The organism is Flavobacterium sp. K77 (genome assembly GCF_021608205.1).
GTDB lineage: Bacteria > Bacteroidota > Bacteroidia > Flavobacteriales > Flavobacteriaceae > Flavobacterium > Flavobacterium turcicum.
This window is the reverse complement of sequence record NZ_JAKIHO010000003.1, coordinates 115,344-173,014: the sequence shown is the minus strand read 5'-3', so window position 1 is coordinate 173,014 and position 57,671 is coordinate 115,344. Positions and strand designations below refer to the sequence as shown.

The window sequence follows — 57,671 nt, the reverse complement described above, 5'->3', positions numbered from 1 at the left end:
ACGGTTTTACCATGAGTTTGTTTGATTATTAGTGGCAGTAAAAACGGAAAGAAAGCAAAAATTTGAAGTAAAAAATTCGCAACTTTAGTTTTTTGCAACACATAGCCTAGAATTCGTCCCATCATCAAGCGGGATTTAAAATTTTTATTCCACTCGCTTTCATAACGTTGTTCCATCGTTTCTCTTGTACAATTACCACTTAAAAAATTATGAACTTGTTCCGAAGCAATTTTTGCACTATGTATGGCCATTGCCATTCCGTTACCACAAAGCGGATGAATCAATCCTGCGGCATCGCCAATCATAAGCATGTGGTTTTCTACACATTTTTTCTTGACAAATGAAACTTGACTAATTGTAATCGGCTTTTCAAATTGACATATAGCCTGTTGAAAGATAGTCTTTAATATTGGATTTTTCTCTACCCATATTTTTTGATAGTCATTTAAAGAAGGAAATTGTTTAAAAGAAGTGTCGGTTGCCAAATAACAAATATTAACTAAACCATCTTCAATGCGAGAAACTCCACAATAACCGCCTTCAAAATGATGTAAACCTACCAAATTATCAGGGAAATTCACTTGGTAATGGGCTTTTACTCCTAACCAAATATTTTCATTTTTTCTAGAGAAAACCCTAGTTAATTTATTATCTAAATTTGATCTTTTGCCAAAGGCTCCTAAGACAATATCTGCTGAAAATGTTTCGTCGTTTGTATGCACAAGGAATTGATCGTTTTCAAACTGTACATCGGTGACAGTATCTTTATAAACCATGCAACCTAATTGCTTTGCGTATTGAAAAAGATAATTATCGAGTAACTTTCGACTAACACCAAAACCACCTAAAGGTAAATTACTATACAAGCTTTTTCCAGATTTCAATGAAAAATGCAACTTAGTAATATTTGATGGCTTCAAAGAATTGATGTCTATCTGTAAAGACTGTAAATACGATAGAATTTCATTAGAAATGTATTCACCGCATACTTTGTGTTTAGGGAAATCATTTTTTTCTAAAAGCACCACTTGATGATTTTTTAGTCGAAGATCAATAGCCGAAACTAAACCTGCTAAACCACCGCCTACAATTACAACTGATACTTTTTTCATATAAAGTAAATTTACTCATTTATGTTCTTAAATGCGTGGCAAATCATCTTAAAAAAAAATATAATTTTGCAGGAAACTATAAAAATTTTAGATTTGTCAAATGGTGAGTAAAAACATTGTTTCACAGATAGTTATATGTACGTTACTTCTCTTTTTTGTCGCTTACTTTAGCGCAGGTATTGTATTGAATGAAAATTCTGTTGTTTATGCCAAGCCATTTATAATTCCTTTGTTTGTTTTTTATGTCTGGCTAAAGCATAGAAAAAAGCTCCCTACTCTTTTTTATTGGTTTAGTTTTTTCTTCTACGTCAACGAAGTCTTATTACTATTTTGGCAACATTCAAATCTTATTTATGAGCTTGCTTTAATTGTTTCTTTTTGCGGCTACATATGTTTGTGTTACATGGGGTATTTATCTGTTAGAAAACAAAAGATTAGTTCGTTTTCTAAGGGTTATAAATTACTTATTGTGCTAATTAACTGTATGTTTCTACTATCTGTTTTTTACTTTTTAAAGTCAATTATTCCAGAAAAATCCCTAGGTATAATTATATTTTTTAATAGTCTTTCAGCCATTTCTTTAGGTGTTATTGCAGTCTTGTATTTATCAAAAGTCACCTCTAAAAAAAGTTATTATTACTTTTTTGGCGCTTTTTGTTTAATAATAAATGATGTCTTCGCTGCGATAGGGACCTATTATTTTGATGATGTAATATTAAACACACTTGATAGAGTACTTCACTTTAGTGCTTTTTACTTAATTTACAAATTTGTAAGCATTTCAAAAAAAAAGGCTAAAAACAACTTAAGTCTTTAGCCTTCTTTATTTTACAGTTTTCCTTCTTTTATTTCTTCCACTATTTCTGGATTTAGAAGTGTTGTAATGTCTCCAAAGTTCGAATAATCACCTTCGGCTATTTTTCGTAAAATACGCCTCATGATTTTTCCAGATCGCGTTTTTGGCAAACCAGAAACAAATTGAATTTTATCCAACTTGGCAATAGGACCAATATGGTCTGAAATATGCTGATTGATCTCTTTGCTTAAGTTTTCTTTATTACGGGTTTCGCCTGTTTCTTTTAAAATAACAAAACCGTACAACGCATTTCCTTTAATATCATGCGGAAAGCCTACTATTGCTGATTCAGCTACCGCAGGATGTTCATTGATTGCATCCTCAATTGGAGCTGTCCCCAAATTATGCCCTGATACAATAACCACATCATCCACTCGACCTGTAATTCTGTAATATCCAACTTCGTCACGTAAAGCACCATCACCAGTAAAAAACTTACCTGGAAATGCAGAAAAATACGTGTCTTTATATCTTTGATGATCGCCCCAAATTGTTCTAGCGATTCCCGGCCAAGGAAACTTAATACACAAACTGCCTACGACTTGATTACCTTCAATTTCGTTGCGTTTATCATCCATCAATACCGCTTGCACTCCTGGAAGTGGCAAAGTTGCATAAGTTGGTTTTGTGGGAGTTACAAAAGCAATTGGTGCAATCATGATTCCTCCCGTTTCTGTTTGCCACCAAGTATCAACAACAGGGCAACGCTTGTCACCTACGTGGTCGTTGTACCAATGCCAAGCTTCTTCATTAATTGGTTCTCCAACGGAACCAATTACCTTCAAGGACTTTAAAGGATATTTTTGAACAAATTCAATTTTTTCCTTTGCCAAAGCACGAATTGCGGTTGGCGCCGTGTAAAATTGAGTTATTTTATGTTTTTCGATTACATCCCAAAAACGACTAAAGTCAGGATACGAAGGAATTCCTTCAAATAATACCGTTGTAGCTCCATTTAAAAGTGGTCCGTATAAAATATAAGAATGTCCTGTTATCCAACCAATATCAGCCGTACACCAAAAGATATCAGTGTCTTCATAATGAAAAACGTTTTTAAAAGTATAAGCGGTATACACCATATAACCTGCTGTGGTATGCACCATTCCTTTTGGTTTTCCGGTTGAACCAGAAGTGTACAAAATGAACAACGGATCTTCGGCATCCATGATTTCTGCAACATTATTATCTGAAGCTTCATCTAAAAGAGGTTGCAACCATTGATCGCGTCCCTCTTGCATTTTTACATCAGTGTGAGTTCTTTTAGCGACTAAAACTTTTTCAACAGACGAACATTTTTCTAATGCTTCATCTATAATTCCTTTTAAATCAATTGTTTTATTTCCTCTAAATCCACCATCGGAAGTAATTACCATTTTGCAAGAGCTGTCGTTTATACGACTCGCCACCGCAGATGCAGAAAACCCTGCGAAAACTACGGAGTGAATTGCACCAATACGGGCGCAAGCCAATACCGAAATAGCCAACTCAGGAATCATTGGTAAATAAATACAAACGCGATCTCCTTTTTTGATGCCTTGTTCGCGTAAAACATTGGCCATTTTACAAACCCTTTGGTGTAATTCGGTGTATGAGATATGTAAAGCCTCTTCGGATGGATCATTTGGTTCAAAAATAATAGCCGTTTTATCCCCTCTTTTGGCTAAGTGCCTGTCAATACAATTTTTTACAATATTAACTTTAGCCTCGGTAAACCATTTAATATCGGCTTCGGCCATATTAAATTCGACCACTTTATCCCATTGCTGGTACCAAGTAAAATTTTCTTCTGCTATTTTGCCCCAAAATTTTCTAGGTTCGCGTACTGATTTATTGTAGTGTTTGAAGTATTGTTCTAGATTATCAATTTTGTAGTAACTCATAGTTTAATTTTTTATAAAAGTATTAAATCTACGGCTACTGAGAAAATTATTTAAACCATAAATACTGCCAAAAAAAAGCCAAACTGAAAAATTTTGATTGATTTTATTATAAATACAGCGGTTTTAATTGTTTTTGTAGTCAAAATCAAATATACAAAAAGGCGCAAAAACTAAAATCTTCGCGCCTCTTACCAAACAAAAATATATAAAAAACAATTAAAATATTTTTTAAAACCCTTTTCTACAATTATCGAAATCAATTTACAAAAGGATTCATTACTACTTTTAAGATAAATTAGATTTTCAGTTCTTTCTTTTGATTAATTATGGGATTACCTCACTTAACTTTGAAAAAAATCAAAGCTAAGTGAATGTAAAAGCATCCATACCTGTCGATCATTGTAACACTTTTTAACTAACTCAAGACATTATGAAATCAAATGATATAGTGCCAATCCCGCCACATCCTCATATGTGGTAACTTATTATTTGTTTAACTTATTTTTTTCATAGCAGTCATCGAAGCACGCAGCCATTCTCCAACTTCTTCAATCGGATGCTGTCTGATAGTTTTATTTACTGCAATCAGTACGCTGTTATCAGCTCCGTTTGAAGTTGCAAATGCTTTACCAATTACATTTGTTTTTACGGTTTTCATAAAATCAACCAATAATGGTTTGCAAGCGTGATCAAATAAATAGCAACCATACTCGGCTGTGTCAGAAATTATTCTATTCATTTCATATAATTTTTTTCGAGCGACAGTATTTGCAATCAGTGGTAATTCATGCAATGATTCATAATACGCTGATTCTTCAATAATTCCAGATTCAGTCATGGTTTCAAAGGCCAATTCTACTCCTGCCTTCACCATGGCAATTAGTAAAGTACCGTGATCAAAATATTCTTGCTCAGAAATGTGAGCTGCAGTTGGAGCTGTTTTTTCAAAATTAGTTTGAGCAGTTGCAGCTCTCCAAGTTAGAAGATTTACATCATCATTTGCCCAATCAATCATCATATTTTTTGAAAATTCACCCGAGATAATGTCATCCATGTGCTTTTGAAATAGCGGACGCATAATCTCTTTTAGCTCATCGGCTAAACGAAAAGCTTCAATTTTAGCAGGATTAGAAAGACGGTCCATCATATTTGTAATTCCGCCGTGTTTTAGAGCTTCAGTAATCGTTTCCCAACCGTACTGAATTAGTTTCGATGCATAAGCAGGCTCGATTCCTTCTTCGACCATTTTATCAAAACACAAAATTGAACCAGTTTGCAACATACCACACAATATGGTCTGCTCGCCCATTAAATCAGACTTTACTTCCGCCACGAAAGAAGACAGCAATACCCCCGCTCTATGACCGCCAGTGGCTACTGCATAGGCTTTGGCTTGGGCTAAACCTACATTTTCTGGATCGTTTTCAGGATGTACTGCAATTAGGGTTGGAACTCCAAAACCACGCTTGTACTCTTCACGCACCTCTGATCCTGGGCATTTTGGAGCACACATAATTACTGTGATATCCTGGCGAATTTGCATCCCTTCTTCTACAATATTAAAACCATGTGAATAGGCCAAAGTAGCTCCCTTTTTCATCAAAGGCATAATGGCAGTTACAACAGCTGTGTGTTGTTTATCTGGTGTTAGATTGCAAACCAAATCAGCAGTAGGTATTAATTCTTCGTACGTTCCAACTGTAAAACCGTGATCGAAAGCGTTGTTAAAAGAGGCTCTTTTTTCTGCAATCGCATCCGCACGCAAGGCATAAGATATGTCTAAACCGGAGTCTCTCATGTTCAAGCCTTGATTTAAACCTTGGGCTCCACACCCCACAATTACAACCTTTTTACCTGCTAATGCATTAATACCATCTGAAAATTCAGATTGGTCCATGAATTCGCAAACGCCTAATTGTTCTAATTGTAATCGAAGTGGTAGTGAGTTGAAATAATTTGCCATTTTGTATTTTTTAAGAAAAGTATAGTTTTAGTTTTTAGTTTTTTTTTGATCTTTTATAATTGCTCCAGCATCGCTGAAATTTGCATTTTTTCTTTAGAGACTGAAATTCGGCCTGACCGAACAAATTGCATGATTCCAAATGGACGAAGCTTTTCGTATAAATCTTGAATTTCAGCACGCTGTCCTGATTTTGAAATCACAAAAAAATCACGCGCTACAGTCACAATTTCAGAATGACTTTCTTTTATGATATTTTGAATTTGTTTTTCGTCAAAAAGCAAACTGGATTCTATTTTGAAAAGCGCATTTTCAAGAAAAATCGTTTCTTCGTCAACGTGATAAAACGCTTTGATTACTTCTATTTGTTTTTCGATTTGACCTACAATATTATGGACCCATTTTTCAGTAGTGTTTACCACGATGATAAATCGAGACACGTTTTCAATTTCTGATTCAGATACGTTCAGACTTAAAATATTGATGTGGCGTTTTAAGAATATGCCTGATATTCTATTCAATAAACCCACGTTGTTCTCTGAATATACGGAGATGGTAAATGTTTTATTTTCCATTTTTTTTTATGTTTAAAGTTTTTATGTTTAAAGTTTAAAGTTGCGCAACATTATTTTCAGGTTGTAACTACTTTAAACCTTAAACTATTTAGGACAAACGAATGTCCGATACCGATGCTCCTGTTGGGATCATTGGGAATACATTATTTTCTTTTTCGACCATTACTTCTAAGAAATAGGAATCAGGTGATGCTAACATTTCTGCGACAGCACCATCCAAATCTTCTCTTTTAGTGACTTTTTTTGCTTTGATGTAATAGCCCTCGGCAATTGCAATAAAATTAGGATTGATCATTTCGGTAGAAGCGTATCTTTTATCAAAAAACAATTGCTGCCATTGACGTACCATTCCTAAAAACTCATTGTTCAAAACCACAATTTTAACGGGAACTTTGGTCTGGAAAATAGTTCCTAATTCTTGAATGGTCATTTGAAATCCACCATCACCAATTATAGCTACTACTTCACGATTTGGCATTCCCATTTTAGCTCCAATTGCTGCTGGAAGAGCAAATCCCATCGTTCCTAAACCACCGGATGTGACATTACTTTTGGTAGAATTGAATTTCCCGTAACGGCAAGCAAACATTTGGTGTTGCCCAACATCCGATACTAAAATTGCATCTCCTTTAGAGTGTTTGTTAATCATTTCGATCGTTTCACCCATTGAAATTCCTTCTTTTTTGGGTTCCAACTCCTCATTTATGACAGCTTCTAATTCAATTTCATATTTAGCTTTAAATTCATTGTGCCAAGAATCATGCGTGTTGTTTTCAATAAGCGGTAGCAAGGCCGTTAAAGATTCTTTCAAATCGGCCAAAACGGCTACATCTGTTTTTACGTTTTTATCTACTTCGGCTGGATCAATTTCAAAATGAATTATTTTAGCTTGTTTGGCATACGTGGCAAGGTTTCCGGTTACGCGATCATCAAAACGCATTCCGAGAGCAATCAACACATCGCATTCATTTGTGAGTACATTGGGTCCATAATTGCCATGCATTCCTACCATTCCTACATTAAGTGGATGGGAAGTTGGCAATGCTGATAAACCTAAAATAGTCCATGCAGCTGGAATACCTGATTTTTCTACCAAAGCTTTTAATTCGGTTTCGGCTTTACTCAAAATAACACCTTGACCCCAAATAATAAAAGGTTTTTTAGCGTTATTAATTAAAGCTGCTGCTTCTTGTACCTTATTAATATTAAGGATTGGTTTGGGATGATAACTTCGAATACTTGTACATTTTTTGTAACTGAATTCCATTTCATCAAACTGCGCATTTTTGGTAATGTCAATTAAAACCGGACCAGGACGACCCGATTTGGCGATGTAAAATGCTTTCGCTATTATTTCTGGGATTTCAGATGCTTCGGTAATTTGGTAATTCCATTTGGTAACTGGAGTTGAAATTCCGATGATATCGGTTTCTTGAAAAGCATCAGAACCTAATAAATGTTTACCAACTTGACCTGTGATGCAAACCATTGGTGTCGAATCGATTTGCGCATCAGCAATTCCAGTAACTAAATTGGTAGCTCCAGGACCAGAAGTTGCAATTGCTACTCCTACTTTGCCAGTTGCTCGTGCGTATCCTTGTGCAGCATGTGTAGCTCCTTGCTCGTGACGCACTAATACGTGATGTAATTCGTCTTTAAATTTGTATAATTCATCATAAACCGGCATGATCGCTCCGCCAGGATAACCGTAAATGATATCCACACCTTCTTCTAATAAACATTTGATAACGGCTTCTGCGCCAGATATTTTTGTATTTCCCATTTTTATTTCTTTTGTGCAGCTTCTTTCAGATTTTTTTTAATTTATTTTGAAAAAAACTATTTATCAGTTACGCAACCTGTTGAGGCGCTTGAAACTGAACGAATATATTTAAGTAAAACACCTTTTTTAATTGGTGTTTCTGGTTGTTTCCATTGTGATTTTCGTCTTTCAAACTCTTCATCCGAAATTTTAAGATTGATTGTGTTTTTTACCGCATCAATCGTTATAATGTCACCATTTTGAACTAATGCAATACCACCACCATCATAAGCTTCGGGAGTAATATGTCCTACTACAAAACCGTGCGAACCACCAGAAAATCTGCCATCTGTAATCAAAGCAACACTCTTGCCTAAACCAGCACCCATAATGGCTGACGTAGGCTTTAGCATCTCTGGCATTCCTGGCCCACCTTTAGGTCCGCAGTATCTAATGACGACTACATTTCCTGGTTTAACCTCGCCATTTCGGACTCCTTTAATGACATCATGTTCATTTTCAAAAACAATAGCATCTCCTTCAAAATATTCGCCTTCGTTACCACTAATTTTGGCTACACAGCCTTTTGAAGCTAGATTTCCATATAAAATTTGAATATTTCCTGTGCTTTTTAATGCTTTCTGGATTTCATGAATAACATCTTGACCATCATTTAAGTCAGGTACAGAAGCTAAGTTTTCGGCCAAAGTTTTACCTGTAACCGTCAAGCAATGTCCGTGTAATAGACCTTCTTTTAGCAAATATTTCATAACAGCTGGAACTCCGCCCACAGCATGAAGATCCTCCATTAGGTATTTTCCGCTAGGTTTTAAGTCGGCTAGCAAAGGCGTTTTGTCACTAATTCTTTGAAAATCATCCAAAGTAATTTCAATATCAACCGAGTGAGCCATCGCTATCAAGTGCATGACAGCATTGGTTGATCCTCCTAAAACTGCTACCATCGTAATAGCATTTTCAAAGGCTTCGCGTGTCATGATATCTTTAGGTTTGATATCTTTTTCCAATAATATTTTGATGGCTTTTCCAGCATCAAGGCATTCTTGTTTTTTTTCAGGGCTTAAAGCTGGATTCGACGAGCTGTAGGGTAAACTCATTCCCAAAGCTTCGATGGCTGAGGACATGGTGTTTGCCGTATACATTCCGCCACAAGCACCTGCACCAGGACAAGAGTTTTGAATCACACCTTTGAAATCCTCAGGTGAAATCGTATTATTAAACTTTTTTCCAAGGGCTTCAAAAGCCGATACAATGTTTAGCGATTCTCCTTTCCATTTTCCAGAATGAATACTACCACCGTAAACCATGATCGAAGGACGATTGAGTCGACCCATTGCCATAACTGAACCTGGCATGTTTTTATCGCAACCCGGAATTGCAATTACTGCATCGTACCATTGTGCGCCAACAACTGTTTCAATAGAGTCAGCAATTACATCTCGTGACACCAATGAAAATCGCATTCCATCGGTACCATTTGACATACCATCACTTACTCCGATTGTATTAAAAATCAATCCCACTAGATCTTCTTGCCAAACGCCAGTTTTGATGTCTTTGGCTAAATCATTTAGATGCATGTTACACGGATTTCCTTCGTATCCCATGCTAACTATACCCACTTGGGCTTTATTCAAATCAGCTTCGGTTAAACCAATTCCGTACAACATGGCTTGTGCTGCAGGTTGCGTTTCGTCTTGAGTAATCGTTTTGCTGTATTTATTTAATTCCATTATTGATGTTTCGTTTTAAAAAATAGTTTTGTTTGTTTTAAACTATGGTTGACTGACCGATATACACATTATCGCTTTTAAAATATAAGTCGTCTTTGCTAAGAATATAATTCGCAATAAAATCGCCCACTTCATTGGTTCCGAATTTAGAATACGGATTCAAATCAGCCGTTACTACATTTAATTCAATTGCTTTTTGCACCGCTTCGTACACTTTTAGAGATTCGGCATGCAAGCCAAAGTGCTCTAATAACATTGCTGCTGAAATAATTGAGGCAATAGGATTGGCGATGTTTTTATTTTTTCCTTCTGGAAAAGAGCCATGAATGGGTTCAAAAAGCGCCGATGAACTTCCTAAAGACGCTGATGGCAATAAACCGATTGCGCCGGTTGTAACACTAGCTTCGTCGGATAAAATATCTCCAAATAAATTTTCAGTTAAAATGACATCAAATTGCTTTGGATTGATGATAATTTGCATCGCAGCAGCATCGGCTAGTAAAAATTCTAAAACTACGTCAGGATAACCCTCTGAAAGTTCAGTTACTACCTTGCGCCATAAACGCGAGGTTTCTAATATATTTGCCTTGTCAACTAAGGTTAATTTTTTCTTTCTTTTTTGCGCAGTTCGAAAAGCTAAATGACTGATTCGGATGATTTCTTCTTCAGAGTATTCGCAAAGATCAGAGGCAAAAGTGCCTGTTTCATTGCTTTTTTTCTCACTAAAATACGATCCGCCAGACAATTCTCTAAAAATAATAAAATCAGCTCCTTCGATAATTTTTCGTTTCAACGGAGACAAATCAAGCAAATCAGCATACGGTTTCACAGGTCGTATGTTGGCATAAAGACCTAGCGCTTGACGCAAATTCAATACCCCTTGAATTGGTCTTACCGCAGCATTTGGCACCGTATCATCAACTGCTCCAAATAGTACTGCATCCGTATTCAAACACAAGTTCAATGTTTGCTGTGGTAACGGAATTCCCGTTTTTTCAATAGCGATAGCTCCAATCAAAGCATCTTCAAAAACAAATTCATGATCATACACTACACCTATGGCGTATAATGCTTTCTTGGCTTGGCTTATAACCTCAGGACCAATTCCGTCGCCTGCAAGCGCTGCTATTTTTAAATTCATATTACTTTAATTTTGAGTTGGAATGCTATCTTAGTTTAAAACCAATTCTTTACTTATTTTACAAGCTTCAATAATTTGATGAATGTCTTGATCGACTACTTCTTTTTTGATGTCAGCAAACTTTAAAAACTCGAGATAAACTATATCCAATTGTATTTTGGTCAATTCATAACCTACTTTTTTTGCTCGGTAAGCCAATGCTGCTCTACCACTACGTGCTGTTAAAACAATAGATGACTCATTAACGCCAACCTCAAGTGGGTCCATGATTTCATAAGTAGCTCTATTTTTTATAACACCATCTTGATGAATTCCTGAGCTGTGTGCAAATGCGTTGGCACCTACAATTGCTTTATTAGGCTGCACGATCATCCCCATACTTTCACTAACCAATCGACTCATTTCATTCAATTGTCTAGTATTAATATTGGTATCTAAATTCAAATATGGATGCTGCTTAAAAATCATTACCACCTCTTCAAGTGCCGTATTTCCTGCTCGCTCTCCTATGCCGTTGATGGTACATTCTATTTGTCTAGCTCCATTTATAGCTCCCGCGATGGAATTGGCGGTTGCCATACCTAAATCATTATGACAATGACATGATAAAACCACGTTTTCAATACCTTTTACATTTTCTTTGAGGTATCTAATTTTTGCACCATACTCTTCCGGCAAACAATATCCTGTTGTATCTGGAATATTTAATACGGTTGCTCCTGATTTAATGACCTCCTCGCAGACTCGTGCTAAAAATTCATTATCGGTCCTTCCTGCATCTTCAGCGTAAAACTCTACATCTTCTACGTACGATTTGGCGTGAGCTACAGCCGCTTTGGCACGTAGAATAATATCTTCTTTGGTAGTATTTAATTTATGAAAAATATGCGAATCAGAAGTTCCAATACCCGTATGAATTCTAGGTCTTTTGGCGTATTGAAGCGCTTGTGCCGCTACATCAATATCATTTTTTACAGCGCGAGTTAATCCGCAAACAACTGCATTTTGAACAACCTTACTTATTTCTGAAACAGATAAAAAATCACCGGGACTCGATACAGGAAAACCAGCTTCAATAATGTCTACTCCCATTTCGTCAAGCCTTGCGGCAATAACTAATTTCTGTTTCGTGTCAAGCTTACATCCAGGCACTTGTTCGCCATCTCTCAAAGTGGTATCAAAAATTTGAACTTTCTCTCTATTCATTTTCATTTATTTAATGTAATTTGCACAACTTGAAACAAAAATATCTTTCATTGGTGGGATAGAAAATACAATTTCTTGAATTATACTGCTTATAAGGAATGTTTTAATCTATTAAATCATTGATTTACAACTACATAAACCCTTTTATTCTACAATGGCTAACCATCAAAAAGATTTTTTATTTGTACTGATAAAGTCACTTTCGAAGTCAGAAAAAAGACAATTTAAAATTTTCGCTAGCCGATTAGAAACTAGTTCGAATACCAAATTCATTGAGCTATTTAACATTTTAGACAAGTCAGAAACTTATGATGAAAAACTGATTTTAAAAAGTGGAAGTATTAAAAAAGTGCAATTATCAAATCTTAAATCCTATTTGTACAAACAAATTTTGGTGAGTATTCGTTTGAATATTCCTAGTCAAAACATGCGCTACCAATTGCGAGAGCAAATTGATTTTGCAGCTATTTTGTATAACAAAGGATTGTATAAACAAAGTTTGAAAATCTTGGATAAAACCAAAATTTTAGCTTTAGAGAATGATGAAAAGTTAATGGCCTATGAAATTGTAGAATTTGAGAAACTCATTGAATCCCAATACATAACCCGCAGTATTCAAGGTCGTGCAGATGAATTGGTAGTACAAGCTAAAGAGTTGAACTACCGCAATACCATTTCTAGTAAATTATCAAACTTATCACTACAGCTATATGGTATCATGCTCAAAACGGGGTATGTAAAAACCGATGCAGAGTATACCTATATTGATGACTACTTTAAAAAACACACAGCTAAACTCGACGAAAAGAAATTTGGTTTTCGAGAGAAATACTGGTTTTACAATGCTAATTTGTGGCGTAGTTTTTTGGTTCAAGATTTTTTATCTTGTTATAAATATGCCTTAAAATGGGTGACTTTATTTTACGAAAATCCAAGTATGATTTACTTGAATCCCGTTTTTTTCTTGAAAGGAAATCATTATTTATTGGAATCGTTGTACATGCTGAAGTATAAAACCAAGTTCAAAGAATATCTTGAATTGTTGGAGGAAACCATCAAAGATCCAAGATTTCCCGTAAATGACAATATTGCAAGTTTATCGTTTTTGTACGTTTATAATAATAAACTCAATTTACATATTTTGGAAGGTACTTTTGCCGAAAGTGAATATTTGATTCCAGAAGTATTGCATAAATTGAAAATGCACACCGATCATCTTGACGAGCATCATGAAATGTTGTTTTACTATAAATTTGCCTCTATTTATTTTGGAAACGAAAAATATGCCGAGTGTATTTTTTATCTGGAAAAAATTATCAACAATAGAAATCTAAGCATGCGCGAAGACTTAATGTGTTTTGCGCGTTTGCTTTGTTTGATAGCACATTATGAACTGGGAAAAGATTACTATTTAGAAAATCAGCTCAAAAACACCTATAAGTTTTTAATTAAAATGAACGACTTGCATGAAGTACAAAAAGAAATTATCAAATTCTTGAAAAACTTAAACTCTATTTATCCAACAGATATCAAAAAAGAATTTATTAAAATGCGAACTCGTTTTATTGAATTGGAACAAAACACTTATGAAAAACGCGCCTTTTTATATCTCGATATCATTTCGTGGTTGGAAAGTAAAATTGAAAATAGAAAAATCAGCTTAATCATAAAAGAAAAAGCCCAACAGGCCAATCGTTAAACAAGAAAAGGAGGCTTAATGCCTCCTTCTTTTACTCTAACTCTTTGCGACCCCGTATAATATCTTCATAACTGGAACATTTAACGAACTCTTGTTCACCATCAATAAGCATTGGTAAAAAAATAAATTCTACTTCAGACAAATCTTCTTTCAGATAAAAAGCCATATCATCTAATTTATAAAACCATTCTTTATCAAATTGTACTTTATTTATAGTGGCATCTTTGACTAATAATTTTTCGTTAAGCGGCTTCATGAGTACGGTTTAATTTTTTTTTCAAAAATAATTCATCGTCTGAAGTTACCCAAATGATTATGACAATTTATTGGTGAAATAAATGGTGGGTTGTACTTGCAACATCGGTTTTACTTTCTCAAAAAATTCAATTAAGTAAGGTTGTTCATTATGTAATTGCAATCCGGCTTCGTTTTCCCATACCTCATGAAAAATAAAAGTATCAGAATCATCTACACTTTGATGCAAATCGTATTGTAAGCAAGCTGTTTCTTGAGTTGATTGCGCTACTAATGTGAGTAACATTTCTTTTAAAGTTGCTGTTAACTCTTCTTTGCTTTTTAAAACTACAGTTAAATTTATCGGCATGATTAGTCCAAAAATAAGGTTTCTAAATGATTTTTATACATTTTGAGATCATTTTCAACATTCGCATTTTTTTCGATGTCATGAAAATGAATACTTTGCAAAGGCTCCATTCCTACAAATGCATTCATTCTATGAAAACCAAATAATGGTCCATCATCTACGCTGTGCTCTTTGAAAAATTCTCCTTGTAAAGTAAAAGCTTCTTTTGGAGCATTCCAAGAGGTGGTCAACATATATTTTTTTCCTATCAGCATTCCTCCTATTCCGTAATTGATCGTCGGATTTTCTGGAGAACGACCGTCACTTTTATAAATTCCATTGGCATGTCCCGCGGTAAAAACTACATCAATATATTTTTTAAATCCATGTGGCACTTGGAACCACCAAATAGGAGTGTGATAAATTATGACATCCGCCCAAACAAATTTTTCCACCTCTGCAGCAGGAATATAATCATCGTTGATGTTGGTAGTTTTTACTTGAAAATCACTGTTATTTTCAAAAAATTTTGAAGTTTCATTCGAAATTGTTTCATTAAACCGACCACCAGAATGGCCAAATTTTTGTCCGCCATTGATTATAAATATTTTTGTCATAATTGTATTTTTAAATTAATAGTGCAAAGTTATAGTGGGAAATTCTATTATTAAAATAACATAATTTATACCTTTGTATTATAATTATGATAGATATGTTGAATTTAGAATGGTATAGAACTTTTAAAGCAGTATATAAAACAGGAACTTTAACAAGTGCTGCAGAGGAATTATTTATTTCACAACCTGGCGTGAGTCTCCATTTGAGTTCCTTGGAAGCTTATGTGGGATATAAATTATTTGACCGCACGGGTCGAAAAATGGTACCCACTGAAAAAGGAAAAATATTGTATAATTTTATTTTTGAAGCTTTAACTAAATTGGAAGAGGCCGAGAAAAATTTTCAAAGAAGCACCGAGAAAAATACACCAACAATAAGTGTAGGAATGTGTTTTGAAACATTCCAAATCACGTTAGAGCAATACATTTCAACTTTACCCTTTAACGTTATCATTCAGTTTGGCGAATATCAGGAGATGGTAGAAAATTTAGAAAAAGGTATACTAGATTTAATTATCACGCCACAAATGGTAATAAAAAACACAATTGAATATCAGGCATTTTCTTCAGAAACTATTGTACTTGTGGGTGGAAGCGATGTTGACGGTTCTGAATTCAATTTGATAGCAGAAGAGGGAAATATTCACAATATTGAACTATGGTTAAAGCAACAAAAATGGTATGGTACGACAGGAGATATGGAACATTTACGCCGTTTTTGGCAATTAAATTTTAATAAACACCCAGATTTTAGACCCAACTATATCGTTCCCAATCTTAATTCTATAGTTCGTTGTTTGAGCAGTGGAAAAGGGTTGGCAGTTGTTCCTGATTTTTTGTGCCGTAAAGAAATTGAAAGCGGATTGATAAAATTGATTTGGGAAGGGAAATCGTTATTAAAAAATACGCTCTATTTTGCAATTAGAAAGAAAACTATTTACGTTGATGAAATTCAATTATTAAAGAAAATATTTATTGAATTAAACTAATTTAGTTAGTTGCAATAAAATCACTATTTTTATAAAAAATTAAAAATCAATAACATGAACGGATTTTTTAAAACTATCATCGCCGGATATGGTGCAAAAAAATTAGGAGGCGGTTGTTTTGGAACCATCCTCCTATTTATTATTATTTATTGGATTTTAGGGTATTTTTAAAATCCGAAATTCCTTTTCATGATTTTAATAAGCTAACAGCGCAATAAGCTCATTTTCAAAACGACCTTTTGGTAAATACTGATCTTCAAGCGCTTTTGTGAAAGGAATTGGCGTGTCTAAACTTGCTACTCGTTTCACCGGTGCATCCAAATATTGGAAACAATTTTCCATAATTAATGCTGATAAATCACTAGCAATTCCGCCGAACAGACTGTCTTCCTGATAAATAATAGCTTTACCCGTTTTCTTGACAGAAGCAAAAATAGCGTCGGTGTCTAAAGGTTGTAAGGTTCTTAAATCCAATAAGTCTGCTGAAATATCAGGATTTTTATCCAATGTATCAATTGCCCAATGAACTGCCGCTCCAAAAGCAATAATAGTAACCGATTTCCCCTCTTTTAATAGAGCCGCTTTTCCTAATGGTAAGGTGTAATAAGCTTTAGGAACATCTTGGTAAACGCTACGATACAATTGCTTGTGCTCAAAGAACAATACCGGATTTGGATCGTTAATAGATTCGTTTAGTAATCCTTTTGCATCATACGGAAAGGCTGGATAAACCACTTTTAAACCTGGAGTTTTGGTAAACCACGCTTCATTAGTTTGTGAATGAAAGGGTCCCGCTTGAGTTCCACCGCCACAAGGCATTCGTACAACAACATCGGCTTTTTCTAACCATCGATAATGCGATTTTGCTAATAAATTTACAATCGGATTGAATCCTGTCGAAACAAAATCGGCAAATTGCATTTCAACAATCGCTTTGTAGCCATTAATAGAAAGTCCCATTCCTGCTGAAACTACAGCACTTTCGCAAATAGGTGTATTAATCACGCGCTCTTTGCCAAATTGCGCTACAAAGCCATCGGTAATTTTAAAGGCACCACCATATTCTGCAATGTCTTGTCCCATGATTACCGAATTTTCAAAGCGCTCCATAGATTGTTGCAGAGCACTTGAAATTGCATCGATAAAACGAATATTTTCTTTATCTTCTGATGGTTTAACCTCCTCAAAAGCAAATGGTTTGTATACATCATTTAATTCTTCCATCAAAGAAGCTTCAATTTCAGCTTCTGCGTTAGCTAGTGCCAAATGTTCTTCAATTTCCTGCTTAATGTCAAGATGAAAAGCCAAATCATCATCGGTTTTCAAAATGCCGTTTTCTATCAAATAATTTCTGAAGTTTTCTACCGGATCTTTTTCTGCCCACATATCCATTAATTCCTGCGGAACGTATTTTGTTCCACTCGCCTCCTCGTGCCCGCGCATTCGGAATGTTTTAAATTCTAGCAAAATAGGACGTGGATTTTCTTTCATTGAAGCCTTTAACTCTGATAACAAGTTTACAACTTCCAAAATATTATTTCCGTCAACAATATGACTTTCCATTCCGTAACCAATGCCTTTATCAGCTAAATTTTCACAGCGGTATTGCTCATTTGTTGGTGTAGAAAGTCCGTATCCGTTATTTTCAATTACGAAAAGCACGGGTAATTCCCACACCGAAGCAATGTTTAAAGCTTCGTGAAAGTCTCCTTCACTTGTGGCGCCTTCTCCAGTAAAAACAGCTGTAATTTTGCCGTTTTTCTTGAGTTTATTCGCCAAAGCAATCCCATCAGCCACACCTAATTGTGGTCCGAGATGCGAAATCATTCCGATAATTTTATACTGTTGCGAGCCAAAGTGAAAACTACGATCACGACCTTTTGTAAAACCATTAGCTTTGCCTTGCCATTGCGAAAAAAGACGGTACAACGGAATATCTCTTCCCGTAAATACACCTAAATTTCGATGCATCGGCAAAATGTATTCATCTGAATCTAAAACTGCGGTAACACCAACCGAAATAGCTTCCTGTCCTATTCCAGAAAACCACTTAGATACTTTGCCTTGGCGAATTAGTTTTAGCATTTTTTCCTCGATAAGACGCGGTTTTAATAGCTTTTTGTAAAGTGTTATTAACTCGAGGTCAGTGAGGTTTTTTCTATCAAAAGTCATTTTTAGGTTTTTAGTATCGATTTCAAAGATAAAAATTTATAACAGTTTTTAATTATTTTGTTATATTTTTTTATTTTAATATCATTTTTTAAAATTCGAAATTAAAATTATTCTTTATCTTTGTATCTGCAAGATTTATTCCTTGCAATTTATAAAATTATTTAAGTATGCAAAACATTCCTAGTGTTGACTTGCGTGATTTCCTGTCGGATGACCCGGCACGTAAACAAAAATTTGTAAATGAAATCGGAAGTGCATTTGAAGACATTGGCTTCGTAGCACTCAAAGGGCATTTTTTAAATGATCAGTTAGTTGAAGAATTGTATGGTGAAATTAGAAATTTTTTCGCCCTACCATTAGAAACCAAACGCAGTTATGAAATCCCTGGAATTGGCGGACAAAGAGGTTATGTTTCTTTTGGAACAGAACACGCCAAAGGCAGAAAAGAAGGAGATTTGAAAGAATTTTGGCATTTTGGACAATATGTGTCTCAAGATTCAAAATATGCTGCAGAGTATCCTGAAAATGTTGAAGTAAAAGAATTACCTCGTTTTAATGCAGTAGGAAAAGAAGCCTACCAAATGTTAGAAAAAACAGGTGTTTTTGTATTAAGAGCATTAGCATTGCGTTTAGGATTAGATGAATTCTATTTTGACAATTATGCCAAAGATGGAAATTCTATCCTAAGACCTATTCATTACCCACCAATTACATCAGAGCCTGAAAACGCTATTCGTGCTGCTGCTCATGGTGACATCAATTTGATTACGTTGTTGATGGGTGCTCAAGGAAAAGGGTTACAAGTACAAAACCACAACGGAGAATGGATTGACGCTATTGCTGAGCCAGATGAATTGGTAATTAATGTAGGTGACATGTTATCACGTCATACCAACAACAAATTGAAATCGACTATTCATCAAGTGGTAAATCCGCCACGTGAATTATGGGGAACTTCTCGTTACTCAATTCCGTTTTTTATGCACCCAGTGAGCGATATGCCATTGAATTGCTTAGAAAACTGCATCGATGCTGAAAATCCAAAACAATTTGAAGACATCACCGCAGGTGATTATCTTTACGAACGTTTGGTTGATTTAGGATTGATCAAAAAATAAATTTTAATTCAATAGTTCAAGAAAGACATCGAGTTCGCTTGATGTCTTTTTGTTTTTAACTAGTTAGAAATTAAGAGTTTTAAAACTTAATTTACCTCAAATTTCTTAATGGTTAAATAATCAATATTATAAAGTTATGGACTTACAAGACCAATTAAAAAACCTATTCCCTGATCACGAACCCTTGCCAGAAGAATTTGTAGCACCAGAACCCCACGAATTATACGTTCAAAAAGAGCCAATGATTTGTAAATTTGAAAAACGTAAAGGAAAAGCAACCACAATCATTGAAGGTTACGAAGGTACGGACGAAGATTTTAAAATTCTAGCCAAAGAAATTAAAACTAAACTGAGTGTTGGCGGTACTTTCAAAGACGATTCGATTATCATTCAAGGAGATTACCGAGATAAAATAATGGAAATATTAAAACTAAAAGGATTCAAAGTAAAACGTGTTGGAGGTTGATAGTGAGCTATTTGCAGTCTCAGTATACAGTCTCAGTTTTAATATTCAGTTGAGCAACTTAAAACCTTAAACTTTAAACAAAAAAATAAATGATACAATCATCAGAATTAATATTAAATCCAGACGGTAGCGTTTACCATTTGAATTTAAAACCCGAAAATATTGCGCACGATATCATCTTTGTAGGAGATCAAAATCGTGTGGAGAAAATCACTCAATTTTTCGATAGTATTGAATTTTCGACTCAAAAAAGAGAATTCAAAACCCAAACCGGAATTTTTAAAGGCAAGCGCATTACCGTAATGTCCACTGGTATTGGACCCGATAATATTGACATTGTAATCAACGAGCTTGATGCTTTGGTAAACATCGATCTTGAAACGCGTCAGCCAAAAGAAAATTTAACATCCTTGAACATCATTCGTATTGGAACCTCGGGTTCTTTGCAGGCTGATATTCCCGTGGATAGTTTTGTATTGTCGAAATTTGGCTTGGGATTAGACAACATGCTTCGTTCCTATTTAATTGACGAAGTTTCGAATCTAGAAATAGAAGACGCTTTCGTTCAACATACTAATTGGGATCTCAAAAAAGGAAAACCGTATGTAATTGCTTGTTCTGAAAAATTAGAAAAAGTGATTGAAAGTGACCAAATGCACAAAGGAATCACAGCTACTGCTGGAGGTTTTTACGGACCACAAGGACGCGTTCTCCGTTTGAACATTCAAGATGAAGCATTGAATTCAAAAATGGATAATTTTAAATTTGGAGAAAGCCAAATTACTAATTTAGAGATGGAAACCGCTGCAATTTATGGACTTTCGGCACTTTTAGGACACAATGCCTTGTCATTAAATGCCATTATTGCCAATCGTGCATCTGGAACTTTTAGCGAGGATCCTTATAAAGCAGTAGATGCCTTAATTGCGTATACACTAGATAAACTGGCCGCAGGAATCTAAATTTACAATTCTTGATATACACATTTGTAGTTTTAAAAAACAATTTATTCTTTTTTAAAACTACATTTGTTTTTTGAACAAACAACGAATGAAAATAATACTTACCGGTGCCACGGGCGTTTTAGGATCGCACGTCATGTATGAAATTCTAGAACTTTTTAGCACTTCTAATCCCGATGGGAAACTCTTTTTGATAGCGCGAAATAAAGGAAAAAAATCGGCCCACAATCGTATCAAAGAATTACTTACAAGCAGCTACACACCTTCTGTATTGCTTCAGCAAGGTTTTGAAAAACTTCAAAAATTTATCGAAATCATTGATACAGATTTAGCTGACATTCAAAATACGGTGACCGAAAAAATAAAGGGAGCGTACTTCATTCACTCGGCAGGTTTGGTTAATTTATCTACAGACGAAGCCCAGCGCGAAAGAATTTTTAACGAAAACACCACGATTACCAAGTCTATTTTTGAACTTTTTCACCCGTTTATCACCAAATTTATTTACATCGGTACAGCGTTTTCCTCAGGCAACCGAACAGGAATGATTGATAACGATTTTCATCAATTAAATTTTGAGCCAGAACACCGCAATGCCTATGAAAACGCCAAATTTGCCTCTGAAAATTTCATTGCAACAGCTTGTAAAAAAATAGGTTTGCCTTTTCAAATTTTGCGTCCCAGCGTAATTGGTGGTAATATGCTAACTCCTGAAAACCCCTATTTTATCTCAAAATACATGGTGTTTTATTTATTGGCCAAATTTTTCCACTTTACCTCGCAACGCAAAGGCGATCAAGAAAACGTGAGGTTTATTGTCAATCCCGATACAGTTTTAAATATTATTCCTGTAGATTATGTTGCCAAAGTAATTGTTTCAGTTTTTCAACGAAAAGATATTGAACAGTTAAACATAGTCCACAGGAAAAGCTTTAACATGGCTAAAGGATTGAAATTGATAATGAAAGAAGTTGGATACTCAAATTTTACTTTAATAGAAAATACCAAAGAATTTAGCTATCAAAATACGATTGAAAAACTGTATTACGAGAGTATTGGCAAGCATTTGAGTCCGTATTTTACAACAGCGGCTAACGAGTACGACACCGAGATTTTAAATCAAATTTTAGAAATTCCGAGTTTAGATAACGACGCTTTTACCAACATGATTCGTTATGCAAAAAATCAACATTTTAAAGATATAAATGTTTAATTTTAGGAGCTGTTTCCTGCTATCCGCTATATCTCTTGTGTTCGCTAGCGCTACCACAAGAGGATACCGCTTCTATCAGGGCTAAGGGAAATTGTGCTAAAGACTTAAAATTAATTTACTATGGACTTAATTCTAGAAACTGACCGATTACTTTTGCGAGAAATGAAACTTTCAGATGCTGAAGCCTTGTTCGAAATGGACCGAAATCCAAAAGTACACGAATACCTTTGGAACACTCCATTAACAGATGTAAATGAGGTAAAAAACATCATCAACTCCGTTCAAGAGCAATACAAGCAAAACAAAATTGGACGTTTTGTAATGGTTTTGAAAGAAACTAATGAAGTTATTGGTTGGGCTGGACTCAAATTCAACACCGAAATGGTCAATAACAAAATCCATTTTTACGATATTGGGTATCGCTTAGATGAAAAATTCTGGGGCAAAGGCTACGCCAGTGAAGCTAGTTTTGCGTGGTTGGACTACGGTTTCAAAACTATGAAAATTCCGGTTATGGAAGCGGCAGCGCATTCGGATAACATTGCTTCTAACCGAATTTTGCAAAAAATCGGCCTACAAATGACCGAAACCTACTTAGAAGACGGTGTCTCTTGGAACTGGTACGAATTAAAAAATCCTTTTTTATAATGAAAACATTAAAAATAGCAGGAGTTCCTGAACATTTCAATTTACCTTGGCATTTAGCCATTGAAAATGGCGATTTTGAAAATGAAAATATAGACTTACAATGGACCGATGTACCGGAGGGAACCGGTAAAATGTGTCAAATGCTTCGGGATGGCGAAACTGATATTGCTGTTATCCTTACTGAAGGAATTGTAAAAGACATCACAGCTGGAAATCCGAGCAAAATAGTACAAGTATATGTTGATAGTCCTTTAATTTGGGGAATTCACGTGGCTGCTGAGTCTCGTTTTAAAACTTTAGCAGATTTAGAAAATACCAAAGTTGCCATTTCCCGATTGGGTTCTGGTTCGCAATTAATGGCTTACGTAAACGCTAGTAATCAAAACTGGGATACATCCATTTTGCAATTTGAAATCGTAAACACCATCGACGGAGCTGTTGAAGCATTAACCAATGGAACAGCAGATTATTTTATGTGGGAACGGTTTATGACAAAACCACTGGTTGACAAAGGGATATTCAGACGAATTGCTGATTGCCCTACTCCTTGGCCATGCTTTGTAATTGCAGTTCGTGAGGAAATACTGCTAGAACAACCAGAAATAGTTGCGAAAGTATTAGAAATCATCAATCAAACCACGCAAGAATTCAAAGAAATACCAAGCATTGATAAAACCTTGGCACAAGCCTACCATCAAAAATTAGAAGATATTCAAGAGTGGTTGCGATTAACGCGTTGGTCTCAAAAAGGATTACAACCTCAAATGTTAAACAAAGTTCAAAATCAACTTTTTGAACTCGGAATTATTGATAAAAAAGGTACTTTTGAGGACATTGTAAAAACAGTATAGGGAACTGTTTTTATTGTAACTATGATACAAAAAAAAGAAATTAATTTTCAGGTAATTAAGCATCGTTTTCAGGTCAAAAAACCTTGGGATGATGTGATCATTTTTGTACTGAATGTATTAATTGCCATTCCTCTTTTTATCATTTTACATCAAAACTTAATTAATCCCAATTGGTTTTTGAACATCGATCGCGTAGTGATTTTTATCGTTATGGTCGTGGTAATTCAGCTAATTTTAAGGTTATTACGTACCATTATCATACTTTGTATTTTTGTTTATCTATTGGCTTTAATTTACGGTTCTACTATTGGCAATTACGGTTTTAACAGCGTTTATGATGATTATAACACAATGCTGTACACTATGTCTGATAATCCATATCCTCAAGATATAATCATTGCAAAATTGTTACCTTTCCCAAACAAATCAAAAATTGTTAATGCCATTGAATACCAAAACCCAAAGATTCGCAATTTTGCAATCATGGCTACCAATGAGCATTTTAAGGGACTAAAAGGCTACTCAGATTACCGAACGATCATTCAATGTTTTGCAGTTTTCAAGGAAATCAACAGCCGCTGGAATTACGTAAGCGACCCAAAAGCGCGTGATTATATTGCAACGGCATCAGAATCTTTGCTTTATTTTTCAGGAGATTGTGACGATCATTCTATTTTAATGGCAGCCAGTATCAAATCTATTGGTGGAACGCCACGGCTGATACACACGACAGGACACATTTACCCTGAAATATTAATTGGAACTGAAGCTGATTTAGAAAAAGTCAATTTTTTAATCAAGAATATTCTTTTCCCGAAGGAAAGTGCCAATCAAAAATTACATTATCACGTTGACGAACGCGGACAAATTTGGATGAATTTAGACTATACGGCTCAATATCCTGGCGGACCCTTTTTATCAGAAGAAATTTTGGGAGCCTTGACGTTAGATTAAAAGTATTTAAGTAGTTTGAAAAACTTTTTAAACCAAATCCACAGAAAAGTAAAAAGTACTACCCAAGCCTAATTCACTTTCTACGCCAATAGTACCGTTTTGAGCTTCGATAAATTCTTTACTGATTGCTAAACCTAATCCTGTTCCTGATTTATGACTACCAGGAACTTGAAAATACTTATCAAAAACCTTCGTTTTATAGCGATTGTCAATACCTCGACCGGTATCGATAACTTGAAATATAGCTTTGTTGTTCTCTTTTTTGAGATTAACAGTAACGCTACTATTTTCAGAAGAATAAGCAACTGCATTGGTTAAAAAATTAATTAGAACCCACGCCGTTTTTTCGCTATCAACTTTTACTGCTGGAATATTAGGCTCTGCAATCACATTAAATTGGATTTGCTTTTTATCGGCCTGCACTTTTACGGCTTCAATTGCGTACTGAATCATGTCATACGGATTACCATTTTCCATTCGTAATTGAATATTTCCAGTCTCTAGTTGCGATAGTTCCAGCAATTCGCCGGTAATTTTTAGCAAACGCTGACTATCTTCTTTAATACCTGATATTAACTGTTTTTGTTCTGAATTGATGCTACCCGTTTGTTCTTGTTCTAACAATTGTAAACTTAATTTGATCGATGCAATTGGAGTTTTCAATTCGTGCGAAACGGTAGCAATAAAATTAGTTTTTGCAAAATCCAATTCTTTAAAAACGGTAATATTTTTCAAAATAATTACATCACCAATCGCAATAATGTGTTCTTCTCCAGTTGGCTGGATAGTGATATTCACAATTTCTTTTTCAAAATAACTTTCTTTACCATCGGCAAATATTTTTATCGGAATTGCTTTTTTTGATGGTTTTTCAATTTCATTTTGAACTTCGCTAAGAATTAAATTTCGAAGCAAATCATTGGATAAAGCCAAGGTAGATGCCGATTGACCAATTACATCCTCGCTTTGCATTCCCATAATTTTAAGCGCTTCATCATTGGCAAACAAAACAATTCCTTCTGTATCTAATCCGATAATGGGATCATGTGTTTTGTTGATTAAAGTCTCCAAACGTTTTTTTTCAAAAGCCAATTTGTACAAGTCACTGTTACTATATTCTTCTAACTTTTGTGCCATCGTATTAAATGACCTTGCCACATCGCCATACTCATTATGATTCATAAAATGAACACGTTGCGAGTAATTTTTATTCGCAATTTCTTTGATGCTTGCAGTTAATTCTTTGATTGGGTTTGCAATATTGTTGGGTAAATTGACAAGTAAATTAAATGCTATCAAAAAGCATAATGTTCCGGTAATTGCAATCCAAAAATTTGCCGTTTCAGCGGTTTGTGTTGCTAAATCACTCTTTTGCTTTATGGCAATCATGTTGAGTTTCATGAGTTCAAAAATATCCAACCGAATAGTATTCTTTAAGGTGGAATTGTCACTATCCAATTTCAAACCATTGAACTGCTTTTGAATGCTGTAAGTCACAACATCCTCTCCTGATTCGGTAATATTGAGAATTTGATTTTTGAGATTAGATTCAAAAACTGCAACTGCTGCTTGTTCATCAGTACTTATCTTTTCTAATGAAAGTAGCATATTTCTCGAAAATTCTAAGGTGTTGTAATTGGCCTTCAAAATATTTTCGGTGTCTTTTTTTATCGAAAAAACATAAAATGCGCTAACCAAAGAGAGTATAATGATCAGCGCAAATAACAAGCCTACGCCTAAATTTAATTTTGTTTTAATTCTCATATTTTCGTGGGATGAATTAATATGTTCAACCTTGTTTTGATTGTTGTTGCTCTTGTTTGCTACTATAAATAAAGTACAATTTTACTTTTGCGAAAAGCGTTAAAACCTTGATTGAGTTAAGACAAAATCACTAAATCAACATTTGATAATGAAAGACTATTTAGCAAACGCCTAAAAATAGTTGTAGACAAAATTACTTTAATTAAATTGAAATGCGGTTTCCCGATGCAAACTGTTGTAATGTGTTTTTCAGCAACAATTTTTAACATGGTTTCAGTAATATCAGGGCTATTAATTTTTAGCACTTCGCCTCCAAGTTGCGTGGCTAATTTGAAATTATTAATCAAATACCGTTGTTTGTCTAAAGCAATTTTATCGCTACTTTCCTTTGGAGTTTCTACATACAAAACATACCAACTGCAATTGTAATAACTGGCCAATCGTGCTGCTTTCCGAATCACTATTTTAGCAGTGGTATCGTTACTGCTAATGCAAGCAAGCAATTTTTCGTGACGATGTCCTGCAGTTGGTTTTACTTCATTTTCTACTTTACGAACTACTTGACTAGCCACTTCTTTCAAGGCTAATTCCCGCAACTGCAGGATTTGATCGGGTTTAAAAAAATTGTTAAGTGCGGTTTGAATTTTGTCAGCAGTATAAATTTTGCCCTCGCGCAATCGTGCAATTAAATCTTCGGCTGTCAAATCGATATTGACCACTTCATCAGCCAATCGCAATACATTATCAGGAACTCGTTCTTGAACATCAACCGATGTAATGCGTTTTACATCTTGGTTCAAGCTCTCAATATGTTGAATATTTACGGCACTAATTACATTAATTCCCGCATCCAAAATCTCTAGAACATCTTGCCATCGCTTTTCATTTTTACTTCCTTCCATGTTGGTATGCGCCAACTCATCGACAATAACGACTTCAGGTCGTAAATTAATGATAGCCTGAACATCCATGTCTTCAAGTTGTTTGCCTTTGTAAAAAAGACTTCGCCTAGGAATTATAGGTAATCCATCAAGTAATTCATGCGTTTCTTTCCTAAAATGCGTTTCGATATACCCTATTTTTACATCAATTCCGTTTTTCAGCAAAGTATGTGCTTCTTGCAACATCCGATAGGTTTTGCCCACGCCAGCGCTCATCCCAATATAGACTTTGAATTTCCCTTTACGTGATTTCTGAATCAAATCCAGAAAATGTTGCGCGTTTTTTTGTTTTTCTTGTTCCATAAAAAAAGTACCATATAAGGCATATAAGGACATTTCAGTTTTCTTTTTTGAACTTATATGCCTATTATGATCTAATTAAAGCGAAATCGCAAGCGAAGTAGTTACAAAAGTATTACTAGTATTAGGAACATTATCTTTTATAAATATTGCATCTTGACTTTTTAAATTTCTTGCTTCTACTCTAAAAATTACATTGTCACTAACTATGTAATCAAAATTAGCCGAGAATCCGCAGGTTTTGAAACCATTTGGTGTTCCGCTAGCAATAATTACACCTTTTTCATCACTATAATACTCTGCTCGTGCGGCCAATTGCACCGTGTTTGTAGCTTTGTACTGCGCCATCAAAACGGGAGTAAACCAAACATCATAAGTACTACTTTTAACTGCTTTTTGCTGCGATCCAATATCAAAACCTGCAATTAATGTTGTCTTTTCGGCAACTTTAAATTGTCCGTAAAAATTATTGAAATAACGCCATCTGCGCGCCACATCGGCCTGCTCATTACCTGCATAAGTACTCCAATTGAGCGTTACAGAAGTATTCGGTTTATAGGTAACCTGAGTTCCAAAAGCCGGAGTTTGATTGCCTTCAATCTTTTGGATGCGTTGCCATCCGTTCAAATACATCGCTGCTAAATACCATTTTTCAGATGGCGATGTGTACCCTATTTTTACACCGCTCTCATAATACGGTGAGTTTTCAGCCAAAATACTTCTGGTTAAAGTCATATTATCTTTGCCAATCGCGCTCTCAAATCCGATATGCGAAGGCATAATCCCCGCATCTACCCATAAATTTGCCTTTGATGAAATACGGACACCCACATTTGCCTCAAAAACATGTTGCATCAAATCGCTTTCAACAGCCAAATTATACTCCGCATAGGTTCCTGCCATCAAAGCAAAATTTCCTCGAACCGTACTGCTGGAATAATTCATTTTTGCAAAGCCCAAATTCAAATTAACCTCATTGTGCTTGTTGTAATTGTAAAAAATTCCAGGGCGAATATGGTTGTCAGGATTCGCAAAATCAAAACTGTAATACGTTTCAGCATATCCCGAAAACGTCAATGGACTTTTCGTTTTTTCGACTTCTTGAGCTTGAACAGTTGAAACACCAAAGGCTATTAAAGCCGCTAACATTATTTTTTTCATTTTATATTTTTTGTAAGAGCATAAATTTATTTTATCCTCGTTAATTTTTTCTAGAAGCTATTCCAGCTGTTCACTATATCTTTGCTTGCTTAAAGAATGCAAGCAAAGGATGCCGTTTCCATCTGGGCTAGTACTCTCGTAAATAACAGAATACTATCATTCATATACATTATTTATTTAAGAAGAAACTTTCCCAGAATTTATTTTAGTTCATTTAAAGCCACATTCAATTCCAACACATTAACAAACGGAGTTCCCATAATCTGAGGCGAATTTACCTTGCTTTCGACTAATTTTTTAACCAAATCTTCTGATAAATTTCGCCCCTGAGCAATACGTTTAACTTGGATAAAAGCAGCTTGCGGCGAAATATGCGGATCTAAACCACTGCCCGAAGCTGTGACAATATCAGCCGGGATATCCGATTTTTTTAAATAAGGATGCGCTATTAAAAAAGTATCAATTCGTTTTTGAACAACTTCTAAATATTCTGCATTACTCGGACCTTTATTACTTCCTGCACTTCCTGCGGCATTGTAATCTACTGCCGATGGGCGACTCCAAAAATAACTCGATTTATCGAATTTCTGACCAATTTTTTGATAACCTACTACTTTTCCGTTTACCAAAACCGTTTCGCCTTTTCCTTCGTTGGCGGCCAATTGCGCAATTCCAAACACTGCCATTGGATAAATCACCGCCAATAAAACCAACATAAACAAGGTCAATTTTAAAATAGAATATATATTTTTCATTTTTTTATTTTTTTATAAACCTAACAGGCTCTGAAAACCTGTTAGGCTTGATTTTACATAAATAATGCGACAACCAAATCAATCAATTTAATTCCGATAAAGGGAACAACCAAACCTCCAAGACCGTAAATCAAAAGGTTTCTTTGCAAAATAGCACTCGCACCAATTGGTTTATAATCGACTCCCTTTAGCGCAAGCGGAATCAAAATTGGAATAATAATCGCGTTGAATAAAACCGCAGATAAAATAGCACTTTCAGGACTGTGCAGTTGCATAATGTTCAAGCCTTGGAGCGCTGGAATGGCTGTGATAAACAAAGCGGGAACAATAGCGAAATATTTAGCCACATCATTTGCAATTGAGAACGTGGTAAGCGTTCCGCGCGTCATTAATAATTGTTTTCCAATTTCAATTATTTCAATCAATTTTGTAGGGTCATTGTCTAAATCAACCATATTTCCGGCTTCTTTAGCCGCTTGTGTTCCGCTGTTCATGGCAACTCCTACATCAGCTTGAGCAAGAGCGGGAGCATCATTTGTACCATCGCCCATCATAGCCACCAGTTTACCCATTTGTTGTTCGTTCTTGATGTAATTCATTTTATCCTCTGGCTTTGCCTCTGCAATAAAATCGTCTACACCTGCTTTTTCAGCAATAAATTTGGCCGTCAACGGATTGTCACCCGTTACCATAACCGTTTTCACGCCCATTTTTCGCAAACGATCAAAACGTTCTTTCATTCCCGTTTTGATGATGTCTTGCAACTCGATCACACCTTGAACAGACCCGTTTTTGATAACGATTAATGGTGTTCCTCCGTTTGATGAAATTTCAATTACTTTTTGAGCGATATCCTCAGGAAAAATAGTTCCCGCTTGTGCTGCAATATTTTTGGCTGCATCTTGTGCTCCTTTTCTAATGTTTGTACCATCTTTTAAAATCACACCGCTTGTTCTGGTTTCGGCAGTAAATTTAATAAGAGTCGCTCCTTCAATGGATAATTTTTGAGCAACTGCAGGACCTGCTAACTCAACAATGCTCTTTCCTTCGGGTGTATCATCGGCTAAAGAACTTAGTACTGCTGATGCAATAAAATCGGCTTCATTGATGCCCGCAGCAGCATAAAATCCGGTAGCTTTTCTGTTTCCTATTGTGATCGTTCCTGTTTTATCCAACAGTAAAACGTCAATATCGCCAGCAGTTTCCACTGCTTTTCCTGATTTTGTAATCACATTTGCGCGCAATGCTCGGTCCATTCCCGCAATTCCAATCGCAGATAATAAACCGCCAATTGTCGTAGGAATTAAACAAACAAACAGAGCAATAAAAGCCGCAATGGTAATTGGTGCATTGGCATAATCAGCAAAAGGTTTTAAAGTAACACACACAATCACAAAAATGAGCGTAAAAGCAGCCAATAAAATCGTAAGTGCAATCTCGTTAGGTGTTTTTTGGCGGCTAGCGCCTTCTACCAAGGCGATCATTTTATCGAGAAAACTTTCGCCAGGTTCATTGGTAACCATCACTTTAATTTTATCAGATAGTACTTTTGTACCACCTGTGACAGATGATTTATCTCCGCCTGCCTCACGTATTACGGGCGCACTTTCACCTGTGATGGCGCTTTCGTCAATAGTTGCTAAACCTTCGATGATTTCGCCATCCGTTGCAATTAAATCTCCCGATTCACACACAAAAACATCACCTTTTTTTAGTTCAGATGAGCTGATGTTTTTGATTTCACCATTTGATAAAACTAGTCTGGCTGGCGTTTCTTCACGTGTTTTTCGCAAACTATCTGCTTGTGCTTTTCCTCTCGCTTCGGCAATAGCTTCCGCAAAATTGGCAAATAATAGAGTCGCTAATAAAATTAAGAACACGATAAAATTATAGGTAAAAGTACCTTGATCTTGTGCACCAAAAAGGATTGCAATACAAACTGCAAGCATTACGGCAGTTCCTATTTCAACGGTAAACATGACCGGATTTTTGAACATTATTCTAGGATCAAGCTTTATAAAGGATTGCAGTAAAGCTTCCTTAACTTGCTTACTTTCAAACAATGAGTTGGATTTATTGTTAGTCATTTTTTAAATTATTTTAGGGTAAAATACTCTGCCAATGGACCAAGTGCCAATGCAGGAAAGAAAGATAAAGCAGCAATAATGGCAATCACAGCAAAAACCATAACACCAAAAATGGTTGTATCTGTTTTTAAAGTTCCGGCACTTTCAGGAATGAATTTTTTGTGCGCTAGCAATCCAGCAATTACTACAGGTCCAATAATTGGAAGAAAACGACTCAACAATAAAACGATTCCAGTGGTGATATTCCAAAATGGATTATTATCACCAAGCCCTTCAAAACCAGAGCCATTATTAGCGGCACTTGAGGTAAACTCGTATAACATTTCAGTAAATCCGTGGTGTCCTGGATTGTTTAACCAACCCTTTGCATTACCCGAAAACCAATATCCCATTGCGGTATCATTGGCAGCAAAATAAGAAGCCAATGCCGTTCCTGATAAAATCAATAAAGGATGAAGAATAGCGATAAAAGCGGCTATTTTAACTTCGCGTGCTTCTATTTTTTTTCCTAGAAATTCAGGTGTTCGCCCTACCATTAAACCCGAAATAAATACCGCTAGGATAATGAAAATGTAAAAATTAAGCCAACCCACGCCACAGCCTCCATAAAAAGCATTTACCATCATGGCTAAAAGTTGCATGGCTCCCGAAACCGGCATGGCGCTATCGTGCATGCTGTTGACTGATCCTGTTGAAATTACCGTCGTAGCAATACTCCAAAAACCAGATATTGCGGGACCAAATCGAACTTCTTTTCCCTCCATGGCTCCTGTAGTTTGCGAAATTCCCATTTTTGTAAGTGCTGGGTTTCCGTTGAGTTCTGAAATAACTGTTGGAATTACTAGCAATAAAAAACCGATCGTCATTACTCCAAAAACAACATAGGATAATTTTCTTCTGTTTAGGTAAAAGCCCAAAGCAAAGATCATCGCAAACGGAATAATTAACTGTGCCCACAATTCGACTGCATTTGAAAAATAAGACGGATTTTCAAAAGGATGCGCCGAATTGGCACCAAAAAATCCTCCACCATTTGTTCCAATATGTTTAATAGCGATAAACGCTGCCGCAGGACCTCGAGAAACTGAAACTGAATCGCCTTGCAAAGTCGTAATGGTATCTTTGCCTTCAAAAGTCATAGGTGTTCCACTAAAAACCAAAAGAATAGCCACAAATGCGGACAATGGTAATAAAATACGAGTACACGATTTGATAAAATAGTTGTAAAAGTTACCCAACTTATCGGTTGTTCGTTCTTTCATGGCATTAAAAACCATAGCCGCAGCTGCAATTCCAACCGCTGCCGAAACAAACTGCAAAAACATCAAAACCATTTGGGATAAATACGAAAGTCCTGTTTCGCCAGAGTAATGTTGTAAATTACAATTTACAAGAAACGAAATGGCTGTATTAAAAGCCAAATCAGGACTCATGTTTGGATTGTTATCCGGATTTAAAAATAAAGATCCTTGAAATAATAAGATGAAAAAACAAAGGAAAAACCAAACCATATTTACACTCAAAAGTGCTTTTAAATGTTGTTTCCAATTCATTTCTTCGGTAGCATTGATGCCACTTGCCTTGAAAATAAATTTTTCAATTGGGTTAAAAATCGAGTCAAGTAGTGTTTTATCTCCCGTAAATACTTTGGCGATGTATTTCCCGAAAGGAATAGCCACAAGAATTGAAAGTAAAAAAATACTAATGACTCCAAATAATTCTGTATTCATAATTTGTTTGTTAGAAATTAAATAAAACGTCGGCTTTCAAAAATAAGACGAGTAGCAGAAAAGCGACACTCCACGCTAGGATAGCCTTTGTAACCAATTTGTACTGTGGTGGCATCATTTTTAAAATTTTTCAGGTTTAATTAATACGTAAACTAAATAGCCAAAAACGGCCAAAGCGATGAAGAGTAAAAGTGTCATAGATTAGATTTTTTCAAAAAATTCGACAGCTTTAAAGCAAATTGCAAACAATACAACAGCAAGAGCCAATAGTAAAAGAGTGATGATCATAAGTAAAAATGTTAGGGTTAGATTTAAACACCGCAAGTATTGACTTGCTTGATGTAAGCCAACTTTAATTGTGTTGGAAATAAGTTGGCTATGCTACAATGCTGTAATTCCATGAAGGACGAAACCGAGAATAAATACACATTGGTAATAGCAATTTTAGTTTCGTTGCTCCCAACGGTCATTAATCTTTCAGCCAATGCCAAACATTTTTTGGCTCGTAAAATATTTCCTGTTCGGATAGCCGTTTTTGTGATTTCAGCAAATCGCTCTGCTTGCTTATAAATCGTATTGACTTGTTTTTTCATAAGAATGATTTTATTGTTCTGCATACCACTAGCCAAAAAGTATTCCCATTTCAGCAAACAAGTAGTAACCACTTACAATTCAATACTTTAAATAATAAATCATGATTTCTGGCATAAAAAAAACCTATCAAAATGATAAGGTTTTATCTTTTTGATAGGTTTACTGGTAGGTCCAACCAACTTTTTAAGCGTTTGCAAAAGCGAAAAGTTGTTGTTTATTGAATGCGGTATTCTTCTAATTTTCTGTATAAAGTTGCAATTCCTATTTCTAGTAAGCGTGCCGTTTCAGCTTTATTTCCTTTGGTATAATTCAATACTTTTTGAATGTGAAGTTTCTCTACGCTTTGCATCGAAAAAGCCGACATGACTTTGTTGTTATTGTCTTGTTGATGCTGTATTTCGTAAGGTAAAACAGCTGCAGTTAAGGTAAAATCATTGGCGAGAATTACGGCACGTTCTATCACATTTTTTAATTCTCGAACGTTTCCTGGCCAATGGTGTTTCTCTAAATGATGTACAAAATCGGGATCAACTGAGAGCGTTGGTTTATTCGTTTTGGCTGAAAATTGCTGAACAAAATAGTGGGTTAAAGGCGCAATATCTTTTATTCTTTCTCGTAAAGGCGGAATCGTAATTTCAAAAATATTGAGTCTAAAATACAGATCTGATCGAAATTGATGCGCTTCACTTTCGGCTTTTAAATCCCGATTGGTCGCTGCAATTAGTCTGAAATTTGATTTTTTAGGCGTGGTATCTCCCAATCGAATGTATTCGCTCGTTTCTAAAACGCGTAATAGTTTTGCTTGAAGTTCCAGCGGCATTTCGCCTATTTCGTCTAAAAACAAAGTCCCACCGTTGGCTTCTTCAATAAAACCTTTTTTATCTTTTACAGCACCAGTAAACGCTCCTACTTTATGCCCGAAGAGTTCGCTTTCGAGAATTTCTTTGCTAAAAGTGCTACAATTTAAAGCCACAAACGATTTGCCTACTCGCGTACTATTTTCGTGAATGGCTTGGGCAAAAACCTCTTTTCCGGTTCCTGTTTCTCCTGTTAAAAGTACGGTCGATTCGGTTTTAGCAACTTTTTTAGCTAAATCAATAACAAGTTCTAAACCCTTGGATTTGCCTATGATGGTATCAAATGAATATTTATCTGAAATACGCTTTTCTAACTGCTGCACTTTGTTTTGAAGATTTACTTTTTCTAAAGCTTTGTGCAAAAGCGGAATAATTTTATCATTGTCATCACCTTTTACGATATAATCAAAAGCACCATTTTTCATGGCTTGAACACCATCTGAAATTTTCCCAAAAGCTGTAAGCAAAATGACTTCAACAAACGGAAAACTGCTTTTTATTTTTTGAACAAAATCGACACCGTTCCCATCAGGTAATTTTACATCACAAAGCACGACATCAATAGCGTTGTGTTCCAATTTTTTAAAACCAGATTGCAGGTCGGGAGCTTCTAGAACTTCAAATCCTTCTGATTTTACAATACGAGCCAGCAAACCACGCAGTTTTTCTTCGTCGTCAATAATTAAGATATTTTTCAAAATGTCGGAGATCAATTTATAAAAAACAAAATTACAGATTTACAATGACGCTTTTGCAAAAGCATAAAAAAATTAAAATAATGACCTTGAATCTTACCCCTTTTTTCAACTTTCTAATTGCAAAAGCAATTGAGTAATGGGTAACAATTGAGTAATTATTATACACATTAAATAAATTTAAAAGCATTAAAACATTGATAATCAATTGTAAATAGAAATGGTACTGCTATTGCAAAAAGGAATTTGAGTAAACAACAAAAACAATTACACATGAAAACGCAAACCTTACCAACAGCAAACCCAATCTTTGAAAGAACTGAAAAAACAGTTTTTACAACGCCAAAAATTTCGCAAACAGTTTTAAAAAATAGATTGGTATTGGGCACTACAATTTTGATGTTGCTCATCGGCGCATCGACAGTTTATGTATTGCAAGATGATTTTTACAATTTTAACGAAAGTAGAATGGACTCTACATTGGGTTTTACCTTTTTGATGGTGACTCTTGCGTTACTTGCCTTTAAATCAATCTACTTTTTATATACCGTTTATTTGTATTTGACCTACAAACCTATCGCTTCCGTTACAGATGAACTACTTCCTACGATAACCGTAATAGTTCCAGCGTATAACGAAGGACATTTGGTTCATCAAACTTTATTAAGTATTGCTAGCAGCGATTTTCCAAAACATAAATTGCAGATAATGGCCATAGATGACGGCAGTAAAGACGATACTTGGTCATGGATGCAAAAAGCAAAACAAACCTTAGGCAATCAAATTGAAATTTTTCAGCAACCAGAAAACAAAGGAAAACGCCATGCTTTGTACCGTGGTTTTCATTTAGGAACGGGAGACGTTTTTGTGACCATTGATAGTGATTCTATTATTGAAAAAGATACCCTTCGTAACTTGGTAAGTCCTTTTTCTACGGATGAAAATTGTGGAGCTGTTGCAGGAAATGTTCGCGTATTGAACAACAAAACGGCTATTTTACCAAAAATGCTGAATGTAAGTTTTGTTATGAGTTTTGAATTTGTACGCTCTGCCGAAAGCAGGTTGGGAAGTGTGTTGTGCACTCCTGGCGCTTTGGCAGCCTACAAAAGAACGGCCGTTTTTAATTGTTTACCAGAATGGATCAATCAAACTTTTATGGGAACTCCATCGGATATTGGCGAAGACCGTGCTATGACCAATATGATCTTAAAACAAGGACAAAAAGTACTTTTTCAGCGTAATGCGGTCGTTTTAACAGACGTACCTGAAAAATATAAAGGTTTGTACAAAATGTTTATTCGTTGGGGCCGCAGTAATGTTCGTGAAAACTTGGCAATGGCTAATTATGTTTTTACTAACTTTAAAAAAGAGTCTAAAACAGGAACTCGTTTGTTATTCATCAACCAATTCTTGACTTTAGCTATGACTTATCCTTTTTTGTTGTTCATGTTGTTTTTTATTGCAATACATCCGTTGTTATTTGTAAGTTCAACTTTATTGGGAATCCTGTTATTTTCAACTTTCCCAGTTCTGTTTTATGCCAAAAAATACAGTATTTCAGAATCACTTTGGGCGTATTCGTATAGCATTTTGTTTACTTTTGGATTATTTTGGATCGCGCCTTACTCGATTGCCACGGCGGGTAAAAGCGGTTGGTTAACGCGTGAAATTACACAGAAATAAATCCAAAAATATATACTTGTTTACTACGATTTTAAAATCAACTTGGGTTACGAATCGTTTTCTATATACCGACAAAGTCTTCTTAGCACTTAGCAAAGAAGACTTTTTTTATGCATTTGCACTACTCCTTCCCAATAATTTTTATCTTAAATTTGCCTTTCGAAAATATGTAAAAAGGGCTTAAAAGTAGATTTGATTTCGTGAAAATCAATATCAAAGCTTTAGTTTAGTTATTTATACATAAATCATAACAAATCAATACTTTAAAAAATTTAATTTGATTTCAAATCCCAAAAAATGGATTTTTTGTACAGCATGTCAAGGTCGGGGCAAAAAAAGTAAAGGACTTAGCGACAAAGCCAAACGCGCGTATACAAACGCGCTTCAGCAATTCGAAAAGGAATCCCGAAAAGGACCAATGCCACAACCTCCAAAAGCTCATTTTCATAGTTGCACTGTTTGTCAAGGTAGTGGAATTGTTGAAGGCGCAGCTTTTTTAACTCCTGATTTCAATAGCTTTCCAACTGTTGCTATAATTGGCGGTGGAATTGGCGGCGTTGCTCTTGCTGTTGCTTGCTTGCATCGTGGCATTCCGTTTACTTTATACGAACGAGATGTCAATTTTCAGGCCAGATCACAAGGATATGGTTTGACTTTACAACAAGCCAGCAAAGCGATTAGTAGTTTAGGAATTGAAAATTTATCACAAGGTATCAAATCATCAAGGCATGTTGTTCATAATACTGATGGCCAAATAATTGGAGAATGGGGTGCTCGTAAATGGCTAACAGAAGATGTAAAAAACAGCGGGAAACGCTCCAACATTCATATTGCCCGACAAGCTTTACGAAGTACTTTGTTAGAGCAATTACAAGACCATCAATCAATACAATGGAACCATCAATTGATTGAATTTAAAGACGCTGGAGAAGCTGGCATTGAACTAAGCTTTCAAGTTTATGATCAAATTATAACCAAAACAGCAAATCTTGTTGTTGGTGCTGACGGTATTAGAAGCACCGTACGAAAACTACTTTTAGGAGACCAAATCTCCCCTTTACGTTATTTGAATTGCGTAGTAATTCTGGGTATTTGTTCGTTAAAGGATAATCCATCAATTCAAGATTCATTGTTGGATAATGCTACTGTATTTCAAACCGCGAACGGTAACGAGCGAATTTACATGATGCCGTATGACAATGATTCGATAATGTGGCAATTTAGTTTTCCGCTGGCAGAATCAGAAGCGATTTTACTCAGCGAAAAAGGACCTGCTGCACTAAAAACTGAAGCTTTAGCGCGAATGAAATGGCACCATCCTATTCCGGCGATTATCACTGCCACTCCTGAAAATTTAATTTCTGGTTATCCGGTTTACGACAGAGCTTTATTGCAACCTTCGGATTTGCATCACGATAAAATTACCATTTTGGGAGATGCTGCCCATCCTATGAGCCCGTTTAAAGGACAAGGAGCCAATCAAGCATTACTGGACGCAGTAGTATTGGCACAAGCCATTCACTCAGGTTCTAGGGGTAACGAATCTTGGCGAAATGTAGGTTTGCGACAAGCTGTTTTACAGAAATATGAATCCGAGATGCTAAAACGAAGTGCGGTTAAAGTAGAAGATTCAGCCGCTGCAGCAAAATTTTTACATTCAGATTTAGTTCTTTTGGAAGCAGATTCACCGAGAGGACGACTTTTAAAAAAGAAGTAGCAATTTCCCGCAATTAGAATCACTTTTGATTTCACTGGTTCACAATCTGTTTCTTTGTTTTAAAATTTGTAAGTTTGCCTTCTCGAAAAAAGGCTTTGCAGTATGATTATTACCGATAAAAAACATAAAAAACTTTCTATTCAAGTTTCATTAACGGGGCTTTCCTTTTGTTGTTTCGATACTTTAAATAATACCGTTTCGTCTTTTAACGAAATTCATTTTGATGTTTTCCCTAAAACAACAAAAATCGAAGAATTATTTGCTGATGCTTTTACCAAACATCCTGAATTACGTGATTCTTACGACGAAGTACTTGTGATTCACAATAATAATTTGGCAACCTTTGTTCCTGAACCTTTGTTTGATGAGCAATATTTAGGTAGTTATTTGCAATACAATACCAAAGTATTCGAAACTGATTTTTTTGCTTTTGATGCTATTCCTGCTTACGAAATGAATACCGTTTTTATTCCGTATGTAAATATTAATAATTTTTTTATTGATCAATTTGGAGCTTTTAATTACAAGCACGCGAGTACTATTTTAGTGCAAACATTGCTTAATGCTGCGAAAAACCAGAGGGATAAAAAAATGTTTGTCCACGTAAGTGAAAGTCATTTTGAAATAGTAGTGGTACAAAATCAAAAATTACTTTTTTTCAATTCTTTTGAATATCAAACTCCAGAAGATTTTATTTACTACATCCTATTTACTGCAGAACAGTTGCAGCTCAACCCCGAATATTTCACTTTAGACTTAATTGGAGCCATTACCAAAGAGAATCCGCTTTTTCATATTGCGTATAAATACATTCGAAATGTATCATTAATTGATGTGGAGGATTTACGATGGAACAATTACTTTACTGAAGGTGAAAACCGAAACCATTTTATACTATTCCATTCATGAGAATTATTTCAGGAAAATACAAAGGACGACGCATTTTTCCTCCGAAAGGACTGCCTGTTCGCCCTACTACCGATATGTCTAAAGAGGCATTATTCAACGTTTTAAACAATCATTTTAATTTTGATAGCCTTAAAGTTTTGGATCTCTTTGCAGGAACGGGCAATATTAGTTACGAATTTGCATCTCGCGGAAGCACACCTATCACCTCTGTTGATGGCGATTTTGGTTGCGTAAAATTCATCAAACAAGTAGCTACCGAATACGATTTTAATATTGCTGCTACTAAAAGTGATGTTTTTGCTTACTTAGAAAAATGCAAAACATCTTACGATATTATTTTTGCTGATCCGCCTTACAACTTAGATCAAAAAACATTTGAGCGCATTGTAGCTTTAGTTTTCGAGAAACAATTGCTAAACGAGGATGGTATGATGGTTATTGAACATTCAAAATACACCAAGCTCGATCATATGATGCATTTTTCTTTCCAAAAAAGTTATGGAGGATCGATCTTTAGTTTTTTCGAAATTGAAAGTGACGAGGATGATGACGAAGACGATGTTAAAGTAATTCCCTTAGATCAAGAAGAAGAAGAATAAATTACCATAAAAAAAGCGCTCTATGAGCGCTTTTTTTGTTTTCATTACTTACCAATCACCCAACCAAGTGTAAAATTGATAACTGGTATGATATTGGAGTCGGAACCTTGAAAATTGTACCCTATTCCGGCGCTTAGATCGAGGTTAAATTTTTTGTTATAAGTACGTTGAAAACCCCAAGCTGGTGCAAGTGTAAAAGACGATTGTGCTGGAAAAAAGTTTTTATTAGTATTTATCGATTCAAAGTTATAAACTCCCATTAATGCTACAAAACTTCCTGTGTTATGCGCTGTAGTTTTATTATTAGCAGCACGTTTATCAAGATTATAATAATGACGGAACTGCGTGTCTGCGTATGGATAAAAACTCCATGTATTCCCAAACATATTTGAAGTATATCCGTACCCCGAACTTATTTCAGCATACAATGTGTTTTTAGAACTTAAACCATATTCGTACACCAAACCTGGTAAAAGTACATTAATTTTAAATTGACTTTTAGCTACGGAGTTTATATTTTGAGCAAAAGAATTAGGAATTATCAAAGCCATAAAGGCCGCTAAAATAAAAGTTTTTCTTTTTATAAAATTTTTTAATGTCATTGCGAATTCTTTTTTAAGTCAATTTTTTATGAGTAATTCTGGCTATCAAACCTACTAAATTAAAATTCAAAAAATCAGAATTTTACACTATTTCTTATTCTCTAGTTAGTTTGTTTAAAATTATTTGATAGTTCGGAGTTGGAATTCCATATTTCAACCCTTCAGCAACCACATATTCTGTCAGTGATTTCACTTCTGTAGTTTTTCCAGCTAACAAATCTCGATGCATCGATGATGTGTTATTCTGTGGTGTTTTTTCGAGTTTTGTTATGGTTTGAACAACAATATCGTTCGGTAATTTGAGCCCTTTTGCTAAAGCAACATTAGAAATTTCATTTAATAAAGAATTATAAAGTTCTTTGTTACGAGAGTTGTTTAAAATCCCTCCAATATTTTCATTTAAATACGATGTTGCTGAGGCTAGCGCTGAAATGAAAATAAATTTTTCCCACACCGTTTCCTCGATATTTTCAACGAGGTGGCTTTCGATTTTTGCATCTATAAAAATAGATTGTAATCCTTCTAATTTAGAAATTGATTCCGTTGTAGAACCAAAAAACAATTTTTCATAAGCCCCAATTTTCTTAATAACCCCAGGCGCTTCAATCATTGAAACAATATAAACACAAGCTTGCAAAATTGTATTTTCAGGAAATAATGTTTGAATACGTTCCGTTGCATCAACGCCATTGTACAAAGGCAAAATGATAGTTTCTGAATTGATACATTCTTTTATCGATGCTAAACTGTTTTCAATATCGTAGGTTTTTGTAGCGCAAATAAGTACATCTAGAGTTCCAATCTCTGCTGGATTATTAGAGACCAATTTAGGAAAAACAATGCTTTCAGTAGTATCTGTAGTTATTTTTAGACCATTTTGTGCAATGGCGTTTTGAGTTTCACCACGGGCTATAAATATAATTTCAATCGTATCTGAATTTAGATAAGCCTTTGCTAGCAATCCACCAAAATAGCCGCCTACTCCACCAATTCCTAAAATTCCAATTCTTGTTTTCACTTAATAAACTTTTCCTTTGATTATGTTTTTTAAAACTATCAAATATATCTCAAAATTTTCAATAAACTTCTATGATTTTAGAATGCAAGAACTAATCAAAATGATAATATAACTGTTCTAAAAAATTATCCTTGACCAAGGCAAGATTATTAAATTTCAATGGGCACCGACTAAAATTTCATTAATAATAAAACGACTATGAAAGTTCCGAATATCAACTTTGAAACAATAACCGAAACTGAGGCTTTCTCAAATTATCTCAATACACGTGATGCCTATTTATGCTATTCAAAACCAAGTATTCACATAAATAAAGATTTTTGTAACAAAATTAACATAAGGTATACTTACATATCACAAATCATCTAACTAAAAATAACTAAATTAGAACATTATGAAAACATTAAAAATCAGCGTACTAGCACTTTTTCTATGTACAAGCAGTGCTTCATTATTTGCACAATCAGCAGATGAAATTATTTCAAAATACATTACAACCATTGGTGGCGCAGAAAAATTAAAAGCCTTGAAAAGTGTAAAGATGGAAATGGTTACTAACGCTCAAGGAATGGAAATTCCGGTCGAAGTTTTCCAAGAAAAAGGAGGGAAAATGGCTGTAAAACTCAACTTCCAAGGAAAAGAAATTACACAAATGGCGTCAGACGGTGAAACGATGTGGAGCACCAACTTTATGACAATGAAAGCTGAAAAAATGGATGCAGAAACTACCGCAAATGCTAAATTAAGTAATGAAGATTTTCCAGAGCCATTTTTAAACTACAAATCCAAAGGATATACTGCAGAATTTATGGGCAAGGAAACAAAAGAAGGAACAGAATGCTACAAAATAAAATTCACTAAAAAACCAGTCATGGTAAATGGTGTAAAATCTGATGATGTTTCTTATTATTTTTTTGAAACCGAGAACAATTTACCAATCGCAGCTGAAACTGAGATTAAGCAAGGACCTGCAAAAGGACAAAAATCAACTTCTACTATGAGCGATTATCAAGAGGTGGACGGAATCTATTTCCCATTTTCAATTAATCAAGGTGGCCAAGAAATGAAGGTTAAAAAAATTACTTTAAACCCTACTTTAGATTCAAAAATTTACGCTTTTCCAGCTCAATAATATCTATTAAACAACTCGAAGTCCTTATTGCAAAATAAGGACTTTTTTTAACAAACATTTTTATGAAAAAAAGAATTATGTGGGTTGTGTGTATAGGTATACTATCTGCAACAAATGCTTTGGCACAAGATAAAATCGTCCTGAAAGGCAAAGAGCTTTTTGGTGACATTCAAGCCAGACACTTAGGTCCTGCTTTAATGAGTGGTAGAATTACGGATCTTGAAGTGCATCCTACCAATAATAAAATCATTTACACCGGTACAGCTGGCGGCGGTGTCTGGAAAAGTAACGATGGAGGAGCTTCGTTTAATCCAATATTTGATGAACATATTCAATCTATTGGCTGCGTAATTATAGATCCTTCAAAACCAGACCAAAACATTTGGGTTGGTACCGGAGAAACGTGGACTAGAAATAGTGTTTCCATGGGTGATGGAATTTACAAATCGACAGATGGAGGTCAGAACTGGAAAAACATGGGATTGCCTAAATCTGACCGAATTAGTTCTATTGTTGTTGACCCTAAAAATAGTGATATTGTTTGGGTTGGTGTTCTTGGTGCCTTGTGGGGTGATAGTGACGAAAGAGGAATTTACAAAACAACAGATGGCGGAAATACTTGGAACAAAGTTCTTTTTGTGGATAACAAAACAGGTTGTTCAGATTTGATTATAGACCCTAAAAATAGCACCATCATGTATGCCTCTTTTTGGGAATTCAGGAGAACGGGTTGGTCATTCAGTTCAGGTGGAACTAAATCGGCTTTGTACAAATCTGTAGATAGTGGAAAAACTTGGAACAAAATCCACACTGGTTTTCCAGCAGGTCAATTGGGTAGAATAGCTATTGCTGTTGCACCTTCTAACAGCAACATCTTATACTCGGTACTTGAAACAGAAAAACCAGAATTAAATGGTTTGTACCGCTCTGATGATGCTGGTGCCAATTGGAAACATCTGAATAATGATTTTGGTTTAGTGGTAAGACCTTTCTATTTTTCGAGAATCACTGTTGATCCAAAAAATCCTGAAATTGTAGTCAAAGGTGGTTTGAGCGGATCAATTAGTAGAGATGGTGGAAAAACCTTTAAAAACCTTGGAAACATGCACTCAGACATTCATGATATTGTTTTTGATATTAATGATAGTAACAGAATGTATTGTGGTACTGATGGTGGTGTTTATAGAAGTTGGGATGGCGCCAATACTATGGAAATGGTCAGCAACATTCCTGTTTCTCAGTTTTATCACGTAAGTATCGACGACAAAGAACCTTTTAATGTTTATGGAGGTTTGCAAGATAACGGTTCTTGGTATGGCCCTTCAAAAAGTCCGGGCGGAATTGAATCTAGAGACTGGACTAGAATTGGTCAAGGTGATGGTTTCAGAGTAATCAAACATCCAACCAAAAATATCATTTACAGTGAAATGCAAGGTGCCGAAAATGTTTGGCGCTATAATACGGATACGCAAGAATTGATCACCATTCAGCCATTAGCAGTAAAAGGTGATCCAAAATTACGTTTCAACTGGAATGCTCCAATGGAAATAAGTAAAAAACAAGCCGACCGTTTCTACATGGGAAGTCAGTTCGTCCACAAATCAGAGGATATGGGTCGTACATGGACCAAAATTTCACCCGATTTAACTACAAACGATGCTTCAAAATACAACACTGAAAAATCGGGTGGATTGTCTGTTGACAATTCTGGTGCAGAGAAACACTGTACTATTTTTACAATTGCCGAGTCTCCATTAAACGAAAAAGTGATTTGGGCCGGTACTGACGACGGTAATGTACAAGTTACCAAAGATAGCGGAAAAACGTGGACTAATGTGGTTGCTAACATTGCTGGACTTCCAAAAAACACTTGGTGTTATCACATTGAAGCAAGTACTTTTGGAGAAGGAACAGCCTATGCTGTTTTTGAGGGTCATGCAAAAAATGACTATACTCCATATGCCTACAAAACTACCGATTTTGGAAAAACATGGAAATCAATTATTACTCCTGATGTTGATGGTTTTGTGCGTAATATTCAAGAAGATTTCACCAATGAAAACTTATTGTTCTTGGGTACCGAGAAAGGTCTATTCATAACTGTAGATGGTGGCGCAAACTGGTCTCATTTTACCAATAAAATGCCAGCGGTTGCTGTGCACTACATGGAATTAAGTACTAAAACTAATTCGTTGGTTATGGCAACTCATGGTCGTGGGGTTATAATCCTAGATGATATTACACCCTTGCGTCAAATCAGTCAAGACGTTCTTGCTAAAGATGTTCATTTCTTTAATATGAAGCCAGCAGTAATTGAAGAGCAGTCAAGTTTTGGAACTACTGCCACAGAATTGGAGTTTGTGGGTAATAATCCATCGTCAAGTGCTCAAATTATCTATTACTTGAAAAAAAGACATACTTTGGGTAAGATGGATCTTGAAATACAAGACGAACAAGGCAATAAATTGGTGTCGCTACCTGCAGGCAAACAAAAAGGAATCAACGTAGTAACTTGGGACTACAACATGAAAAATCCAAAAATTGCTGCTGGAAAAACAGTTTCTTATGCAGGATTTACTTCGCCACGCGTGCAAGAGGGTAATTATAAAGTAGTAATGACGAAAGGAAAAGAGACTTATACTCACAATTTTAAAGTTATAAATGATCCAAAAAGTAGTATATCTGCTGCTGATAGAGCGAAACAAAAAGAAACAACTCGAGAGTTGTTCAACAAAAACGAGGAACTAGCTTATGCAGTGTATGAAATTGACGAAACTGTAAAATTATTAGATCAATTAATTGCTAAAAATAAAGGTTTTGCTAAAAATGGTACAAAAATAAAAACTGATTTTGAAAATATAAAAGCAAAAATGGTAGTTACTACTGGTGATGGCTACGTAGCTTCAGCAGAACCTCAGTTGAGAGAGAAACTTGGAGAATTATACGCTTCTATTGCTAGCAACTTTACAGCTCCTTCTCCTTCACAATTAGAAAATAAGGAATCGATTATGCAACGCTTTGATAGCGAAATGAAGGAGTTCAAGACCGTTAAAGCTAAAAATGAAGCTAATTATTTAAAACAAGCAAAAGAACAAAACATTCCGTTTGTTTTGAAAACATTTGCAGAGTTTATTGCAGAATAAGAACATTTAAAACAAATTGTATCAAAAACGCTAACTTCGGTTGGCGTTTTTTTTATACCTCATTTTAACACAAACTTCTAAACTGTTGCATCAAAAGAACAATTCAAAATGGTAACTTTGCTTTTTTGCAAAAAATTATGCTAGACAAAGACAATACCATTGAAGTTCAAGGCGCTCGCGTGCACAACTTAAAAAATATAGATGTTTCCATTCCAAGAGAAAAGCTGGTTGTAATTACTGGACTTTCGGGATCTGGCAAATCCTCCTTAGCTTTTGATACCATTTATGCCGAAGGGCAACGCCGTTATGTAGAAACGTTTTCGGCCTATGCGCGTCAGTTTTTGGGTGGATTAGAACGTCCAGATGTTGATAAAATCGACGGGCTTTCGCCTGTGATTGCAATTGAACAAAAAACAACCAGTAAAAGTCCGCGTTCCACGGTAGGAACTATAACTGAAATTTATGATTTCTTGCGTTTACTTTATGCTCGTGGTGCCGATGCTTACAGTTACAACACCGGAGAAAAAATGGTTTCTTACTCTGACGAGCAAATTAAGGACTTGATTATTCAGGATTTTGCAGGAAAACGAATCAATATTTTGGCGCCTGTAATTAGAGCTCGAAAAGGACATTACGCAGAGCTTTTTCAACAAATTGCTAAGCAGGGCTTTTTGAAAGTTCGTGTCAATGCCGACGTACTTGATATTACTCTAGGTATGAAACTCGACCGTTACAAAACACACGACATCGAAATTGTTGTGGATCGAATGGTAATTGAAGACACACCAGATAACACTAAACGTTTGATGGAAAGCATTAATACCGCGATGAATCAAGGTGAAAATGTATTGATGGTTCTCGACCAAGATTCGAATGAAGTGCGCTATTTTAGTCGGAACTTGATGTGTCCTAGCACTGGAATATCTTATCAAAATCCAGAGCCTAATTTGTTTTCTTTCAATTCTCCAAAAGGAGCTTGTGATCATTGCAACGGACTTGGAACTGTGAATGAGGTCAACAGTAAAAAAATTGTTCCAAACCCAAAATTATCTATTAAAGCAGGTGGTTTTGCCCCTTTGGGCGAATACAAAAGCTCTTGGATTTTTAAGCAATTGGAAACCATTGGTGAAAAATTCGGTTTTAAATTGACTGATGCTATTGAAACCATTCCTACTGAAGCAATGGAAATGATTTTGAATGGTGGCAAAGAAAAATTTAGCATCGAATCGAAAACAGCTGGAGTTACCAAAGAATATAAAATTGATTTTGAAGGAATTTCGCATTTCATAAAAAACCAATACGATGAAAGTGGATCGGCGACAATCAAGCGCTGGGCAAAGGAATTTATGGACGAGATAAAATGCCCGGTTTGTGAAGGTTCTCGATTAAAAAAAGAGGCACAATTCTTTAAAATCAACACTAAAAATATCACCGAGTTGTGCGACATGGACATTTCGGATTTGACTGCTTGGTTTAAAGATTTAGACAACCATTTATCTGATAAACAAAAGCGTATTGCCACTGAAGTAATCAAAGAAATTAAGGATCGATTACATTTTTTGATGAATGTCGGTTTGGATTATTTGGCTTTAAGCCGAAGTTCGAAATCACTTTCAGGAGGTGAAGCGCAGCGTATTCGTTTGGCCACACAAATTGGTTCTCAATTGGTTGGTGTATTGTATATTTTGGATGAACCGAGTATTGGTTTGCACCAGCGTGACAATGAAAAACTAATACAATCGCTAGAGCAATTGCGAGATATTGGAAATTCGGTAGTGGTGGTGGAACATGACAAAGACATGATAGAACGCGCTGATTATGTGATTGATATTGGACCTAAAGCCGGGAAATACGGAGGTGAAATCATTAGTAAAGGAACACCTGCCGAAATCTTGAAACACCATACTATTACAGCGATGTATATGAATGGCGAAATGAAAATTGAAGTTCCTAAAAAACGAAGAGAAGGAAACGGAAAATTCCTAAAATTAACCGGAGCAACTGGAAATAATCTAAAAAACGTTTCGATTGAGTTGCCTTTGGGTAAAATGATCTGCGTGACGGGAGTTTCGGGAAGTGGAAAATCGACTTTGATTAACGAGACGCTCTACCCTATTTTGAATGCGTATTATTTTAATGGTGTCAAGAAACCGCAACCGTACAAAAAAATTGAAGGTTTAGAGCATATCGATAAAGTGATTGATATTGATCAAAGTCCGATTGGTAGAACACCTCGAAGCAACCCAGCAACCTACACCGAAGTTTTTACTGAAATCAGAAATCTGTTTACAATGACTTCTGAAAGTATGATTCGGGGCTACAAAGCGGGACGTTTTAGCTTTAATGTAAAAGGCGGACGCTGTGAAACCTGTGAAGGATCAGGTGTTCGAACAATAGAAATGAACTTTTTGCCAGATGTGTATGTGGAATGCGAGACGTGCCAAGGAAAACGTTTTAATAGAGAAACACTAGAAATTAGATACAAAGGAAAATCCATTTCGGATGTATTGAACATGACCATTGATGAGGCCGTTCCATTCTTTGAAATGATTCCGAAGATATATAGAAAAGTTAAAACCTTACAAGATGTTGGTTTAGGCTATATTACACTTGGCCAACAGAGTACCACACTTTCTGGTGGTGAAGCACAACGCATTAAGTTAGCGGGAGAATTGTCTAAAAAAGACACTGGAAATACGTTTTACATCTTAGACGAACCTACAACAGGACTCCATTTTGAGGATATTAGAGTGCTGATGGAAGTGATTAACAAACTGGTTGAAAAAGGAAACACCATCTTAATTATTGAACACAATATGGATGTCATTAAACTGGCTGATTACATTATTGATATTGGTCCAGAAGGCGGAAAAGGCGGCGGTCAGTTGATTGCCAAGGGAACGCCTGAAGAAGTTGCAAAAAGCAAAAAAAGCTATACCGCACAGTTTTTAAAGAAAGAGTTGGTTTAATTCCCATCTTTTGGAGGGGAATATGAGACTAAAAAATTAGAAAAAAACTACAAAAGCAGTATGTTGCAGTTTTAAAAAAAGAATTACTTTAGCAGGCTCGATTTTTAGCCCTGATGGAAGTGGCATCCTTTTTATTTTTTAAAGAAAAAAATAAAAAGATAGAACGGACAGCAGGATAAAGCTCCTGAAAAAAATAGAAAAGATAATTAAAAGACAGAATATGAGATTAGAAGATTTTGATAATGACGAGGATAAAATAATCCAAGATAGTTTAAAGCAAAAAACTTGGAACGAAATTAGAGCAAACGACAGTTGGGCGATTTTTAAAATCATGTCCGAGTTTGTAAATGGGTACGAAAGCATGGGGCGAATAGGTCCATGTGTGTCTATTTTTGGATCGGCGAGAACAAAGCCGGAGGATCCAAATTACTTATTGGCAGAAAAAATTGCTTACAAAATTAGTAAAGCGGGTTACGGCGTAATTACAGGCGGTGGTCCTGGAATTATGGAAGCGGGTAATAAAGGTGCGCATTTAGGCGGTGGAATCTCTGTAGGATTGAATATTGAGTTGCCATTTGAGCAGCATTTTAATCCGTACATTGACACTGATAAAAACTTAAACTTTGATTATTTCTTTGTTCGCAAAGTAATGTTTGTGAAATATTCTCAAGGATTTGTTGTGATGCCAGGAGGTTTTGGAACATTGGATGAACTTTTTGAAGCGATCACATTAATTCAAACCAAAAAGATTGGAAAATTCCCGATTATATTGGTAGGAAGCAGTTTTTGGTCTGGGTTGCTTGACTGGGTAAAAACGGTACTTGTAGAAAAAGAAAAAACAGTGAGTCCTCAAGATTTAAACTTAATTAAGATTGTAGATACCGAAGATGAAGTTGTGGCAGTAATTGATGCCTTTTATAAAAAATACGATTTATCTCCTAATTTTTAACACGATAAAGAAGCTGCTCACAACAGCTTCTTTTTTTTTTGGGTAAAATTTGACTCATAGCAAGCATTTGTATTCCATAATAAGTATATTTATTTTTTAATACAGCCCTACCCGATTTTGAAGAAATTATTTTTTACCACACTTTGCCTCCTAGCTGTTTTGCTTCCCGCTCGAATGTTGGGACAACAGGAATCTAAAATACAGCTGACATGGCTTCCGGAACTCAAAAGTTTTGAAGTTAGTCAACAAATTAGCTTTACGAATGAAACTAAAGACACTTTAAAATCGATTGTTTTAAACGATTGGAATCATGCGTACTCTAGTAAAACTACTCCGTTAGCCAAACGCTTTTCAGATGAATTTTACAGAGGATTTCATTTGGCAAAAGAAGAAGAACGTGGCAGTACTCAAAACCTGAGCATTACCAACGCACAACAATTGCCATTAATTTGGAAGCGACCTGAAAAACATCCTGACTTGATAGAATTTACGCTACTTCAGCCTTTGTTACCGGGAGAAAAAACAATACTTTTATTGCGCTACAACAGTAAAATTCCGCATGATAAGTTCACCAAAATTGGTTACAATGATTCAGGTAGTGTTTATTTAAAAAATACTTTTTTGTTTTTGGCACGCTATGAAAATCATGATTTTGTGCGGTACAGCAATTACAACCTTGATGATGCAACTAATGCCATTACTAACTTAGAAGTTATTATTGCTACGCCTAACAATTGGATAATTACTACCGATTTGAATGTTAATGAAGCAGCAATAGAGCAAAACTCTGTTTATCAAGGAACGGGGAAAAACAGAACTGATTTCTCGCTCAGCCTTCAACCCAAACCTAGCTTTTACAGTTACAATAATTCCTTGCTTAATGTATGGACCGACTTAAAACAAAATAAAGTTAATGACATTCAAAAAGCCATAAGCGTAGACCGAATTGTTCAATTTACGCATTCTTTTTTAGGGAATTATCCGCAGCAAAATATAATGGTTGCGCAGGCCGATTATGATAAGAATCCGTTTTATGGATTGAACCAATTGCCTTCGTTTTTGAGTCCGTTTCCCAATGAATTTTTATTCGAAATAAAATTTTTAAAAACTTATTTGAACAGTTTTTTAAAAAATAGTTTGCATCTTGATCCCAGAAAAGACAATTGGCTTTACGACGGTTTACAAGTATATTTAATGATGCAATACATTGAAAACTATTATCCTGATAGTAAACTGATTGGTAACTTAGCAAAGTTAAAATTGTTGAAACCTTTTAGTCTTGCTGACGTAGAATTTAATGATCAGTATAGTTATTTTTACATGCTTATGGCGCGCAAAAATTTAGATCAAGCGCTTGGAGAACCTAAAAGTTCCTTGATAAAATTTAACGAGCAAATTGCTAACAAGTACAAAGCTGGTTTGAGTTTGAAATATTTGGACTCGTACCTGCAAAACGATGTGTTACGAAGCACAATACTTGAATTTTACCAAAATAATCAAACAAAAAATAGCACCAGAACTGATTTTGAAACCATTTTAAAAAGTAAAACTGCAACTAATTTGGATTGGTTTTTTAACACCATTATCAACTCCAGATCGATTGTTGATTACAAATTTAAAAACGTTTCATCAACCAAAGACAGTATTACATTTTCGGTTAAAAATAAAACAGGAACTCAAGTACCTGTGCCCATTTTTGGTTTAGCAAAAGGGAAAATAGTTTATCAAAAATGGTTCTATATCAAAGCCTGTGACACCACAATGACGATTCCGCGCCAAGCGATAGACAAAATAGTGATTAATTTAAAAAATGAAGTTCCTGAATATAATTTACGAAACAATTGGCATAAACTAAATGGTTTTTTTCCGAATAACAGACCTTTGAAATTTGCCTTTTTTAAAGATTTAGAGGATCCTTATTTCAATCAGATTTTGTTTTTACCTTCAATCTATTATAACTTTTATGACGGATTAACGCCTGGATTACGTTTGCATAACAAGACTATTTTAGACAAGCCGTTTACATTTGACGTCAATCCGTCCTACTCAACTAAGTCACAAAATTTGTCTGGTGCTGCTGCCTTTGTGGTTAATCAAAATATAAGAAATAGTAATTTGTTCAATTTAAAATATGGTCTTAGCGCCAACTACTTTAACTATGCACCAGATGCCAGTTATTTACGCCTCAATACTTCGGTGCAAATGCGCATTCGTGAACCAAATTTTAGAGACAACCGCAAACAATTTATCTTGCTACGTCAAATTAATGTAGATCGCGAAACAAGTGCTTTTGTTAATGATAATTCACCAGCTAATTACTCAGTACTTGATTTACGCTACAGCAACAACAAAACCGAAGTCACCAATCACATTAATTTTACCGCGGTAACCCAATTTTCAGGGAAATTCGGTAAAGCCACCGCGGAAGTTGAATTCAGAAAATTATACGAAAACAACCGCCAATTGAATTTGCGCTTGTATGCAGGACACTTTTTATACAACAAAACCGATTCGGATTATTTTAGTTTCGCGCTAGATCGCCCTACTGATTATTTGTTTGATTACAATTATTTAGGACGATCTGAAAGCAGTGGCTTATTTAGTCAACAATACATTATCGCCGAGGGCGGATTTAAATCTAAATTAAACACGCCATTTGCCAACACTTTTTTAAGTAGTTTAAATGCTAGTGTGAGCATTTGGAATTGGATCGAAGTTTACGGCGATGTGGGTTTTTTAAAGAATCGAAGCCAAAAAGAACGCTTTGTTTTTGATAGCGGCGTAAGATTAAACTTAGTTACAGACTATTTTGAACTCTATTTTCCGGTGTTTTCAAGCAATGGTTGGGAGATATCATCGAATAATTATAACGAAAAAGTACGTTTTATCGTAACATTTTCACCTAAAACATTAATCAATCTTTTTAGCCGAAAATGGTTTTAATCGAAATTAATGAGTGCTTTTTATTGCGTAATTATTATTTTAAAAGCAATAAAATTACATATATAAAAAAAATAAGTTTCATTTTCTTAGAATAAATTGAAAAAATTAAAATCTATTTTCATCAAACTATTATGAAAAGAACTTGCTTTTCAGTAAATTTGTGGCCTAAAGTGATGCTTTTCAATTATGATAAAAGAAAAAACCAATAGTACGTTGACATTTGAAGATTTCAAAATCGAAGTTTTAAAGGACTACACCACCGCTATCATTAGCCGCGAATGCAGTTTATTAGGACGAAAAGAAGTATTGACAGGAAAAGCCAAATTTGGAATTTTTGGCGATGGGAAAGAAGTGCCTCAATTGGCTATGGCCAAAGCATTTCAAAACGGCGATTTTAGATCGGGTTACTATCGCGACCAAACTTTTATGATGGCTATTGGCGAATTAACCATGCAACAATTTTTTGCAGGTTTGTATGGCCATACCGATATTGAGCAAGATCCTATGTCAGCTGGTAGACAAATGGGCGGGCACTTTGCAACGCACAGTTTAAATGCTGATGGTTCTTGGAAAGACTTAACCAAACAAAAAAATTCAAGCTCAGATATATCTCCTACTGCGGGTCAAATGCCACGTTTGTTAGGTTTGGCGCAAGCTTCCAAAATTTATAGAAATGTAAAAGGTATTCCAAACGCTGCTAATTTTTCGAATCAAGGAAATGAAATAGCTTGGGGTACGATTGGGAACGCAAGTACTTCTGAAGGATTATTTTTTGAAACGATCAACGCTGCGGGTGTTTTACAAGTACCTATGGTAATGAGCGTATGGGATGATGAATACGGTATTTCGGTACATGCTAGACATCAGACTACCAAAGAAAACATTTCTGAAATATTAAAAGGATATCAGAAAGAAGAAGATACCAACGGCTATGAAATTCTTCGTGTAAAAGGATGGGATTATGCTGAGTTAATTACGACGTATCAAAAAGCGGCGCAAATTGCTCGTGAAAATCACATTCCAGTATTAATTCACGTAAATGAACTAACACAGCCTCAAGGACACTCTAGTTCAGGATCACACGAGCGTTACAAAAACAGTGATCGTTTAGCTTGGGAAAGAGAATTTGACTGTATCCGTCAGATGAGATTGTGGATGATTGCCATTAATATTGCCTCGCCAGAAGAAATTGACGCCATTGATGCACAAGCTAAAAAAGACGTAATGGAAGCTAAAAAAGCAGCATGGAATGCCTTTTTAGAACCAATCATTGCCGATCAAAAAGCATTAGTTGCACTATTGAATGAAATTGCGGCAACGAGCGAACATAAAGAAGCTATCACTAATTATGCAAATGAGTTAAACGCTATTAAATCTCCTTTGAAGAAAGAGATTTTAGTAACCGCTCGTAAAGTATTGCGTTTAATTGTTGCTGAAAGTGGAAAAGCCGTTTTAGCTACTTGGATTAATGAGTATACTCAAAAAGAGCAAAAGAATTTTAGTAGCAATTTATTTTCAGAAACTGAAAAGAACGTTTTCTCTGCTCAAAAAGTGTTGCCTGTTTACGCAGACGATGCCAAAGAAGATACTGATGGACGTATGATTTTGCGTGATAACTTTGATGCTATTTTTACAAAATATCCAGAAACTCTAATTTTTGGAGAAGATGCTGGAGCCATTGGTGACGTTAACCAAGGTTTAGAAGGAATGCAAGAGAAATACGGTGAGCTACGTGTTGCCGATGTTGGAATTCGCGAAGCAACCATTTTGGGTCAAGGTATTGGAATGGCCTTGCGTGGTTTACGCCCTATAGCCGAAATTCAGTATTTAGATTATTTATTGTACGCTATTCAAATCATGAGTGATGATTTAGCTACCCTTCAATACCGTACAGTTGGTAAACAAAAAGCGCCACTAATTATTCGTACACGCGGTCACCGTCTGGAGGGAATTTGGCATTCAGGTTCACCAATGGGAATGATTATTAATGCAGTTCGTGGTATCCATGTTTTGGTTCCTCGCAACATGACACAAGCTGCTGGTTTTTATAACAGTTTGTTAGAATGTGATGAACCTGCATTGGTTATCGAATGTTTGAACGGCTACCGATTGAAAGAAAAAATGCCTTCAAATTACGGTGAGTTCAAAACTCCAATTGGAGTAATCGAAACTTTAAAAACTGGAAACGACATTACACTTGTTTCTTACGGTTCTACGCTACGATTGGTTCAACAAGCTGCGAAAGAACTCAGTGAAGTAGGTATTGATTGTGAAATTATCGATTTACAATCTTTATTACCTTTTGATATCAATCAAGATATTGTAAAAAGTATTCAAAAAACAAATCGCTTGTTAGTAATTGACGAAGATGTACCTGGCGGAGCTTCAGCTTTTATCTTACAACAAATTATAGAACAACAAGACGCTTACGCTTACTTAGACAGCAAGCCTCAAACACTTACTGCTAAAGCGCACCGTCCAGCTTACGGAACTGACGGTGATTATTTTTCGAAACCATCTGCAGAGGATATTTTTGAAAAAGTTTACGATATGATGCACGAAAGTAATCCTGCACTTTATCCAAGTTTATACTAAGAACAATAAAGTAATACCACAAAGTCCCAATCTGCTTGCTGTAGATTGGGACTTTTTTTTAGATATCATTTGAAGTAAAACTATTTTTTAAAGCCGATGGCTACTTGAACAACAGTTAAATAAATAGGAGTTATCATTTAAAGCCGTAATTTTAATAAAAAAAGAAATCACATGGAAAAATTTGCATTATTAGCAAGATTAGAAGCCAAACCTGGCAAAGAAGAAGAAGTTGCAGCTTTCTTAAAAAGCGCTTTGCCGTTAGTTCTTGATGAACCTGAAACCGTAAATTGGTACGGATGGCAAATTGGCGCTTCTACCTTTGGAATTTTTGATACTTTTGAAACCGAAGAAGGAAGAAAAGCGCATTTAGCGGGAAAAATAGCCGAAGCCCTAATGGCAAATGCTGGAACATTATTAGCACAAGATCCAGTTATCGAATTTGTAGATTTATTAGCTGTAAAATAGAGATAGATTTGATTTTATAAGAGTATATAGCTCAATTAAACTTATAATCTGCAACAATAAAATCTAAATTAAATGTTATAATGCCAACGTAAATTTTTATGTTGGCATTTTTTATTTAAATTTAAACTTTATAAAAAACAAAGCATGAAAACCTTAGAATCCCTATTTCAAGAATTAAATAACATCAAAGTAATTGACGCTTCAATTGATTACCAATATTACACTCCACTAGACTTATCCCCTTCTAATACCGATTTAGAACACATTAAAGATAGTAATTCAACCGATTTTGAAATTTATATCGAAAACCTTTTGCAAAAGCGCAATGCCAAAGTAGCTTATGGTGGTTACAATGAAAAACGCAATTTGTACAAGCGAAGTGAAAAATTCAATGATGAAACTACTGATGAGCGCAACATACACCTTGGTTTGGATTTATGGATAAAAGCGGGAACTTCCGTTTTAGCGCCTTTAGACGGACATATTCATAGTTTCAATTACAACACCGGTTTAGGAGATTATGGCCCTACCATAATTTTAGAGCATCAAATTGAGGAACATAAATTTTATACGCTCTACGGGCATTTATCGTTAGAAAGTATTAGTCATATTGCCATTGGCGATTCAGTTCAACAAGGCAATCAAATTGCTACTTTGGGCGATGCGAGTGTTAATGGTGATTATGCTCCGCACTTACATTTTCAAATTATTAAAGAAATCCCGAATGCATCAGGAGATTATCCAGGAGTATGCAATAGTAAAGATCTTCAGCATTTTTTAGAAAACTGTCCAGATCCAAATCTTTTACTTAAAATTTATTAAGATGAAAAAAATACTTGTATTGTGCGCTATTGTACTCTTTATTGGTTGTAAAACAAAGCAAACAGTAATTGTACCTGAAATTAAGGAAGGTAAAAATGTCAAGCTGCCAACCGCAGCACTAAACGACAATCAAAAAAACAAGTCATATGATTTAGGAAAGCGCGTTTTGATGACGTGTAACACTTCAAAATTCAAACCTTTTACTACTGCAGAAGCTACTGCCTCAGTTATTAAAAATACAACCGAAGCACGATTGACAAAAACCTGCACTCGTTTTAGACAATATTATGGTTCTTTTATTGATTTGCAATTTGTTGAAGCTTACGTTAACAAAGCGGATCAAATTACTATTTACAGATACAAGGCTCAGTATACCAAAAAAGTAGCCAATAAAGAACTACGCGTTAGTATGAATGCAGACAACAAAGTAACAGCCATAAAATCGCTAGATTGGGTAGATTATTTTCCAATTAATTAAAACTAATTTTAAATTAAAAAATTGCTTTAAAGAGAGGTCTATGACCTCTCTTTTTTTTAATGTAACCGCACTATTTATTTGATTTTCATTTTTTTTGGATGCCATTTCTAATCTTATTCCCAGCATCGAATTAAGGTCTTTAGTTCCTTTTTTATACTTTAAATAAAAATGGTAGAATTCATCTAACTACTTCATTAAAACTTATACAGTATTACAACTTATCAAGCGAATATATCTTTTTTGAGTAT

The 57,671-nt window shown here is 35.3% G+C and carries 45 protein-coding genes (1 of these 45 only partly in view); 22 read left to right on the top strand and 23 right to left on the bottom strand.

Annotation, left to right across the window (positions count from 1 at the left end; genetic code table 11):
* The 8 genes from L1S34_RS07985 to L1S34_RS07950 form a co-directional block, all read right to left on the bottom strand.
* Positions 1-1,112, bottom strand: the 5' portion of a protein-coding gene (locus L1S34_RS07985) for an NAD(P)/FAD-dependent oxidoreductase (protein ID WP_236363568.1). 4 nt of this gene lie to the left of the window's left edge; only the first 1,112 of its 1,116 coding nucleotides appear in the window; its start codon is at positions 1,110-1,112; its stop codon lies off the left edge, out of view.
* Positions 1,113-1,940: 828 nt separating this feature from the next.
* Positions 1,941-3,848, bottom strand: a complete 1,908-nt coding sequence (gene acs, locus L1S34_RS07980; RefSeq protein ID WP_236363567.1) for an acetate--CoA ligase — start codon at positions 3,846-3,848, stop codon at positions 1,941-1,943.
* A 493-nt stretch (positions 3,849-4,341) separates the two neighbouring features.
* Positions 4,342-5,811, bottom strand: coding sequence for a ketol-acid reductoisomerase (gene ilvC / locus L1S34_RS07975; protein ID WP_236363566.1), 1,470 nt, complete (start codon positions 5,809-5,811; stop codon positions 4,342-4,344).
* Positions 5,812-5,864: 53 nt separating this feature from the next.
* Entirely contained in the window at positions 5,865-6,383 is a 519-nt protein-coding gene (ilvN, locus tag L1S34_RS07970; protein ID WP_086454453.1) for an acetolactate synthase small subunit, read from the bottom strand.
* 88 nt (positions 6,384-6,471) lie between these two features.
* Complete coding sequence (ilvB, locus tag L1S34_RS07965; RefSeq protein WP_236363565.1) at positions 6,472-8,166, bottom strand: biosynthetic-type acetolactate synthase large subunit; 1,695 nt, start codon at positions 8,164-8,166, stop codon at positions 6,472-6,474.
* Between the two features lie 56 nt (positions 8,167-8,222).
* A complete protein-coding gene (gene ilvD / locus L1S34_RS07960) occupies positions 8,223-9,896 on the bottom strand; it encodes a dihydroxy-acid dehydratase (protein ID WP_236363564.1) in 1,674 nt (557 codons plus the stop codon).
* Positions 9,897-9,933: 37 nt separating this feature from the next.
* Positions 9,934-11,037 carry a 3-isopropylmalate dehydrogenase gene (gene leuB / locus L1S34_RS07955; protein WP_236363563.1) on the bottom strand — a complete coding sequence of 368 codons (1,104 nt, stop codon included), beginning with the start codon at positions 11,035-11,037 and terminating at the stop codon, positions 9,934-9,936.
* Positions 11,038-11,067: 30 nt separating this feature from the next.
* Positions 11,068-12,243 carry a 2-isopropylmalate synthase gene (locus tag L1S34_RS07950; RefSeq protein WP_236363562.1) on the bottom strand — a complete coding sequence of 392 codons (1,176 nt, stop codon included), beginning with the start codon at positions 12,241-12,243 and terminating at the stop codon, positions 11,068-11,070.
* A gap of 154 nt (positions 12,244-12,397) precedes the next feature.
* Between L1S34_RS07950 and L1S34_RS07945 the strand changes: the two genes are divergently transcribed.
* Positions 12,398-13,942 (top strand): hypothetical protein, encoded by a 1,545-nt coding sequence (locus tag L1S34_RS07945; RefSeq protein ID WP_236363561.1) that lies wholly within the window; start codon positions 12,398-12,400, stop codon positions 13,940-13,942.
* A 31-nt stretch (positions 13,943-13,973) separates the two neighbouring features.
* Here the strand turns inward: L1S34_RS07945 and L1S34_RS07940 are convergent, their stop codons facing one another.
* Genes L1S34_RS07940 through L1S34_RS07930 form a run of 3 tightly spaced genes read right to left on the bottom strand, consistent with a single transcriptional unit; the run spans position 13,974 to position 15,142 of the window.
* Positions 13,974-14,198, bottom strand: a complete 225-nt coding sequence (locus L1S34_RS07940) for a hypothetical protein (RefSeq protein ID WP_236363560.1) — start codon at positions 14,196-14,198, stop codon at positions 13,974-13,976.
* 57 nt (positions 14,199-14,255) lie between these two features.
* Positions 14,256-14,546 (bottom strand): putative quinol monooxygenase, encoded by a 291-nt coding sequence (locus L1S34_RS07935; protein ID WP_236363559.1) that lies wholly within the window; start codon positions 14,544-14,546, stop codon positions 14,256-14,258.
* A gap of 2 nt (positions 14,547-14,548) precedes the next feature.
* Positions 14,549-15,142 carry an NAD(P)H-dependent oxidoreductase gene (locus L1S34_RS07930; RefSeq protein WP_236363558.1) on the bottom strand — a complete coding sequence of 198 codons (594 nt, stop codon included), beginning with the start codon at positions 15,140-15,142 and terminating at the stop codon, positions 14,549-14,551.
* A gap of 95 nt (positions 15,143-15,237) precedes the next feature.
* Between L1S34_RS07930 and L1S34_RS07925 the strand changes: the two genes are divergently transcribed.
* Positions 15,238-16,131 carry a LysR family transcriptional regulator gene (locus tag L1S34_RS07925; protein WP_236363703.1) on the top strand — a complete coding sequence of 298 codons (894 nt, stop codon included), beginning with the start codon at positions 15,238-15,240 and terminating at the stop codon, positions 16,129-16,131.
* 195 nt (positions 16,132-16,326) lie between these two features.
* On the opposite strand, the gene L1S34_RS07920 is transcribed toward L1S34_RS07925, so the two are convergent.
* The gene (locus L1S34_RS07920; protein WP_236363557.1) at positions 16,327-18,303 is read right to left on the bottom strand and encodes an alpha-ketoacid dehydrogenase subunit alpha/beta; all 1,977 of its coding nucleotides are present in this window, start codon (positions 18,301-18,303) and stop codon (positions 16,327-16,329) included.
* Positions 18,304-18,470: 167 nt separating this feature from the next.
* Between L1S34_RS07920 and L1S34_RS07915 the strand changes: the two genes are divergently transcribed.
* The 7 genes from L1S34_RS07915 to L1S34_RS07885 all read left to right on the top strand — a co-directional run bounded on the left by L1S34_RS07915 (position 18,471) and on the right by L1S34_RS07885 (position 24,515).
* Positions 18,471-19,421, top strand: a complete 951-nt coding sequence (locus L1S34_RS07915; protein ID WP_236363556.1) for an isopenicillin N synthase family dioxygenase — start codon at positions 18,471-18,473, stop codon at positions 19,419-19,421.
* Between the two features lie 136 nt (positions 19,422-19,557).
* A complete protein-coding gene (locus L1S34_RS07910) occupies positions 19,558-19,887 on the top strand; it encodes a translation initiation factor (RefSeq protein ID WP_236363555.1) in 330 nt (109 codons plus the stop codon).
* 89 nt (positions 19,888-19,976) lie between these two features.
* Entirely contained in the window at positions 19,977-20,849 is an 873-nt protein-coding gene (locus L1S34_RS07905) for a nucleoside phosphorylase (RefSeq protein ID WP_236363554.1), read from the top strand.
* 88 nt (positions 20,850-20,937) lie between these two features.
* Positions 20,938-22,062, top strand: a complete 1,125-nt coding sequence (locus L1S34_RS07900; RefSeq protein ID WP_236363553.1) for an SDR family oxidoreductase — start codon at positions 20,938-20,940, stop codon at positions 22,060-22,062.
* Positions 22,063-22,182: 120 nt separating this feature from the next.
* Complete coding sequence (locus L1S34_RS07895; RefSeq protein WP_236363552.1) at positions 22,183-22,710, top strand: GNAT family N-acetyltransferase; 528 nt, start codon at positions 22,183-22,185, stop codon at positions 22,708-22,710.
* Positions 22,710-23,561: a substrate-binding domain-containing protein gene (locus L1S34_RS07890; RefSeq protein ID WP_236363551.1), complete on the top strand. Its 852-nt coding sequence runs from the start codon at positions 22,710-22,712 to the stop codon at positions 23,559-23,561. Before L1S34_RS07895 ends, L1S34_RS07890 begins: the two co-directional genes overlap by 1 nt.
* A 21-nt stretch (positions 23,562-23,582) precedes the next feature.
* Positions 23,583-24,515, top strand: a complete 933-nt coding sequence (locus L1S34_RS07885; protein WP_236363550.1) for a transglutaminase — start codon at positions 23,583-23,585, stop codon at positions 24,513-24,515.
* A 27-nt stretch (positions 24,516-24,542) separates the two neighbouring features.
* Here the strand turns inward: L1S34_RS07885 and L1S34_RS07880 are convergent, their stop codons facing one another.
* The 9 genes from L1S34_RS07880 to L1S34_RS07840 all read right to left on the bottom strand — a co-directional run bounded on the left by L1S34_RS07880 (position 24,543) and on the right by L1S34_RS07840 (position 35,405).
* Positions 24,543-26,279 carry a HAMP domain-containing sensor histidine kinase gene (locus L1S34_RS07880; RefSeq protein ID WP_236363549.1) on the bottom strand — a complete coding sequence of 579 codons (1,737 nt, stop codon included), beginning with the start codon at positions 26,277-26,279 and terminating at the stop codon, positions 24,543-24,545.
* 116 nt (positions 26,280-26,395) lie between these two features.
* Positions 26,396-27,523: a sensor protein KdpD gene (locus L1S34_RS07875; RefSeq protein WP_370637597.1), complete on the bottom strand. Its 1,128-nt coding sequence runs from the start codon at positions 27,521-27,523 to the stop codon at positions 26,396-26,398.
* Positions 27,524-27,598: 75 nt separating this feature from the next.
* Positions 27,599-28,681, bottom strand: a complete 1,083-nt coding sequence (locus L1S34_RS07870; protein WP_236363547.1) for a porin — start codon at positions 28,679-28,681, stop codon at positions 27,599-27,601.
* Between the two features lie 200 nt (positions 28,682-28,881).
* Entirely contained in the window at positions 28,882-29,436 is a 555-nt protein-coding gene (locus L1S34_RS07865) for a K(+)-transporting ATPase subunit C (RefSeq protein WP_236363546.1), read from the bottom strand.
* Between the two features lie 53 nt (positions 29,437-29,489).
* Positions 29,490-31,523, bottom strand: a complete 2,034-nt coding sequence (kdpB, locus tag L1S34_RS07860; RefSeq protein WP_236363545.1) for a potassium-transporting ATPase subunit KdpB — start codon at positions 31,521-31,523, stop codon at positions 29,490-29,492.
* An 8-nt stretch (positions 31,524-31,531) separates the two neighbouring features.
* Positions 31,532-33,253, bottom strand: coding sequence for a potassium-transporting ATPase subunit KdpA (gene kdpA, locus L1S34_RS07855; RefSeq protein WP_236363544.1), 1,722 nt, complete (start codon positions 33,251-33,253; stop codon positions 31,532-31,534).
* Between the two features lie 120 nt (positions 33,254-33,373).
* Positions 33,374-33,451: a K(+)-transporting ATPase subunit F gene (kdpF, locus tag L1S34_RS07850; RefSeq protein WP_236363702.1), complete on the bottom strand. Its 78-nt coding sequence runs from the start codon at positions 33,449-33,451 to the stop codon at positions 33,374-33,376.
* Between the two features lie 113 nt (positions 33,452-33,564).
* Positions 33,565-33,846: a DUF7674 family protein gene (locus L1S34_RS07845; RefSeq protein ID WP_166134477.1), complete on the bottom strand. Its 282-nt coding sequence runs from the start codon at positions 33,844-33,846 to the stop codon at positions 33,565-33,567.
* Between the two features lie 215 nt (positions 33,847-34,061).
* The gene (locus tag L1S34_RS07840) at positions 34,062-35,405 is read right to left on the bottom strand and encodes a sigma-54-dependent transcriptional regulator (RefSeq protein WP_236363701.1); all 1,344 of its coding nucleotides are present in this window, start codon (positions 35,403-35,405) and stop codon (positions 34,062-34,064) included.
* A gap of 267 nt (positions 35,406-35,672) precedes the next feature.
* On the opposite strand from L1S34_RS07840, the gene L1S34_RS07835 reads away from it, so the two are divergent.
* The 4 genes from L1S34_RS07835 (at position 35,673) to L1S34_RS07820 (ending at position 40,307) form a co-directional block, all read left to right on the top strand.
* The gene (locus L1S34_RS07835) at positions 35,673-37,082 is read left to right on the top strand and encodes a glycosyltransferase (RefSeq protein WP_236363543.1); all 1,410 of its coding nucleotides are present in this window, start codon (positions 35,673-35,675) and stop codon (positions 37,080-37,082) included.
* A gap of 277 nt (positions 37,083-37,359) precedes the next feature.
* Positions 37,360-38,799: an FAD-dependent oxidoreductase gene (locus L1S34_RS07830; RefSeq protein ID WP_236363542.1), complete on the top strand. Its 1,440-nt coding sequence runs from the start codon at positions 37,360-37,362 to the stop codon at positions 38,797-38,799.
* A 102-nt stretch (positions 38,800-38,901) separates the two neighbouring features.
* Positions 38,902-39,708 (top strand): DUF3822 family protein, encoded by an 807-nt coding sequence (locus tag L1S34_RS07825; protein ID WP_236363541.1) that lies wholly within the window; start codon positions 38,902-38,904, stop codon positions 39,706-39,708.
* Positions 39,705-40,307: an RsmD family RNA methyltransferase gene (locus L1S34_RS07820; RefSeq protein ID WP_236363540.1), complete on the top strand. Its 603-nt coding sequence runs from the start codon at positions 39,705-39,707 to the stop codon at positions 40,305-40,307. Before L1S34_RS07825 ends, L1S34_RS07820 begins: the two co-directional genes overlap by 4 nt.
* Before the next feature lie 44 nt (positions 40,308-40,351).
* On the opposite strand, the gene L1S34_RS07815 is transcribed toward L1S34_RS07820, so the two are convergent.
* Positions 40,352-40,909, bottom strand: a complete 558-nt coding sequence (locus L1S34_RS07815; protein WP_236363539.1) for a hypothetical protein — start codon at positions 40,907-40,909, stop codon at positions 40,352-40,354.
* A gap of 94 nt (positions 40,910-41,003) precedes the next feature.
* A complete protein-coding gene (locus L1S34_RS07810; RefSeq protein ID WP_236363538.1) occupies positions 41,004-41,927 on the bottom strand; it encodes a ketopantoate reductase family protein in 924 nt (307 codons plus the stop codon).
* 394 nt (positions 41,928-42,321) lie between these two features.
* Here L1S34_RS07810 and L1S34_RS07805 point away from each other — a divergent pair, with 394 nt between their 5' ends.
* The 9 genes from L1S34_RS07805 to L1S34_RS07765 all read left to right on the top strand — a co-directional run bounded on the left by L1S34_RS07805 (position 42,322) and on the right by L1S34_RS07765 (position 57,423).
* A complete protein-coding gene (locus L1S34_RS07805; protein WP_236363537.1) occupies positions 42,322-43,059 on the top strand; it encodes an outer membrane lipoprotein-sorting protein in 738 nt (245 codons plus the stop codon).
* 62 nt (positions 43,060-43,121) lie between these two features.
* The gene (locus L1S34_RS07800; protein ID WP_236363536.1) at positions 43,122-46,202 is read left to right on the top strand and encodes a WD40/YVTN/BNR-like repeat-containing protein; all 3,081 of its coding nucleotides are present in this window, start codon (positions 43,122-43,124) and stop codon (positions 46,200-46,202) included.
* A gap of 137 nt (positions 46,203-46,339) precedes the next feature.
* Positions 46,340-49,171, top strand: a complete 2,832-nt coding sequence (uvrA, locus tag L1S34_RS07795) for an excinuclease ABC subunit UvrA (protein ID WP_236363535.1) — start codon at positions 46,340-46,342, stop codon at positions 49,169-49,171.
* Positions 49,172-49,391: 220 nt separating this feature from the next.
* On the top strand, positions 49,392-50,120 hold the full coding sequence (locus tag L1S34_RS07790) for a TIGR00730 family Rossman fold protein (protein ID WP_166134495.1): 729 nt from the start codon (positions 49,392-49,394) through the stop codon (positions 50,118-50,120).
* 117 nt (positions 50,121-50,237) lie between these two features.
* Complete coding sequence (locus L1S34_RS07785; protein ID WP_370637589.1) at positions 50,238-53,063, top strand: aminopeptidase; 2,826 nt, start codon at positions 50,238-50,240, stop codon at positions 53,061-53,063.
* A 186-nt stretch (positions 53,064-53,249) separates the two neighbouring features.
* Positions 53,250-55,658 (top strand): alpha-ketoacid dehydrogenase subunit alpha/beta, encoded by a 2,409-nt coding sequence (locus tag L1S34_RS07780; RefSeq protein ID WP_236363534.1) that lies wholly within the window; start codon positions 53,250-53,252, stop codon positions 55,656-55,658.
* 171 nt (positions 55,659-55,829) lie between these two features.
* Entirely contained in the window at positions 55,830-56,123 is a 294-nt protein-coding gene (locus L1S34_RS07775) for a putative quinol monooxygenase (protein WP_166134499.1), read from the top strand.
* Positions 56,124-56,267: 144 nt separating this feature from the next.
* Positions 56,268-56,945 carry a peptidoglycan DD-metalloendopeptidase family protein gene (locus L1S34_RS07770; RefSeq protein WP_166134501.1) on the top strand — a complete coding sequence of 226 codons (678 nt, stop codon included), beginning with the start codon at positions 56,268-56,270 and terminating at the stop codon, positions 56,943-56,945.
* Position 56,946: 1 nt separating this feature from the next.
* A complete protein-coding gene (locus tag L1S34_RS07765; RefSeq protein WP_166134503.1) occupies positions 56,947-57,423 on the top strand; it encodes a hypothetical protein in 477 nt (158 codons plus the stop codon).
* Positions 57,424-57,671 lie beyond the last annotated feature (248 nt).

What these genes read in the sequence shown, in the direction of transcription:
- acs (WP_236363567.1), bottom strand. Translation starts at nt 3,848, where the DNA reads ATGAGTTACTACAAAATTGATAATCTAGAACAATACTTCAAACACTAC.
- ilvC (WP_236363566.1), bottom strand. Translation starts at nt 5,811, where the DNA reads ATGGCAAATTATTTCAACTCACTACCACTTCGATTACAATTAGAACAA.
- ilvN (WP_086454453.1), bottom strand. Translation starts at nt 6,383, where the DNA reads ATGGAAAATAAAACATTTACCATCTCCGTATATTCAGAGAACAACGTG.
- ilvB (WP_236363565.1), bottom strand. Translation starts at nt 8,166, where the DNA reads ATGGGAAATACAAAAATATCTGGCGCAGAAGCCGTTATCAAATGTTTA.
- ilvD (WP_236363564.1), bottom strand. Translation starts at nt 9,896, where the DNA reads ATGGAATTAAATAAATACAGCAAAACGATTACTCAAGACGAAACGCAA.
- leuB (WP_236363563.1), bottom strand. Translation starts at nt 11,037, where the DNA reads ATGAATTTAAAAATAGCAGCGCTTGCAGGCGACGGAATTGGTCCTGAG.
- L1S34_RS07950 (WP_236363562.1), bottom strand. Translation starts at nt 12,243, where the DNA reads ATGAATAGAGAGAAAGTTCAAATTTTTGATACCACTTTGAGAGATGGC.
- L1S34_RS07945 (WP_236363561.1), top strand. Translation starts at nt 12,398, where the DNA reads ATGGCTAACCATCAAAAAGATTTTTTATTTGTACTGATAAAGTCACTT.
- L1S34_RS07940 (WP_236363560.1), bottom strand. Translation starts at nt 14,198, where the DNA reads ATGAAGCCGCTTAACGAAAAATTATTAGTCAAAGATGCCACTATAAAT.
- L1S34_RS07935 (WP_236363559.1), bottom strand. Translation starts at nt 14,546, where the DNA reads ATGCCGATAAATTTAACTGTAGTTTTAAAAAGCAAAGAAGAGTTAACA.
- L1S34_RS07930 (WP_236363558.1), bottom strand. Translation starts at nt 15,142, where the DNA reads ATGACAAAAATATTTATAATCAATGGCGGACAAAAATTTGGCCATTCT.
- L1S34_RS07925 (WP_236363703.1), top strand. Translation starts at nt 15,238, where the DNA reads ATGTTGAATTTAGAATGGTATAGAACTTTTAAAGCAGTATATAAAACA.
- L1S34_RS07920 (WP_236363557.1), bottom strand. Translation starts at nt 18,303, where the DNA reads ATGACTTTTGATAGAAAAAACCTCACTGACCTCGAGTTAATAACACTT.
- L1S34_RS07915 (WP_236363556.1), top strand. Translation starts at nt 18,471, where the DNA reads ATGCAAAACATTCCTAGTGTTGACTTGCGTGATTTCCTGTCGGATGAC.
- L1S34_RS07910 (WP_236363555.1), top strand. Translation starts at nt 19,558, where the DNA reads ATGGACTTACAAGACCAATTAAAAAACCTATTCCCTGATCACGAACCC.
- L1S34_RS07905 (WP_236363554.1), top strand. Translation starts at nt 19,977, where the DNA reads ATGATACAATCATCAGAATTAATATTAAATCCAGACGGTAGCGTTTAC.
- L1S34_RS07900 (WP_236363553.1), top strand. Translation starts at nt 20,938, where the DNA reads ATGAAAATAATACTTACCGGTGCCACGGGCGTTTTAGGATCGCACGTC.
- L1S34_RS07895 (WP_236363552.1), top strand. Translation starts at nt 22,183, where the DNA reads ATGGACTTAATTCTAGAAACTGACCGATTACTTTTGCGAGAAATGAAA.
- L1S34_RS07890 (WP_236363551.1), top strand. Translation starts at nt 22,710, where the DNA reads ATGAAAACATTAAAAATAGCAGGAGTTCCTGAACATTTCAATTTACCT.
- L1S34_RS07885 (WP_236363550.1), top strand. Translation starts at nt 23,583, where the DNA reads ATGATACAAAAAAAAGAAATTAATTTTCAGGTAATTAAGCATCGTTTT.
- L1S34_RS07880 (WP_236363549.1), bottom strand. Translation starts at nt 26,279, where the DNA reads ATGAGAATTAAAACAAAATTAAATTTAGGCGTAGGCTTGTTATTTGCG.
- L1S34_RS07875 (WP_370637597.1), bottom strand. Translation starts at nt 27,523, where the DNA reads ATGGAACAAGAAAAACAAAAAAACGCGCAACATTTTCTGGATTTGATT.
- L1S34_RS07870 (WP_236363547.1), bottom strand. Translation starts at nt 28,681, where the DNA reads ATGAAAAAAATAATGTTAGCGGCTTTAATAGCCTTTGGTGTTTCAACT.
- L1S34_RS07865 (WP_236363546.1), bottom strand. Translation starts at nt 29,436, where the DNA reads ATGAAAAATATATATTCTATTTTAAAATTGACCTTGTTTATGTTGGTT.
- kdpB (WP_236363545.1), bottom strand. Translation starts at nt 31,523, where the DNA reads ATGACTAACAATAAATCCAACTCATTGTTTGAAAGTAAGCAAGTTAAG.
- kdpA (WP_236363544.1), bottom strand. Translation starts at nt 33,253, where the DNA reads ATGAATACAGAATTATTTGGAGTCATTAGTATTTTTTTACTTTCAATT.
- kdpF (WP_236363702.1), bottom strand. Translation starts at nt 33,451, where the DNA reads ATGACACTTTTACTCTTCATCGCTTTGGCCGTTTTTGGCTATTTAGTT.
- L1S34_RS07845 (WP_166134477.1), bottom strand. Translation starts at nt 33,846, where the DNA reads ATGAAAAAACAAGTCAATACGATTTATAAGCAAGCAGAGCGATTTGCT.
- L1S34_RS07835 (WP_236363543.1), top strand. Translation starts at nt 35,673, where the DNA reads ATGAAAACGCAAACCTTACCAACAGCAAACCCAATCTTTGAAAGAACT.
- L1S34_RS07825 (WP_236363541.1), top strand. Translation starts at nt 38,902, where the DNA reads ATGATTATTACCGATAAAAAACATAAAAAACTTTCTATTCAAGTTTCA.
- L1S34_RS07820 (WP_236363540.1), top strand. Translation starts at nt 39,705, where the DNA reads ATGAGAATTATTTCAGGAAAATACAAAGGACGACGCATTTTTCCTCCG.
- L1S34_RS07815 (WP_236363539.1), bottom strand. Translation starts at nt 40,909, where the DNA reads ATGACATTAAAAAATTTTATAAAAAGAAAAACTTTTATTTTAGCGGCC.
- L1S34_RS07805 (WP_236363537.1), top strand. Translation starts at nt 42,322, where the DNA reads ATGAAAACATTAAAAATCAGCGTACTAGCACTTTTTCTATGTACAAGC.
- L1S34_RS07800 (WP_236363536.1), top strand. Translation starts at nt 43,122, where the DNA reads ATGAAAAAAAGAATTATGTGGGTTGTGTGTATAGGTATACTATCTGCA.
- uvrA (WP_236363535.1), top strand. Translation starts at nt 46,340, where the DNA reads ATGCTAGACAAAGACAATACCATTGAAGTTCAAGGCGCTCGCGTGCAC.
- L1S34_RS07790 (WP_166134495.1), top strand. Translation starts at nt 49,392, where the DNA reads ATGAGATTAGAAGATTTTGATAATGACGAGGATAAAATAATCCAAGAT.
- L1S34_RS07780 (WP_236363534.1), top strand. Translation starts at nt 53,250, where the DNA reads ATGATAAAAGAAAAAACCAATAGTACGTTGACATTTGAAGATTTCAAA.
- L1S34_RS07775 (WP_166134499.1), top strand. Translation starts at nt 55,830, where the DNA reads ATGGAAAAATTTGCATTATTAGCAAGATTAGAAGCCAAACCTGGCAAA.
- L1S34_RS07770 (WP_166134501.1), top strand. Translation starts at nt 56,268, where the DNA reads ATGAAAACCTTAGAATCCCTATTTCAAGAATTAAATAACATCAAAGTA.
- L1S34_RS07765 (WP_166134503.1), top strand. Translation starts at nt 56,947, where the DNA reads ATGAAAAAAATACTTGTATTGTGCGCTATTGTACTCTTTATTGGTTGT.